Source organism: Streptomyces sp. NPDC008125 (genome assembly GCF_042957125.1).
Classification (GTDB): Bacteria; Actinomycetota; Actinomycetes; order Streptomycetales; family Streptomycetaceae; genus Streptomyces.
Genome location: NZ_JBIBHR010000018.1, coordinates 1 through 40,986 on the forward strand (window position 1 = coordinate 1; position 40,986 = coordinate 40,986).

The 40,986-nt window shown below is 72.4% G+C and carries 37 protein-coding genes and 3 pseudogenes; 21 read left to right on the forward strand and 19 right to left on the reverse strand.

The window, feature by feature from the left end:
- The 4 genes and pseudogenes from ACFZAX_RS26850 to ACFZAX_RS26865 all read left to right on the forward strand — a co-directional run.
- Positions 1–570: pseudogene (locus tag ACFZAX_RS26850) on the forward strand (hypothetical protein); the annotation flags it as partial.
- Positions 567–1,352, forward strand: a complete 786-nt coding sequence (locus ACFZAX_RS26855; RefSeq protein ID WP_390964843.1) for an ABC transporter permease — start codon at positions 567–569, stop codon at positions 1,350–1,352. The pseudogene ACFZAX_RS26850 and the gene ACFZAX_RS26855, both read left to right, overlap by 4 nt.
- A gap of 333 nt (positions 1,353–1,685) precedes the next feature.
- Positions 1,686–3,080, forward strand: a complete 1,395-nt coding sequence (locus ACFZAX_RS26860; protein WP_390964844.1) for an aldehyde dehydrogenase family protein — start codon at positions 1,686–1,688, stop codon at positions 3,078–3,080.
- 89 nt (positions 3,081–3,169) lie between these two features.
- Positions 3,170–4,249, forward strand: coding sequence for a zinc-binding dehydrogenase (locus tag ACFZAX_RS26865; protein ID WP_390964846.1), 1,080 nt, complete (start codon positions 3,170–3,172; stop codon positions 4,247–4,249).
- A 105-nt stretch (positions 4,250–4,354) separates the two neighbouring features.
- On the opposite strand, the gene ACFZAX_RS26870 is transcribed toward ACFZAX_RS26865, so the two are convergent.
- From ACFZAX_RS26870 to ACFZAX_RS26885, 4 genes are all read right to left on the reverse strand, one after another.
- A complete protein-coding gene (locus tag ACFZAX_RS26870) occupies positions 4,355–6,001 on the reverse strand; it encodes an alkaline phosphatase D family protein (RefSeq protein WP_390964847.1) in 1,647 nt (548 codons plus the stop codon).
- Between the two features lie 133 nt (positions 6,002–6,134).
- Positions 6,135–7,196 (reverse strand): polyphosphate kinase 2, encoded by a 1,062-nt coding sequence (gene ppk2 / locus ACFZAX_RS26875; protein WP_390964848.1) that lies wholly within the window; start codon positions 7,194–7,196, stop codon positions 6,135–6,137.
- A complete protein-coding gene (locus ACFZAX_RS26880; protein ID WP_390964849.1) occupies positions 7,162–8,145 on the reverse strand; it encodes an EamA family transporter in 984 nt (327 codons plus the stop codon). The genes ppk2 and ACFZAX_RS26880 overlap by 35 nt, the downstream gene beginning before the upstream one ends.
- A gap of 54 nt (positions 8,146–8,199) precedes the next feature.
- Positions 8,200–8,913 (reverse strand): TetR/AcrR family transcriptional regulator C-terminal domain-containing protein, encoded by a 714-nt coding sequence (locus ACFZAX_RS26885; RefSeq protein WP_390964850.1) that lies wholly within the window; start codon positions 8,911–8,913, stop codon positions 8,200–8,202.
- Positions 8,914–9,370: 457 nt separating this feature from the next.
- Here ACFZAX_RS26885 and ACFZAX_RS26890 point away from each other — a divergent pair, with 457 nt between their 5' ends.
- The 3 genes from ACFZAX_RS26890 to ACFZAX_RS26900 all read left to right on the forward strand — a co-directional run bounded on the left by ACFZAX_RS26890 (position 9,371) and on the right by ACFZAX_RS26900 (position 11,863).
- Complete coding sequence (locus tag ACFZAX_RS26890; RefSeq protein ID WP_390964851.1) at positions 9,371–10,522, forward strand: acyl-CoA dehydrogenase family protein; 1,152 nt, start codon at positions 9,371–9,373, stop codon at positions 10,520–10,522.
- Positions 10,523–10,726: 204 nt separating this feature from the next.
- Positions 10,727–11,017, forward strand: coding sequence for a YiaA/YiaB family inner membrane protein (locus ACFZAX_RS26895; protein ID WP_390964852.1), 291 nt, complete (start codon positions 10,727–10,729; stop codon positions 11,015–11,017).
- Positions 11,018–11,239: 222 nt separating this feature from the next.
- Positions 11,240–11,863, forward strand: coding sequence for a TetR family transcriptional regulator (locus ACFZAX_RS26900; RefSeq protein ID WP_390964979.1), 624 nt, complete (start codon positions 11,240–11,242; stop codon positions 11,861–11,863).
- 119 nt (positions 11,864–11,982) lie between these two features.
- Here the strand turns inward: ACFZAX_RS26900 and ACFZAX_RS26905 are convergent, their stop codons facing one another.
- Positions 11,983–12,444: a MaoC/PaaZ C-terminal domain-containing protein gene (locus ACFZAX_RS26905; RefSeq protein WP_390964853.1), complete on the reverse strand. Its 462-nt coding sequence runs from the start codon at positions 12,442–12,444 to the stop codon at positions 11,983–11,985.
- Positions 12,445–12,562: 118 nt separating this feature from the next.
- Here ACFZAX_RS26905 and soxR point away from each other — a divergent pair, with 118 nt between their 5' ends.
- Positions 12,563–13,042, forward strand: coding sequence for a redox-sensitive transcriptional activator SoxR (soxR, locus tag ACFZAX_RS26910; protein WP_390964854.1), 480 nt, complete (start codon positions 12,563–12,565; stop codon positions 13,040–13,042).
- A gap of 100 nt (positions 13,043–13,142) precedes the next feature.
- Here the strand turns inward: soxR and ACFZAX_RS26915 are convergent, their stop codons facing one another.
- A complete protein-coding gene (locus tag ACFZAX_RS26915; RefSeq protein ID WP_390964855.1) occupies positions 13,143–13,754 on the reverse strand; it encodes a hypothetical protein in 612 nt (203 codons plus the stop codon).
- 302 nt (positions 13,755–14,056) lie between these two features.
- Here ACFZAX_RS26915 and ACFZAX_RS26920 point away from each other — a divergent pair, with 302 nt between their 5' ends.
- Together ACFZAX_RS26920 and ACFZAX_RS26925 are read left to right on the forward strand one after the other, a co-directional pair.
- Positions 14,057–16,888, forward strand: coding sequence for a penicillin acylase family protein (locus tag ACFZAX_RS26920; RefSeq protein ID WP_390964856.1), 2,832 nt, complete (start codon positions 14,057–14,059; stop codon positions 16,886–16,888).
- A gap of 115 nt (positions 16,889–17,003) precedes the next feature.
- Positions 17,004–17,710, forward strand: a pseudogene (locus ACFZAX_RS26925) (SDR family NAD(P)-dependent oxidoreductase).
- A gap of 49 nt (positions 17,711–17,759) precedes the next feature.
- On the opposite strand, the gene ACFZAX_RS26930 reads toward ACFZAX_RS26925, so the two are convergent.
- Complete coding sequence (locus ACFZAX_RS26930) at positions 17,760–19,043, reverse strand: exo-beta-N-acetylmuramidase NamZ domain-containing protein (protein ID WP_390964857.1); 1,284 nt, start codon at positions 19,041–19,043, stop codon at positions 17,760–17,762.
- Positions 19,044–19,247: 204 nt separating this feature from the next.
- Here ACFZAX_RS26930 and ACFZAX_RS26935 point away from each other — a divergent pair, with 204 nt between their 5' ends.
- Genes ACFZAX_RS26935 through ACFZAX_RS26945 form a run of 3 tightly spaced genes read left to right on the forward strand, consistent with a single transcriptional unit; the run spans position 19,248 to position 22,372 of the window.
- Positions 19,248–20,015, forward strand: coding sequence for an SDR family NAD(P)-dependent oxidoreductase (locus tag ACFZAX_RS26935; RefSeq protein WP_390964858.1), 768 nt, complete (start codon positions 19,248–19,250; stop codon positions 20,013–20,015).
- The gene (locus ACFZAX_RS26940) at positions 20,012–21,742 is read left to right on the forward strand and encodes an AMP-binding protein (protein ID WP_390964859.1); all 1,731 of its coding nucleotides are present in this window, start codon (positions 20,012–20,014) and stop codon (positions 21,740–21,742) included. The genes ACFZAX_RS26935 and ACFZAX_RS26940 overlap by 4 nt, the downstream gene beginning before the upstream one ends.
- 36 nt (positions 21,743–21,778) lie before the next feature.
- Positions 21,779–22,372: a TetR family transcriptional regulator gene (locus ACFZAX_RS26945; protein ID WP_390964860.1), complete on the forward strand. Its 594-nt coding sequence runs from the start codon at positions 21,779–21,781 to the stop codon at positions 22,370–22,372.
- Positions 22,373–22,387: 15 nt separating this feature from the next.
- Here the strand turns inward: ACFZAX_RS26945 and ACFZAX_RS26950 are convergent, their stop codons facing one another.
- Genes ACFZAX_RS26950 through ACFZAX_RS26960 form a run of 3 tightly spaced genes read right to left on the reverse strand, consistent with a single transcriptional unit; the run spans position 22,388 to position 25,628 of the window.
- On the reverse strand, positions 22,388–23,269 hold the full coding sequence (locus ACFZAX_RS26950) for an ABC transporter permease subunit (protein ID WP_390964861.1): 882 nt from the start codon (positions 23,267–23,269) through the stop codon (positions 22,388–22,390).
- Entirely contained in the window at positions 23,266–24,294 is a 1,029-nt protein-coding gene (locus ACFZAX_RS26955; RefSeq protein ID WP_390964862.1) for an ABC transporter permease subunit, read from the reverse strand. The genes ACFZAX_RS26950 and ACFZAX_RS26955 overlap by 4 nt, the downstream gene beginning before the upstream one ends.
- Positions 24,291–25,628 carry an extracellular solute-binding protein gene (locus tag ACFZAX_RS26960; RefSeq protein ID WP_390964863.1) on the reverse strand — a complete coding sequence of 446 codons (1,338 nt, stop codon included), beginning with the start codon at positions 25,626–25,628 and terminating at the stop codon, positions 24,291–24,293. The genes ACFZAX_RS26955 and ACFZAX_RS26960 overlap by 4 nt, the downstream gene beginning before the upstream one ends.
- Positions 25,629–26,224: 596 nt before the next feature.
- On the opposite strand from ACFZAX_RS26960, the gene ACFZAX_RS26965 reads away from it, so the two are divergent.
- Complete coding sequence (locus ACFZAX_RS26965) at positions 26,225–27,571, forward strand: M28 family peptidase (RefSeq protein ID WP_390964864.1); 1,347 nt, start codon at positions 26,225–26,227, stop codon at positions 27,569–27,571.
- Between the two features lie 107 nt (positions 27,572–27,678).
- Here the strand turns inward: ACFZAX_RS26965 and ACFZAX_RS26970 are convergent, their stop codons facing one another.
- Positions 27,679–28,893 (reverse strand): acyl-CoA dehydrogenase family protein, encoded by a 1,215-nt coding sequence (locus tag ACFZAX_RS26970; protein ID WP_390964865.1) that lies wholly within the window; start codon positions 28,891–28,893, stop codon positions 27,679–27,681.
- 8 nt (positions 28,894–28,901) lie between these two features.
- Complete coding sequence (locus ACFZAX_RS26975) at positions 28,902–29,924, reverse strand: phosphotransferase (protein WP_390964866.1); 1,023 nt, start codon at positions 29,922–29,924, stop codon at positions 28,902–28,904.
- A gap of 233 nt (positions 29,925–30,157) precedes the next feature.
- Here ACFZAX_RS26975 and ACFZAX_RS26980 point away from each other — a divergent pair, with 233 nt between their 5' ends.
- Entirely contained in the window at positions 30,158–31,456 is a 1,299-nt protein-coding gene (locus tag ACFZAX_RS26980; RefSeq protein ID WP_390964867.1) for an enolase C-terminal domain-like protein, read from the forward strand.
- A 78-nt stretch (positions 31,457–31,534) separates the two neighbouring features.
- On the opposite strand, the gene ACFZAX_RS26985 is transcribed toward ACFZAX_RS26980, so the two are convergent.
- Positions 31,535–31,912, reverse strand: a complete 378-nt coding sequence (locus ACFZAX_RS26985) for a winged helix-turn-helix transcriptional regulator (protein ID WP_390964868.1) — start codon at positions 31,910–31,912, stop codon at positions 31,535–31,537.
- A gap of 80 nt (positions 31,913–31,992) precedes the next feature.
- On the opposite strand from ACFZAX_RS26985, the gene ACFZAX_RS26990 reads away from it, so the two are divergent.
- Entirely contained in the window at positions 31,993–32,664 is a 672-nt protein-coding gene (locus ACFZAX_RS26990; RefSeq protein ID WP_390964869.1) for an NAD(P)-binding domain-containing protein, read from the forward strand.
- Here ACFZAX_RS26990 and ACFZAX_RS26995 read toward each other — a convergent pair.
- Positions 32,627–33,445 (reverse strand): hypothetical protein, encoded by an 819-nt coding sequence (locus ACFZAX_RS26995; RefSeq protein WP_390964870.1) that lies wholly within the window; start codon positions 33,443–33,445, stop codon positions 32,627–32,629. The genes ACFZAX_RS26990 and ACFZAX_RS26995 overlap by 38 nt on opposite strands.
- A gap of 56 nt (positions 33,446–33,501) precedes the next feature.
- Here ACFZAX_RS26995 and ACFZAX_RS27000 point away from each other — a divergent pair.
- From ACFZAX_RS27000 to ACFZAX_RS27015, 4 genes and pseudogenes are all read left to right on the forward strand, one after another.
- Positions 33,502–33,651, forward strand: a pseudogene (locus tag ACFZAX_RS27000) (ArsR/SmtB family transcription factor); the annotation flags it as partial.
- A 172-nt stretch (positions 33,652–33,823) separates the two neighbouring features.
- On the forward strand, positions 33,824–34,510 hold the full coding sequence (locus tag ACFZAX_RS27005; protein ID WP_390964871.1) for a helix-turn-helix domain-containing protein: 687 nt from the start codon (positions 33,824–33,826) through the stop codon (positions 34,508–34,510).
- A gap of 32 nt (positions 34,511–34,542) precedes the next feature.
- Complete coding sequence (locus ACFZAX_RS27010) at positions 34,543–35,040, forward strand: DUF3291 domain-containing protein (protein ID WP_390964872.1); 498 nt, start codon at positions 34,543–34,545, stop codon at positions 35,038–35,040.
- A 213-nt stretch (positions 35,041–35,253) separates the two neighbouring features.
- A complete protein-coding gene (locus ACFZAX_RS27015; protein WP_390964873.1) occupies positions 35,254–35,883 on the forward strand; it encodes an alpha-ketoglutarate-dependent dioxygenase AlkB in 630 nt (209 codons plus the stop codon).
- A gap of 70 nt (positions 35,884–35,953) precedes the next feature.
- Here the strand turns inward: ACFZAX_RS27015 and ACFZAX_RS27020 are convergent, their stop codons facing one another.
- The 5 genes from ACFZAX_RS27020 to ACFZAX_RS27040 all read right to left on the reverse strand — a co-directional run bounded on the left by ACFZAX_RS27020 (position 35,954) and on the right by ACFZAX_RS27040 (position 38,887).
- Positions 35,954–36,409 (reverse strand): NUDIX domain-containing protein, encoded by a 456-nt coding sequence (locus ACFZAX_RS27020; protein WP_390964874.1) that lies wholly within the window; start codon positions 36,407–36,409, stop codon positions 35,954–35,956.
- A 187-nt stretch (positions 36,410–36,596) separates the two neighbouring features.
- Complete coding sequence (locus tag ACFZAX_RS27025; protein ID WP_390964875.1) at positions 36,597–36,932, reverse strand: DUF202 domain-containing protein; 336 nt, start codon at positions 36,930–36,932, stop codon at positions 36,597–36,599.
- On the reverse strand, positions 36,929–37,324 hold the full coding sequence (locus ACFZAX_RS27030; protein ID WP_390964876.1) for a DUF202 domain-containing protein: 396 nt from the start codon (positions 37,322–37,324) through the stop codon (positions 36,929–36,931). Before ACFZAX_RS27030 ends, ACFZAX_RS27025 begins: the two co-directional genes overlap by 4 nt.
- 70 nt (positions 37,325–37,394) lie before the next feature.
- Positions 37,395–37,913: an NUDIX domain-containing protein gene (locus tag ACFZAX_RS27035; RefSeq protein WP_390964877.1), complete on the reverse strand. Its 519-nt coding sequence runs from the start codon at positions 37,911–37,913 to the stop codon at positions 37,395–37,397.
- 62 nt (positions 37,914–37,975) lie between these two features.
- Positions 37,976–38,887 (reverse strand): DMT family transporter, encoded by a 912-nt coding sequence (locus ACFZAX_RS27040; protein WP_390964878.1) that lies wholly within the window; start codon positions 38,885–38,887, stop codon positions 37,976–37,978.
- Positions 38,888–39,179: 292 nt separating this feature from the next.
- Between ACFZAX_RS27040 and ACFZAX_RS27045 the strand changes: the two genes are divergently transcribed.
- The gene (locus ACFZAX_RS27045) at positions 39,180–40,835 is read left to right on the forward strand and encodes an FAD-binding dehydrogenase (protein ID WP_390964879.1); all 1,656 of its coding nucleotides are present in this window, start codon (positions 39,180–39,182) and stop codon (positions 40,833–40,835) included.
- Positions 40,836–40,986 lie beyond the last annotated feature (151 nt).

Here is a 40,986-nt window from a genome sequence, read left to right on the forward strand (position 1 = left end):
GACGAACCCACCACCGGCCTCGACCCCCGCTCCCGCCACACCATGTGGGGCATCATCCGCCAACTCGTCACCGGCGGCGTCACCGTCTTCCTCACCACCCAATACCTCGACGAGGCCGACGAACTCGCCGACCGCATCGCCGTCCTCCACGACGGGAGGATCGCCGCCGAAGGCACCGCCGAGGAACTCAAGCGCCTCGTCCCCGGCGGACACGTCCGCCTCCGCTTCACCGACCCCACCACCTACCGCGAAGCCGCCACCGCCCTGCCCGACGCCTCCCGCGACGACGACGCCCTCTCCCTCCAGATCCTCAGCGACGGCAGCCAGCGCGAACTCCGCACCATCCTCGACCGCCTCGACACCGCACACGTCGAAGCCGACGAACTCACCGTCCACACCCCCGACCTCGACGACGTGTTCTTCGCCCTCACCGGCGGAGCCCGCGTCCCCCACCAGCCCGACCCGTCCGAGCAGCCCGACCCGTCCGAGCAGCCCAGCCCGTCCGACCGGCCCGGCCCGTCCGGCACGTCGGCCCGGTCGGTCAACTCCCAGGAGGACGAAGTCCGATGAGCTCCCTCTCCCTCGCCGTACGCGACTCGTCCACCATGCTGCGCCGCAACCTGCTGCACGCCCGGCGCTACCCCTCGCTCACCCTCAACCTGCTGCTCACGCCGATCATGCTGCTGCTGCTCTTCGTCTACATCTTCGGCGACACCATGAGCGCGGGCATCGGCGGCGGGGACCGCTCCGACTACATCGCCTACATCGTCCCGGGCCTGCTGCTGATGACCATCGGGAGCACGGTGGTCGGCAGCGCGGTCTCCGTCTCCATGGACATGACCGAGGGCATCATCGCCCGCTTCCGCACCATGGCGATCCACCGGGGATCGGTCCTCGTGGGACACGTCGTCGGCAGCGTGCTGCAGTCGGTCGCCAGTGTCCTCCTCGTCGGGGCCGTCGGCGTCGCCATCGGCTTCCGCTCCACCGACGCCACCGTCATCGAGTGGCTGGCGGCGTTCGGCCTGCTCGTGCTCTTCGCCCTGGCGCTCACCTGGATCGCGGTCGGCATGGGCCTCGTCAGCCCGACCGTCGAGGCGGCGAGCAACAACGCGATGCCGCTGATCCTGCTGCCGCTCCTGTCCAGCGCCTTCGTCCCCGTCGACACCATGCCCGGCTGGTTCCAGCCGATCGCCGAGTACCAGCCCTTCACTCCGGCGATCGAGACCCTGCGCGGACTCCTGCTCGGCACCGAGATCGGCAACAACGGCCTCATCGCCGTCGCCTGGTGCCTGGGCCTCTCGGTCCTCGGCTACCTCTGGTCGACCTCGACCTTCAACGCCGACCCGAAGTAATCACCGTGACCACGCGGGCCGCAGCCCGCAACCCGTACCGCCCCAGGGCGGCGTCGTCCGGCACCGAGCCGGAGAGCGCCGCCCCTCGGCGTTCGCGCCTCCGTCCGGATGCGCCCGCCCCGTGAAGCGCGGTTTCGGCCCCTGTCCGTACGCGGCCGGTGCCCACGTGACGCGCGTCTCCGACCCCCGTCCGTACCGGCTCTGGCGCACAAAAACTAACAGCGCTAGTTTGGGGTCCGGACGGCCAGGCCGCGCGGGAGACGTCGGACGCTCGGTCCGGCGACGCCAGTGGGCGGCCCGCACGCAGGTACCGCAAGCCCGGGAGGAACAGCCATGAAGGCCCATGACGGGATGTACATCGGAGGCGCCTGGCGGCCCGCCGAGGGGCGCGACACCATCGCGGTCGTGAACCCGGCGGACGAGCAGGTCATCGCCCATGTGCCCGCCGGTACCGCCGCCGACGTGGACGCCGCCGTACGCGCCGCGCGTGCCGCGTTCCCCGGCTGGGCGGCCACCCCGCCCGCCGAACGGGCCGCACGGCTCGCCGCCCTGCGTGACGCCCTCGCCGCCCGCGCCGAGGAGATCGCCGAGACGATCACCGCCGAACTCGGCTCCCCGCTCCGGCTCTCGCGGGCCGTGCACGCGCGCGTCCCCGTGCTGGTCGCCGGCTCGTACGCGGAACTCGCCGCCGGTCACGCCTTCGAGGAGAAGCTCGGCAACTCCACCGTGCTGCACGAGCCGGTCGGGGTCGTCGGAGCCATCACCCCCTGGAACTACCCGCTCCACCAGATCGTCGCCAAGGTCGCCCCCGCGCTGGCCGCCGGCTGCACGGTCGTCCTCAAGCCCGCCGAGGACACCCCGCTGACCGCGCAGCTCTTCGCCGAGGCGACCGTGCAGGCCGGGATCCCGGCAGGCGTCTTCAACCTGGTCACCGGGCTCGGCCCGGTCGCGGGCCAGGCCCTCGCCGAGCATCCCGGGGTCGACCTCGTCTCCTTCACCGGTTCCACCGCCGTCGGCCGGTCGATCGGCGCCACCGCGAGCGGAGCCGTCAAGCGCGTCGCGCTGGAACTGGGCGGCAAGTCCGCCAACGTCATCCTGCCGGACGCCGACCTCGCCAGGGCGGTCAGCGCCGGCGTCGCCAACGTGATGTCCAACTCCGGCCAGACATGCAGCGCGTGGACCCGGATGCTGGTGGACGCCGAGCGGTACGAGGAGGCCGTCGCCCTCGCCGCGGAGGCCGTCGCCAAGTACGAACCCGGGGAACGGATCGGCCCCCTCGTCAACGCCAAGCAGCAAGCCAGGGTGCGAAGTTACATCGAGAAGGGCCTGGCCGAGGGCGCCCGGCTGGTCGCTGGCGGCCCCGACTCCCCGCGCGAGAAGGGCTATTACGTCAGCCCCACCGTGTTCGCCGACGTCACCCCGGACATGGTCATCGCCCAGGAGGAGATCTTCGGTCCGGTCCTCACCATCCTCCGGTACGAGGACGAGGAGGACGCCCTCAGGATCGCCAACAGCACCGTCTACGGCCTGGCCGGTGCGGTCTGGGCGGCCGACGCCGAGCGGGCCGTGGCCTTCGCCCGCCGGATGGAGACCGGCCAGGTCGACATCAACGGCGGCCGGTTCAATCCGCTGGCGCCCTTCGGCGGTTACAAGCAGTCCGGCGTGGGCCGCGAGCTCGGCCCGCACGGTCTCGCCGAGTACCTCCAGACGAAGTCGCTGCAGTTCTGACACCCGCCAGGAGTCGCGGGACAGTGTCGATCCCGCCCCGCCCGCAGCCGGGTCCCCTCGGGCCCGGCCGACCACACGAGGAGCCGTCCGTGGTTCGCGCCGCCGTACTGACCGCCGTCCAGGCGCCGTTGGAGATCACCGACATCGCACTGCCGGAGACCGGACCGGGGCAGGTGAGAGTGAGCCTGGCCGCCGCCGGCGTCTGCCACTCCGACCTGTCCCTCAGCAACGGCACCATGCGCATGCCGGTGCCCTGCGTCCTCGGGCACGAGGGCGCGGGCACCGTCCTGGAGGTCGGCGAGGGCGTCGAGCACGTCGCCCCCAGCGACGGAGTCGTCCTCAACTGGGCTCCCTCCTGCGGGAAGTGCCACCCCTGCCGGATCGGCGAGGTATGGCTCTGCGCCGACGCGCTGAAGGGCGCCGCGAACGTCCACGCCCGTCTCGCCGACGGCACCGAACTCCACCCCGGCCTGAACGTCGCCGCGTTCGCGCAGGAGACCCTCGTGGCCGCGAACTGCGTGCTGCCCGCCCCGGCCGGTATCCCGCTCACCGACGCGGCCCTCCTCGGCTGCGCGGTGCTGACCGGCTACGGCGCGGTCCACCACTCCGCCCGGGTGCGCTCCGGCGAGACCGTGGCCGTGTTCGGGATCGGCGGGGTCGGCCTCGCCGTGCTCCAGTCGGCCCGCATCGCCGGGGCGTCCCGGATCATCGCCGTGGACGTCACGCCGGAGAAGGAGGAACTGGCCCGCCTGGCGGGCGCGACCGACTACGTCGTCGCCTCCGCCACCACCCCGCGCGAGATCCGCAAGATCACCGACGGAGTGGGCGCGGACGTGGCCGTGGAGTGCGTGGGCCGCGCGCAGACCATCCGTACCGCCTGGGAGTCCACCCGCCGGGGCGGTCGCACCACCGTCGTCGGCATCGGTGGCAAGGACCAGGACGTCACCTTCAACGCCCTGGAGATCTTCCACTGGGGCCGCTCCCTGACCGGCTGCGTCTACGGCAACAGCGACCCGGAACGCGATCTGCCGGTGCTGGCGGAGCACATCCGCGCGGGCCGCTTCGACGTGTCGACGATGGTCACCGAACGGATCTCCCTCGACGGTATCCCCGCCGCCTTCGAGAACATGATCGCCGGAAAGGGCGGCCGGGCCCTGGTCACCTTCTGAGGGCCACGGCACGCGCCCGGTGGAGGGGAGCCGTCGCCCACCCGTCCGTACCTCTCGGCGCGGGCGGACGACGGCGGCCAGGACCGCGGGCGGTCCACCGGAGGGTCAGCGCACCGGGGCGTCGGCCCGTTCGACCTTCTGGGTGCCGTTGAGGGTGCGGTACGAGCGGACCCAGGCGGCCGTGGCGTCCCGGCGGGTCTTGTCGGAGACCGCGTAGTAGTCCATCTGCGAGCGCTCGGCGGTCACGTCGAGGACCCCGTACCCGTGCCCGTCCATGTCCACCCACTTCACGTGGCGGTTGGCGGCCTTCACCGCGAGGGCGGCGACCTCGGAGACCGTGTGCGCGGGGACTCCCAGGATGTCGTCCAGGTTGTCCGAGGTCACCGACGTCACCACGAACTCGGTGGCGGCGGACGCCGACAGCGGATAGGTCGCGGCCTTCACGGGCACGTCGTTGGCCCAGGCCATGTGGATGTCTCCCGTCAGGAAGACGGTGTTGGTGACCGACCTGTCCCGCAGGTGGCCGATCAGCTCCTTGCGGTCGTCGGTGTAACCGTCCCACTGGTCGACGTTGACGGCGAGGCCGCCACCGGGCAGACCGAGCAGCTCGGCGAGGGGCGCGAGCACATCGGCGGGGACGGAGCCGAAGGCGACCGGGGAGATCATCACCGACGTCCCGACCAGCTTCCAGGTGGCCGCCGAGGCGGCGAGACCGGCCTTCAGCCAGTCGAGCTGGGCCCGGCCGGTGATCGTGCGCCCGGGGTCGTCGACCGAGCCGCTGCCGATCGACGCCTGCGCGGAACGGAAGCTGCGCAGGTCGAGCAGGTGCAGTTCGGCGAGGCTGCCGAAGGAGAGACGGCGGTAGACGGTGCCCTCGGTGGAGGCGCGCACCGGCATCCACTCGAAGTACGCCTGCTTGGCCGCCGCGACCCGGTCGGCCCAGACGCCCTCGGTCGCCGGCGTGTGGTTCTCGGCCCCGCCCGACCACGCGTCGTTGGCGAACTCGTGGTCGTCCCAGATCGCGATCACCGGGTGCGCGGCGTGCAGGGCCCTGAGGTCGGCGTCCGTCTTGTACGTGGCGTGCCGGGTGCGGTAGTCGGCCAGGGTGAGGATCTCGTTCAGCGGGGAGTGCGGGCGCACGACCGTGTTCCCGTGGGCGTACCCGCCGGACGCGTACTCGTAGATGTAGTCACCGAGGTGCAGCACGGCGTCCAGGTCGGCGCGGGCCGCGAGGTGCCGGTACGGGGAGAAGAAGCCGGCCTCCCAGTTGGCGCAGGAGACCACGCCGAAGCGGACACCGGACGTCGCCGCACCGGCTGCGGGCGCGGTGCGGGTGCGGCCGACGGGGGAGAGGACCTGCCCGTCGGCGGCCGAGAAGCGGAACCAGTAGGCGGTGGCCGGGCGCAGCCCCCGGACGTCCGCCTTGACGGTGTGGTCGGAAGCGGCCCTGGCGACCGAGGTGCCCGCGGCGACGGTACGGGAGAACGCCTTGTCCTCGGCGACCTCCCAGCCGACCTCGGTGTCCGCGCCCCGCCCGGAGCCGGGCACGGCGTCCGGGGAGGGCGTGACGCGGGTCCACAGGAGGACGCCGTCGGGGAGCGGATCGCCGGAGGCGACGCCGTACAGGAAGACCGGTCCGTCGGCGGCCCGGGCGGCACTCGAGCCGAGGAGGACGGGGGCGGCGACGGCCGTCGCGGCGGCAGCCCTGACGACCGTACGACGGCTGGGTGCGGGAGCGTGGTGTGTGGTCACGGGCGCACACGCTACTGACGGGTACGGCCAACCGGCCCGCGAACGGAAGAAGTTCGCCGGCCCGTCGGGATCCGGTGGCCTGTTGTTGTGCCGGTGGTGCGCGGCGCTCCGGCGGAGGGCGGGGAAGCGCCCCTCAGCCCTTCGGTGGCCTCGGGGCGAGCAGCCGGGCGTCCATCTCGCCCTCCTCGAAGAGCCGGGACGCCGGGCCGACGACCAGCGGGTCCGGCGTGCCGACCACCGAGGCGTCCTTGCCCGGGTAGTCGAAGCGGTCCAGCACGTGCCGCATCGCCTCCAGCCGCGCCCGCTTCTTGTCGTTGCTCTTCACCACCGTCCAGGGCGCGTCGGCGGTGTCGGTGTGGAAGAGCATCAGCTCCTTGGCCTCGGTGTACGCGTCCCACTTGTCGAGGGACGCCAGGTCGACCGGGCTCAGCTTCCAGTGGCGTACCGGGTCGATCTGCCGGATCATGAACCGGTTGCGCTGTTCGTTTCGGGAGACCGAGAACCAGAACTTCACGATGTGGATGCCGTCGCGGACCAGCATCCGCTCGAACCCCGGGGCCTGGTGCATGAACTCCAGGTACTCGCGGGTGGTGCAGAACCCCATCACCCGCTCCACTCCGGCCCGGTTGTACCAGGACCGGTCGAAGAGGACGATCTCGCCCGCCGTCGGCAGATGGACGGCGTACCGCTGGAAGTACCACTGCGACCGCTCGCGTTCGGTCGGCTTCTCCAGGGCCACCACCCGGGCCCCGCGCGGGTTGAGGTGCTCGGTGAACCGTTTGATGGTGCCGCCCTTGCCCGCCGCGTCCCGCCCCTCGAAGAGGATCACCAGGCGTTCGTCGTGCTCCTTCACCCAGTGCTGGAGCTTGATCAGCTCGATCTGGAGGGCGCGTTTCCGTTTGTCGTACACCTTGCGGCCGAGCTTCTGCGGATACGGGTAGTCCTCCCGCCAGGCGTCGCGGGCGCGCCCTTCAGGGGTGACCAGCTCCGGGTCGTCGTCGCCCCGCTCGTGGAGCCCGAACCCCTCCAGGTGCGGTCCGCCGAACCGGGCGGCCCGGGCTGCCTCCGACTCGGCCGGGGAGTCCCTCGCCGGGGAGCCCTCCGCCGGGGAGTCCTCCGCCGGGGAGTCCGATCCGGCCGTTCTCCGCCGTGCCCGCCCGTCAGACCCGTCCGGTTTCCTGCTGCTCGACGCCATCGGGGGTTCCCTCCACCGGCTCGGCCACGACCTTCCGCGTCCGCCCAGTCTGCGGACGGGTCCGGGAGACCGCCACCCCTGCCAGGCAGAGCAGTCCGCCGAGGACGGAGAGCGCCGCGGGAACCTCGTCGAGCACCAGCCACGACATCAGCACCACGAGAGCCGGCACCGCGTAGGTGGTGGAACCCATCCGGCCGGCCGTGGTGCGCGCCAGCGCGTAGGCCCAGGTGGTGAAGGCGAGCGCGGTCGGGAAGACACCCAGATAGATCATGTTGAGGGTGGCGGAGAGCGGGGCGTCGCCGGCCTCGTGGACCAGCACCCCGGTGAAGGGAAGGCAGCCGGCCGCGCCGATCAGGCAGCCGAAGGCGGTGACCTGGAGGGGCGAACCGTGCCGCAGCGCGGGCTTCTGCGCCACCACGCCCGCCGCGTACGTGAGGGCGGCGACGAAGCAGAGCAGCACTCCGAGCACCGAGGAACCGCCGTGCCCCGACATGGACAGACCGACGACGACGGCGCCCGCGAAGGACACCCCCATGCCCGCGAGCAGCCGACGCGGCAGCCCCTCGCCCAGCAGCCGGGCGCCGAGCAGCGCGATCAGGATCGGCCCGACGTTCACCACCATCGCGGCGGTCCCCGCGTCCACCTCCTGCTCGCCCCAGTTGAGCACCACCATGTAGAGCCCGAACCAGAGGAGCCCGGAGACGACGATCCCGGGCCAGGCGCCGCGCGCCGGCAGCCCCTCGCGGCGTACGAGCAGCAGGGCGACGAGCACCACCGAACCCGCCAGCAGCCGGCCGAGGGCGAGCGCGCCGGGGGAGTAGGCGTCGCCCGCGCTGCGGATGGAGACGAACGCGGTCGCCCACAGCACGACGGTGAAGCAGGCGGCGGCGACGGCCCGCCGGTCGGGGCCGGAGCGGGGCGGGGATGCGGGGTCGGGCGGTGTGGTCATGGACAGGACCGTACGGGGCGTGAGGCCGGGCGCCCACCGGATTGCCGGGAAGCGTCAATCGTCCGTGCGACAGTCCCGGGCCGGCCGGTCCTGGTCCACCCCGCGCGGGCCCCGGGCGGAGGTACGGGCGGGATCCAGCTGCGCGTACTGGAGCGCCAGTCCGTCGAGCAGCGCCCGCAGCCCCGTCTCGAACGCCCTCTCGTCGACCTGCTGGCGCCGGTCGGCGAGCAGGTGGGCCTGGCCGAGGTGCGGGTAGTCGGCGGGGTCGTACGCCGTCTCGTCGTCCACGAAACCCCGCGCGAAGGAGCCCAGCGCGGAGCCGGTGACGAAGTACCGCATCAGCGCCCCGATGTACGTGGCCTGTGCGCGCGGCCAGCCCGCCTCGACCATCGCGCCGAACACCGCGTCGGCCACCCGCAGCCCGGCGGGCCGCCGCCCGGGGCCCTGCGCCAGGACCGGCACGATATGCGGATGGGCGGAGAGCGCGGCGCGGTAGGAGACGGCCCAGTCGTGCAGGGAACGCTGCCAGTCGCGCGGATCGTCCGCCTCGAACATCGACAGATCGACCTGGGCGGACACCGCGTCGGCGACCGCGTCGAGGATCTCGTCCTTGTTCCGGAAGTGGTTGTACAGCGACGGCCCGCTGACCCCCAGCTCGGCGGCGAGCCGCCGGGTGGAGACCGCGTCGAGACCCTCCGCGTCGACCAGCGCGCCCGCCGCCTCGACGATCCGTTCTCTGCTCAGGAGGGGGGTACGAGGTCGGGCCATGCGGCACATAGTAGGGCCTGGTCCCCGGGTCCTCGCTGGTCACGCTCTCCGACGGCGGCCGGTGCCGGTCGCGGCAGTGCCCCGCTCAAGCGTGCTGCGAGAGTCCCGCCCGTCCTGCGACGTCTTGCACGCACGCCCGCCACGCTGCGGCTGGTTGATCCATACGCATGGCGGCATCCGCTCTCAGTCGAGCCCCTTCCTCCGCGAACGACACGCAACCCCCGTGGCCGAGGAGAAGGAGAGGGGGCCATGTCCCGCCCCGTCCTCGGCCGAATCGCGTCGCCCGTTGCCGGGGAGTGGTGGACGCACCCCGTCCGGCCGGGCGTCCGGGAGGGCTTGCGCCGCACGGCCCGGCGGCACATAGTGGGCTGCGACGAGAAACTAGCAGTGCTAATTAAAAAGGTCGGCGAGGTCGTCGGTCCGGCGGTCCGGGCCCGACGTGGAGGAGTGGAGTCCGATGAACCTGGAGCTCAGCGAGGAGCAGGAAGCGGTCCGCCGGCTGGCCCGGGACTTCGTGGCCAAGGAGGTGACCCCGCACGTCGCCGCCTGGGATCGTGCCGAGAGTGTCGACAAGTCGATTGTGAAGAAGCTGGGCGACCTGGGGTTCCTCGGCCTCACCGTGCCCGAGGAGTACGGCGGTTCGGGCGGCGATCACCTCGCGTACTGCCTGGTCACCGAGGAGCTGGGGCGCGGTGACTCCTCGGTGCGCGGCATCGTCTCGGTCTCCCTCGGACTGGTCGCCAAGACCATCGCCTCCTGGGGTGACGAGGAGCAGAAGCGTCGCTGGCTCCCCGGGCTCACCGCGGGAGACCTGATCGGCTGCTTCGGGCTCACCGAGCCCGGCACCGGGTCGGACGCGGGGAACCTCACGACGAGAGCCGTGCGCGACGGCGACGACTACGTCATCGACGGCACCAAGATGTTCATCACCAACGGCACCTGGGCCGACGTGGTGCTGCTCTTCGCCCGTACCGGCGACACACCCGGCCACAAGGGCGTCTCCGCCTTCCTGGTGCCCACCGACACGCCCGGCATCGCCCGTAACACCGTCCACGGCAAGCTCGGGCTGCGCGGCCAGGCCACCGCCGAACTGGTCCTGGAGGGCGTCCGGGTCCCCGCGTCCGCACTGATGGGCCCCGAGGGCAAGGGGTTCTCGATCGCGATGTCCGCCCTGGCCAAGGGGCGCATGTCGGTGGCCGCCGGCTGCGTGGGCATCGCCCGGGCCGCCCTGGACGCGGCCGTCGGCTACGCGGGCGAGCGGCAGCAGTTCGGCAAGCCCATCGCCGGCTACCAGCTGGTCCAGGAACTGCTCAGCGACATCGCCGTGGACGTGGACGCCGCCCGTCTCCTCACCTGGCGGGTCGCCGACCTGATCGACCGGGGCGAGCCCTTCGCCACCGCCGCCTCCCAGGCCAAGCTCTTCGCCTCCGAAGCGGCGGTCCGCTGCGCCAACAACGCCCTCCAGGTGTTCGGCGGCTACGGCTACATCGACGAGTACCCGGTGGGCAAGCTGGTCCGCGACGCCCGGGTGATGACGCTCTACGAGGGCACCAGCCAGATCCAGAAGCTGATCATCGGCCGCGCGTTGACCGGGGTCTCCGCGTTCTGACCGGGGTGCCGGCCTTCCGGCCGGTCCGGCCGGGATCTCCGCCCGACCGGGTCTCCGCCCTTCGGCCGGGGTCTCCGCCCTTCGGCCGGGGTCTCCGCCCTTCGGCCAGGGTCTCGGCCTGGCGGCCGTCGCGCACCGCGCCTGAGTACGGCCGTGAGTACGGGCACGGATGCGGCGCCCCGCCCGGCGGCGGAAGCTCGGGTCATGAGCGACACGACACCGGTCAAGCAGCAGAGCACCGCGGCCTTCTACGGTCAGGCCGTCGCCTCCTTCGGGGTGGCGATGAGCGCGGTGACCCTCGGAATCTTCTTCCTCCACGCGGACGGGTGGGTGCGGGGCTTTCTCGCCATCGGCGTCCTCTACCTCGTCACCTCGTGCTTCACCCTCGCCAAAGTCATCCGCGACCGCCAGGAGGAGGGCCGGATCGTCAGCCGCGTCGACCAGGCGAGGCTGGAGAAGATCCTCGCCGAGCACGATCCCTTCCAGAAGCTCTGACCGCCCCGCTCCCCGTCCGCCGCCCCGGGCGTGCGGGCAGGGGCCCGCGGGTCCTGCGCCCCGTACCGTGACCACGCGGTGCGGGGCGCGGTGGTTTCCGGTGAGGACCTGTCCGGCCTCCCCCTTTCGCACGGGCGGCGCTATCCTGCGGGCACGGTCCTAAGCGCTTGCTCAGGGTCGGGGTATGGTGTCCGTCCGGCGGACGGAGAGGGGCGCGTGACCATGGGTACGGCGGAGGAGACCGAGGGCCAGGAGACGCCGTGGGCCGAAGTGACCCCCGAGGCCGCCCGGCGGCTCCTCGTGGCGGCGGTCGAGGCCTTCGCCGAGCGCGGCTACCACGCGACGACCACCCGTGACATCGCCGGCCGGGCCGGTATGAGCCCGGCGGCCCTCTACATCCACTACAAGACGAAGGAAGAGCTGCTCCACCGGATCAGCCGCATCGGCCACGACCGTGCGCTCTCCCTGCTGGAGGCCGCGGCGGACGGCGACGGCGCGGCTCCGGACCGGCTCGCCGTGGCCGTACGGGCCTTCGTGCAGTGGCACGCGGAGCGCTTCGCGACGGCCCGGGTGGTGCAGTACGAACTCGACGCGCTGAGCGACGGACACCGCGCCGAGATCATCGAACTGCGGCGGCGCACCGACGCGGTGATGCGGCGGATCATCAGGGACGGCGTGGACAGCGGGGAGTTCGACGTCCCCGACGTGCCCGGCACCGCGCTCGCCGTCCTCTCCCTCTGCATCGACGTCTCGCGCTGGTTCAACGCACAGGGCAGCCGCACGCCCGAGGAGGTCGGCGCGCTCTACGAGGACCTGGTGCTGCGCATGGTCGGCGCCCCGAAGTAGAGCCCCCCGCCGCGCGCCCCGCTCCCGCCTCCGGACGTGACGGCGGGCCCGGCGCACTCCCGCGTCCTCGGGGGTGCGACGGGCCCGTCCTCGTGGAGGCCGCCTGGGGCGTGCCGGGTTCAGAAGTAGTAGCGCGAGACCGACTCCGCGACGCAGGCCGGCTTCTCGCCGCCCTCGCGCTCCACGGTGACGACCGCGGTGATCTGCACCCCGCCGCCCGCCTCCTCGACGCTCTTCAGCACGGCCGTGGCGCGCAGCCGCGAGCCGACCGGGACCGTGGAGGGGAAACGGACCTTGTTGGTGCCGTAGTTGATGCCCAACTTCGCCCCCTCGACCGTCATGACCTGCGGGACGAGCGCCGGCAGCAGGGAGAGTGTCAGGTATCCGTGGGCGATCGTCGTGCCGAACGGGCCGGCCGCGGCGCGTTCCGGATCGATGTGGATCCACTGGTGGTCACCGGTCGCCTCGGCGAACTGGTCGATCCGCTTCTGGTCGATCTCGAGCCAGTCGCTGTGTCCCAGCTGCTCGCCCACTCCGTCGCGCAGCTCCTGTGCGGAGGTGAAGATCCTCGGCTCTGCCATGGTCCTGGTCCTGCCTTCCGGCTCACTGCCTCGATGTCTAAGCGCTTGCTCAGCATGGAGTGGCCGCAGGCTCCTGTCAACGAAGTGGCCGCGCTCCCGCTCCCGTAGATTTCGGGGCGTGCCCCAGATTCCCCAGTCGCTCCACGAACTCACCGTCGGCCAGCTCGCCGCGCGCAGCGGCGCGGCCGTCAGCGCCCTGCACTTCTACGAGACCAAGGGGCTGATCACCAGTCGTCGCACCAGCGGCAACCAGCGCCGGTACGGCAGGGACGCACTCCGGCGGGTGGCCTTCGTGCGCGCCGCCCAGCGGGTCGGCATCCCGCTGGCCACCATCCGTGAGGCGCTCGCCGAACTGCCGGAGGAGCGCACGCCCACCCGGGAGGACTGGGCCCGGCTGTCGGGGGCGTGGCGCACCGAGCTGGACGAACGCATCAAGCAGCTCAGTCGGCTGCGCGACCGTCTGACGGACTGCATCGGCTGCGGCTGCCTCTCGCTGAAGACCTGCGTCCTCTCCAATCCGGACGACATCTCCGGCGAGCGAATGGCCGGTTCCCGGCTGATGCCGGAGCGCCCGGCCGCGCCGGAGACGCGCGACTGACACCGGATGCCGGAGCGCCCGACCGCGCCGGAGACGCGCGACTGACACCGGGCCGGAGGACGGGCCGCCGACCGGTCCCGGTCCTCCCGTGCCCGCGCCCTCAGGCCGCCGAGGTCAGTTGCTGGTGTCCGATCCGGTGGGCCCGGGCCAGGGTCCCCGGCGTCAGCGCGGACGGCGGTACGAGAATGCCGCAGCCCGTGCACACCGGCCCGGACCGCGGCTCGCGCCGCAGGTCCTGGCGCCAGACGATCCGGGTCTCCGCGCAGACCGGGCAGGCCGTGCCGGGTTCCGCGCCGAGTGCCGTGATCAGCCGGAGCAGCACCTCGGGGAGCGGGGCGCTCGGATGCGTACCGGGGTCGGCGCAGCGGGCCACGCCGTTGCCGCCCCAGATCCGCCGGTGCCAGGCGTCGAAGCCGCCGGGCCTGCGCAGCCCCTCGCGCTTCTCGCGGCGCCGCCGTTCGGCGAACCCCGCCTCGTACGACAGCCAGAGGGCCCGGGCGGCCTCCAGTTCGGTCAGCGCGCCCGTCAGCCGCGCGGGGTCGGGGGCCCGGTCCTCCGGGGCGAACCCGTGCCGGGCGCACAGATGGTCCCAGGTCGCGCGGTGCCCGTAGGGGGCGAAGCGCTCCAGGCATTTGCGCAGCGAATACCGCCGCAGGGCCAGATCGGCCCGGGGGTCTCGGACCTGTCTCGCGAGGCTCCGGAAACCGGCCATGCCACCGCCACCTCCGTCGTTCGGTGTTGCTGTCGTGGAGTGGACGTACGCCTGCCCGTTCTGGTGCCACCGAAAGGTGATTTCCGGCCACGGATCGGACGGGGGCGCGCCGGGTGGTACGCGGCGCGGCGCGCGAGGCGGTACGCGGTGGGGCGTACCGGCCGGTAGGCGGGGCCGGGTGCCGCCGCCGGCCGGGGCCCGGGCGGGCGTGTGACGATTCGGCAAAGGTGACTGATGCTCACCTTACGGACCCGACTTACCGTCGGTAATCTCCGGCGCATCGGCCTCCCTGAGGAGTACGCATGCCCCCACGTACACGTACCGGCAAGCTCGCCGCGACCTTCGCGGCCGTCCTCGCACTCGGAACCTCCCTGCTGGCGGGATCACTCCCGGCCGGCGCCGCCCAGGCCGCGGTCACCGCGGTCACCGACCACTGCGCCGGGCAGTGCGCGGACATCCTGCCGCCCGGAGAGAACGGCAACGCCACCCTCGCCGACATCCTCGGCAACAAGGTCTTCGGCACCCACCCCTCCCACAGCGACGACCAGCTCGACCGCTACACCTCGCTGATCTCCGGCCAGAGCACCCTCACCGACGCCAAGCTGACCGACTTCTTCAACGACGCCTCCTTCGGCGTCCCCTCCGGTCAGGTCGAGTCCACCGTCTCTCCCCGCAGCGACGTCACCATCACCCGGGACAAGAAGTCCGGCGTCCCGCACATCGTCGGCACCACGCGCTACGGCACCGAGTTCGGCGCCGGGTACGCGGCCGGCCAGGACCGGCTCTGGCTGATGGACCTCTTCCGCCACATCGGACGCGGCGAACTCACCTCCTTCGCCGGCGGGGCCCTCGCCAACCAGGGCCTGGAGCAGCAGTTCTGGCCGCAGGCCCCGTACACAGAGGCCGACCTCCAAGCGCAGGTCGAGCGGATCAGGACCACCGAGGGCACCCGCGGCGAGCTGGCCATGTCGGACGCGCAGGCGTACATCGACGGCATCAACGCCTACAAGGACAAGGCGAAGTCGAGCCGCAACTTCCCCGGTGAGTACGTCCTCACCGGCAAGATCGACTCGATCACCAACGTCGGCGAGATCGTGCCCTTCAAGCTCACCGACCTGATCGCCATCGCCACCGTCGTCGGCGGCCAGTTCGGCGGGGGAGGCGGCGGCGAGGTGCAGGCCGCGCTCTCGCTGCTCGCCGCCCAGGAGAAGTACGGCGTCGCCGAGGGCACCCGGGTCTGGGAGTCGTTCCGGCAGCGGGAGGACCCGGAGGCCGTCCTCACCGTGCACGACGGCACCTCCTTCCCGTACGCCCAGAAGCCCGCCACCGCGCGCGGCACCGCCCTCCCCGACAAGGGCTCCGTCACCGCCGAACCCCTGATCCACGACCGCACCGGCTCGGCGGGCACCGACCTCAAGGCCCCGGTCGCCGCGCCCGCCGCGCTCAAGCCGCTCCAGGGCGTCTTCGACGAGGGCGTCATCCCCGAAGGGACCCTGCCCGGCTCCGGCACCGACGCCCAGAAGCGCGGCATGTCCAACGCCCTGGTGGTCTCCGGCTCCCGCACCGCCAGTGGCAACCCGGTCGCCGTCTTCGGACCCCAGACCGGCTACTTCGCCCCGCAGCTGATGATGCTCCAGGAGATCCAGGGCCCCGGCATCAGCGCCCGCGGCGTCTCCTTCGCGGGCGTCGGCATGTACGTCCAGATGGGACGCGGCGAGGACTACGCCTGGAGCGCCACCTCCGCCGCCCAGGACATCACCGACACCTACGCCGTCCCGCTCTGCGAGGCGAGCGGCGCCACCCCGACGAAGAACTCCACCTCCTACCTCTACCGGGGCACCTGCACGCCCATGGAGAAGATGGAGCGCACCAACTCCTGGAAGCCCAGCGTCGCCGACTCCACCGCCGCCGGCTCCTACCGGATGCAGGTCTGGCGCACCGACTACGGCATCGTCACCCACCGCGCCACGGTGGGCGGCAAGCCCGTCGCGTACACCTCGCTGCGCACCACCTACCGCCACGAGGCCGACTCCATCATCGGCTTCCAGATGCTCAACGACCCGGCGTACGTGACCGACGCCGCCTCCTTCCAACAGGCGGCGAGCAACATCGACTACGCCTTCAACTGGTTCTACGCGGACTCCCGCACCGCCGCCTACTACAACAGCGGCATGAACCCGGAGCGGGCCGCGGGCGTGGACCCGGCGCTGCCGATCGCGGCGGACCGGGCGTACGAGTGGCAGGGCTTCGACCCGGCGGCCAACACCGCCACCTACACGTCCTTCGCCGCGCACCCGCACTCCAGCGGCCAGGACTACTACATCTCCTGGAACAACCGGCAGGCCAAGGGGTACGCGTCCGCGGGCTTCGGGTTCGGCGCAGTGCACCGGGCCGACCTGCTGGACGACCGGGTCTCCGCGCTGGTCGCCCAGGGCGGCGTCACCCGCGCCTCCCTCACCAAGGCGATGGAGCAGGCCGCCGTCACCGACCTGCGGGGCGAGCAACTGCTGCCCGAACTGCTGAAGATCATCCGCTCCCGGCCCGTCACCGACACCGCACTCGACGCCGTCGTCAAGCAACTGGAGACCTGGCAGGCGGCCGGCGCCCAGCGCAAGGAGACGGCCGCGGGCTCGGGGACGTACGCCAACGCCGACGCCGTACGCGTCATGGACGCCTGGTGGCCCGCGCTGATGGACGCGGAGTTCCGGCCCGGCCTCGGCGACGCGCTCTACGACGCCCTGGCCGTGAGCCTGGCGGTGGACGAGTCCCCCGCCGCCAGCCACGGACCCAGCGGCGCGCACAGTGGCTCCGCCTTCCAGTACGGCTGGTGGGCCTTCGCCGACAAGGACCTGCGCCAGGTCCTCGGCGAGAACGTCCAGGGGCCGCTGGCCCACACCTACTGCGGCAACGGTGTCCTCGCCACCTGCCGCGACGCCTTGCTCACCACCCTGAAGCAGGCCGCCGCCAAGCCCGCCACCACGGTCTACCCGGGCGACGACAGCTGCGCGGCGGGCAACCAGTGGTGCGGCGACGCGATCATCCACCGCGCGCTGGGCGGGATCACCCAGAAGTCGATCCCGTGGCAGAACCGGCCGACCTACCAGCAGGTCGTGGAGTTCCCCACGCACCGGTGAAAGCTGTTCCGGTGCGGGGGTGCGAACCACCCCCGCACCGGGACCGCGCCCATGCCCGGGGCCAGGAAGCGAAACGCCATGCCGCCCGTCCCGGCCGGGAGGAAGAGTGAGGGGCATGACGACCACACTGATCACCGGAGCGAACAAGGGGCTCGGATCGAGACCGCCCGCCGCCTCGTCGCCGCCGGTCACACCGTGTACCTGGGCAGCCGCGACGCCGGACGCGGCGGGCGGGCGGCCGGGAGCATCGGCGCCCGGCCGGTCCTGATCGACGTGACCGACGACGCCTCGGTGGCCGCGGCGGCCAAGGCGGTCGAGGCGGACGGCGGACTGGACGTACTGATCAACAACGCCGGAATCGAGCTGTAGGCGCCGGACGGGGGCATCGTCGGCGCGGCCGGCCAGACGGCCGACGGGATGCGGACGGTCCTGGAGACGAACGTCCTCGGTACCGTGCGGGTCCTGCACGCGTTCCTGCCGCTGCTGGAACGCTCCGCGGCCCCGGCCGTGGTCAACCTCAGCAGCGGGCCGGCCTCGCTGGCGCGGATGTCCACCCCGGACGACCCGGGATCCGCGTACCCGGGCGTCGTCCATCCGGTGTCCAAGGCCGCGGTCAACATGATCATCGTGCAGTACGCGAAGGCCTTTCCCCGGATGCGGATCAACGCCGTGGAACCGGGGTACACCGCCACGGACCTCAACCGGCACGCGGGCAGGCAGACCGTGGAGGAGGGCGCGGAGATCATCGTGCGGATGGCACCGGCGGGCCCGGACGGCCCGACCGGCGGCTACTTCGACGCCGAGGGCCCGCTGCCCTGGTGAGGCCCCGGTCCCGGTACGGGGGGTGAGCCGCACCGGGACCGGGTGCGGCTCACCCCCCGTACAGCAGGTACTTCTTCCGCTTGGCCCGGAAGGCGGCGAGGTCCGAACGCCAGGCGGCCACCACCTCGTCGGTGTCCGCCCCCGCGTCGATCATGGTGCGGACCCGGGTGTTGCCGGTCAGCTTGTCGATCCAGTCGTCGGCCCGCCAGGCGAAGCCGCTCCAGGTCGCCTTGGCGGTCACCAGCAGCGCGATCCCGGTGCGCACCGGGTCGAAGACCTCCCGGTCGTCCACGTGGAGCTGCACGCCGCCGACCGTGACGCCGGAGAACTTGGAGAAGGTCGGCGCGAAGTACGCCTCGCGGAAGTGGACGCCGGGCAGCTCCAGCGCGTTGGCGGCGGCGGCCCAGCGGTGGTCGATCCCGGCCGCCCCGAGCAGCTCGAACGGACGGGTGGTGCCGCGCCCCTCGGAGAGGTTGGTCCCCTCGAAGAGGCAGGTACCGGAGTAGACGAGCGCGGTGTCCGCCGTCGGCATGTTGGGGCTCGGCGGGACCCACGGCAGGCCCGTCGCGTCGAAGAAGTCGGAGCGCCGCCACCCCGACATCGTCACCGTGTCCAGGTCGGCCGGGCGCGCGCCGAAGAACTCGGTGTTGAAGAAGAGCGCCAGCTCGGCGACGGTCATCCCGTGCGCCTGGGCGATCTCCCGCCGCCCGACGAAGGTCCCGAACGCCGGGTCCAGCACGGGTCCGAGCGCCGCCCGCCCGGTGACCGGGTTCGGCCGGTCCAGCACGACGAACCGCTTGCCCGCGAGCGCCGCCGCCTCCATGCAGTCGTACAGCGTCCAGATGTACGTGTAGAAGCGGGCGCCCGCGTCCTGGATGTCGAAGACGACCGTGTCGACGCCGGAGGCCGTGAACACGTCCGCGAGCGGAGAGCCGTTCTTCAGGTACGTGTCGTAGACCGGCAGTCCGGTCGCCGGGTCGTCGTACCGCCCTTCGGAGCCGCCCGCCTGGGCGGTGCCCCGGAAGCCGTGTTCGGGGCCGAAGACGGCGGTGAGGTTCACCCGGTCGTCGGCGTGCATGACGTCCACGATGTGGCGCACGTCGGAGGTGACGCCGGTGGGGTTGGTGACGATGCCCACGCGTTCGCCGGCCAGCAGCCGGTAGCCGTCGGCGGCCAGCCGGTCGAAGCCGGTACGGACCGGCCCGCGCCCGCCGCGCCCGGAAGCGGCCCCGTGGGCGCCCGCGGCAGCCGCCGTACCCCCGCCGACGGCGGTCACCGCCAGGGCCCCCAGGCCTCCGCCCGCTGCCAGTACACCCCGTCTGGTCAGGCTCATCCAGCCACCTCCATGATCGCGCGGACTGTCATGGGCATGCACGCTAGCGCGCGGGGGGCCCGTACGGAACGATCCCGGGCGGGCGGAAGCACAAACCCGGCCCGCGTCGGCCGGGCAGAACACCAGACCTTCCCGCGACCCCTTCCCCGATCACATACCGACTGGTTAGTCTGCTGGGGAAGTCGTGCAGAGAGGCAGGACCCGATGAGTACGGTGCAAGGCGCCGGCGTAGTGGTCACGGGAGCCGGAGGCGGCATCGGCGCCGCGCTGGCCCGGAGATTCGCCGCCGAAGGTGCGCGGGTGGTCGTCAACGACCTCGACGCCGCACGGATCGAACCGCTCGCCCAGGAGATCGGCGGCACCGCGATCGCCGGTGACGCCTCCGGGATCGTGGACGCCGCCCGGGACGCCCTCGGCGGCACCGTCGACGTGTTCTGCGCCAACGCCGGACTCGCCTCGCCCGGTGACGTCTTCGCCGACGAGGAGGTGTGGGCCGCCGCCTGGGACGTCAACGTGATGGCCCACGTCCGCGCGGCCCGGGCCCTGCTGCCCGAATGGCTGGAGCGCGGCAGCGGCCGGTTCGTCACCACCGCCTCCGCCGCCGGCCTGCTGACGATGATCGGCGCCGCGCCCTACAGCGTCAGCAAGCACGGTGCCGTCGCCTTCGCCGAATGGCTCGCCCTCACCTACCGCCACCGCGGGATCAAGGTCCACGCGATCTGCCCGCAGGGCGTACGGACCGACATGCTCACCGCCGCCGGATCGGCCGGCGAGCTCGTCCTCGCCCCCACCGCCATCGAGCCGGACGCCGTGGCCGACGCCCTCTTCGACGCGATCGGTGAGGACCGCTTCCTCGTCCTGCCGCACCCCGAAGTGGCCGACTACTACCGGGCCCGGGCGGACGACCCGGACCACTGGATCGGCGGCATGAACAAACTCCAGCGCACCTGGGAGAAGGGGACCCGCGCATGACCACCACCCCGGACACGGCCACCCAGGCCGCCAACATCCCGGACACGACCCCGTCCCCGTCCCCGTCCCCGTCCCCGTCCCCGTACGCCGCGAGGCCCTGGACCGGGCTGCTCTCCGCGCCCCAGCTCGCCCCCGTCGAGCCGGCCGAGACGCTCGTGCACGCCTTCCGGGACGCCGTCGCGCGCGCCCCCGGACACACCGCCCTCGCCTACTTCGACGGACGGCTCGGCTACCGCGAGACCGACGAGCTGAGCGACTCCGTCGCCGGGCACCTCGCCGCCCGGGGCCTGCGGCGCGGCGACCGCGTCGCGATCATGCTCCAGAACACCCCGCACTTCGTCCTCGCCCTGCTCGGCGCGTGGAAGGCGGGCGCCACCGTCGTACCGCTCAATCCCATGTACAAGGCCGGCGAGGTCGCGCACGTCCTGGCCGACGCCGGAGTGAGCGCGCTGTTCTGCTCGGACCGGGCCTGGGAGTCGTACCTGCGCGACACCGCCGCCGCCGCGCCCGGCGTCACGATCGCCGTCACCGCCTGCGAACTCGACCTCCAGACCGAGAACGACCCGCGCGTCCTCGGCTTCGAGCGGCTGCCGGTCCCCGGCGACACCGACGACCTGGTGACCGTCGCCCGCAAGGGGCTCGCCGCCCCCGACGACCGCGAGCTCGCCGCCGCCGACACCGCGCTGATCAGCTACACCTCCGGCACCAGCGGGAAGCCCAAGGGGGCGATGAACTCCCACGGCAACGTCATGGTCAACGCCGAACGCCAGCGCAAGGACCACCCGGTCCCCGAGGGCGCCGCCTACTTCGCCCTCGCCCCGCTCTTCCACATCACCGGCATGGTCTGCCAGCTCGCCGCCTGCCTCGCCAACGCCGGCACCCTCGTGCTCGCCTACCGGTTCGAGGCGAGCGTGGTCCTCGAAGCCTTCGCCACCCACCGCCCCGCCTACACCGTCGGCCCGTCCACCGCCTTCATGGCGCTCGCCGCCCATCCCGACGCCACCCCCGCCCACTTCGCGTCCTTCGCGGTGATCTCCTCCGGCGGCGCACCGCTGCCGCCCGCGCTGGTGGAGAAGTTCCGGGCGGGCTTCGGCCCGTACATCCGCAACGGCTACGGACTCACCGAGTGCACCGCCCCCTGCGCCGCCGTACCCCCGCACCGGGAGGCCCCCGTCGACCCCGTCTCCGGAACCCTGTCGGTCGGCGTACCCGGACCGGACACCCTCGTCCGCATCCTCGACGAGACCGGCGCCGAGGTGCCGCTCGGCGAGCAGGGCGAGATCGCGGTACGCGGCCCCCAGGTCGTGTCGGGGTACTGGAACCTCCCCGAGGCCACCGCCGCCGCCTTCCCCGACGGCGAACTGCGCACCGGCGACATCGGCTTCATGGACCGCCAGGGCTGGCTCTACGTCGTGGACCGCAAGAAGGACATGATCAACGCCTCCGGGTTCAAGGTCTGGCCCCGCGAGGTGGAGGACGTCCTCTACACCCACCCCGCCGTACGCGAGGCCGCCGTCGTCGGCGTCCCCGACACCTACCGCGGCGAGACCGTCCGCGCCTACGTCAGCCTCCGGCCGGGCGCCGAGGTGGCGCCGGACGAGCTGGGCGCGTACTGCAAGGAACGCCTGGCCGCGTACAAGTACCCGCGCCAGGTCGAGATCCTGCCCGAGCTGCCGAAGACGGCGAGTGGGAAGATCCTCAGGCGGGAACTGCGTTCACCGCGTTAGACAGGTTCACGGCTGGAAGAAGGGCAGGTGGCGGCGATGGCCAAGGCGACGGAAGGGAATGGGGTCCCCGTTCCCCAACGGCTGCTGGCCGCCGCCACCCGCCTCTTCGCGGAACAGGGGTACGACCGCACCTCCGTCCAGGAGATCGTCGAGGCCGCCGGGGTCACCAAGGGCGCTTTGTACCACTACTTCGGCTCCAAGGAGGACCTCCTCCACGAGGTCTACGCCCGGGTGCTCCGCCTCCAGCAGGAACGCCTCGACGCCTTCGCCAACGCCGACGAACCGGTGCAGAAGCGGCTGCGCGACGCCGCCGCCGACGTGGTCGTGACGACCATCGAGAACCTCGACGACGCCTCGATCTTCTTCCGCTCCATGCACCACCTGAGCCCGGAGAAGAACAAGCAGGTCCGCGTCGAACGCCGCCGCTACCACGAGCGCTTCCGCGCCCTGATCGAGGAGGGCCGGCAGGCCGGGGTGTTCTCCCTCGCCAGCCCCGCCGACCTCGTGGTCGACTACCACTTCGGCTCCATCCACCACCTCTCGACCTGGTACCGCCCCGACGGGCCGCTCACCAAGCAGGAAGTCGCCGACCACCTCGCGGACCTGCTGCTGAGGGCGCTCCGCCCGTAGGGCGTCCCGGGGGGCTCATCCCTTGAGCCCCCCGGCGAACCCCTTGATGACGTACCGCTGGAGCAGCAGGAACACCACGAGGACCGGCAGCGCGGCCAGGACGAGCCCGGCGAAGACGAGCCCGTAGTCCGACACGTACTGGCCGACGAAGGAGAACACCCCCACCGGCACCGTCTCCCTGGCCGACCCGCCCAGGTAGAGCAGCGGGGTGAAGAAGTCGTTCCAGACGAAGACGGCGTTCAGGATGATCACGGTGCCGGTGATCGGCCGCAGCAGCGGGAAGACGATCCGGGTGAACGCCTGCCGGTGGTCGCACCCGTCGATCAGCGCGGCCTGCGCGTAGTCGGCGGGCAGGGTGCGGATGAAGCCGGTGTAGAGGAAGACGGTGAACGGCAGCTGGATGCCGCTGTAGAAGAGCACCATCCCCTGGTACGTACCGAGCCAGCCGAGGGTGTCGACCAGCTTGTACAGCGGGATCATCCCCAGCTGGAACGGCAGCACGATCCCCAGCAGGAAGAGGATGTACAGCCCGTACCCGAGCCCCTGGGCCCGGCGGGCCAGGAAGTACGCGCCCGTCGAGCCGACCACCACGAGCAGCACCAGGCTCAGGCTGGTGATCACCGCGCTGTTGACGAGCGCCGGGCCCAGCGAGGCGGACGACCAGGCGTGGGTGAAGTTGTGCGCGGTGGGCGGGGCGGGCAGGCCCAGCGGGGAGTCGGCGATCTGCCGGGGGTCCTTGAGCGCCAGCGTGATCAGGGCGTACACCGGGAAGAGGAAGAGCACCGCCACCGCGATCATGACCAGCTCCAGGGCGTAACTCCCGTAGCGGGCGCGGCGGCGGACGGACCGCGCGGACTTCGCCCGCTTCGCGGACCTGGCGGGCTTCGGAGGGGTCACGCGGTCACCTCCCGCGCTCGCAGGAAGCGGAGCTGGACCAGCGAGACCGCCGCGACGAAGAGCGCGAGCACCAGGGCCACGGCGGTGCTGTAGCCGAACTTGCCGTACACGAATGCCTCCTTGAAGAGGGCCGTCGACAGGGTTTCGCTGGCGGTGCCGGGGCCGCCGTTGGTGGCCGCGTACACCTGGTCGAAGAGCTTCAGGCCGCCGATGGTCGACAGCATGAGGTTGACGGTCAGCGCCGGGGCGAGCATCGGCCACGTGACGTACCGGAACCGCTGCCAGGTCCCGGCGCCGTCGATCTTCGCCGCCTCGTGGAGCTCGGGCGGCACCCCCTGGAGCCCGGCGAGGAAGATGACCATCGAGTACCCGGCGTACTGCCAGACGACCATCGCGGCCACCGACCAGAGCGCCAGCGACGGGTCACCCAGCCAGTCCTGCCGCAGGCCACCGAGGCCGACGGCCCCCAGCAGGCCGTTGAGCCCGGCGGTGGGCTCGGGGTTGTAGACGTATTTCCACAGGAACGCCACCATCACCGGGCTGACGACCGCCGGGGCGAAGAAGACCACCCGCAGCAGCGACTTGCTCCGGATGCCGGTGTCGACCCCCAGCGCGAGCAGCAGACCAACGGCGTTCTGCACGACGACCACGGCGACGGTCAGCAGCAGCGTGTTCACCACCGAGTCCAGGGTCCGCCGGTCGTCCAGGAGTGCCCGGAAGTTCGCCAGGCCGACGAACGAGGCGTCGCCGATGCCGGACCAGTCGGTGAAGGCGTACGCCACCCCCGCGATGCTCGGGTAGAGCACCACGACCGCGTACACCAGCAGCGCGGGGACCACGAACCCCCAGGGCGGGACCGTGAGATCACGGCTCGGGCGCGTACGGGCGCGGGGGCGGGCCGGTGGCTGCGGCGACGGGACGGGGACCGGGGGCGGTGTCTTCACGGTGCGGGCCTCGGGCGCGGGCTTCCCGGGCCGGGTGCCCTCGGGCTCGATCTCTTCGGGCTGGGGGAGCGAGCGGCTCATGAGGCCCTCCGGTAGGCGTCGTCCATCTGCCCGAGCGCGCCCCGGACGTCCGTCTCGCCGGACAGCAGATCCTGTACGGCCGCGAAGTGCGCGGGCTGCACCTCGGCGTTGGGCCACCGCTGGTCCATGAACGGCACGGCACGGCCGCCGTCCACGATCGGCAGGAAGGGCTCCAGCACCGGGTCGACGGCGGTGGACGCGTCCCGCCGGAAGGGGATCGCGAAGACGGCGGACGCCCAGCGGTCGATGTTCTCCTGCTTCCCGAGGAAAGCGATGAGGTCCGCCGCCCGGGGGTCGCGCTTCGCCCGTACGGAGACGCCGAGGCCGACCACGATCCCGGCCGGGATCCACAGCCGCCCCGGATCGTCGCCGCCGGGGAAGGGGAACATCGCCAGGTCCTCCGGACTCCCGGTGGCCTCCCGGAACACCCCGAGCACCGCGGAGACCTGGACGGCCATCGCCGCCTTCCCGGTGGCCACCATCGCGGTCTGCTGCTCGAACGTGGTGCCGTTGGGGTTGTCGTTGAAGAAACCTTTGCGCTGGAGCTCCTGGTACCGCCCCAGGGCATCGGCCCAGCCGGAGTCCCGGAAGGACGTCCGGCCGGCGGCCATGTCGTCGTCGAACCGGGCGTTGTGCGCGTAGACGGCGTTGGGCACCAGCGCGTAACTGATCAGCTGCGTCACCCACGGCGTCTGTGCGCCGAGCGCGATCGGCACGACACCCCGAGCCCTGAGTCTCGTACAGACGGCGAGCAGCTCCGTCCAGGTCGACGGCGGCTCGACCCCGGCCCGGGCGAACACCTTCTTGTTGTAGATCGCGCCGATCAGGCAGCTCCCCGCCGAGTAGAGGTACGTGTGCCCCTCGTACCGGTAGGCCGTACCGAAGGCCGCCGGGATGTTCGCCGTCCACGGCTGCGTACTGAGGTCGGTCAGGAGTCCGGCCCTGGCCAGCTCGACCATGGACATCGCGCTGCCGCTGCCCGGGTACACCGCGTGCACGTCCGGGGCGTTGCCCCCGGCGAGCTGGGTGCGGACCACGGTCTGCACCTGCTCGGTCGGCGCGAACGAGGTGGTGAAGGACTCCCCGGGTCTGCTCCTGCGGTAGAGCTTCAGCAGCTCCTCGACCGGCTGCTGCTGGTCGGTGACCCCCACGATCCGCAGCCCGTCGCCGGTGCCGCCCGAGCACCCGGAGAGTACCGGCGGCAGCGCGGAGGCCGCCGCGATCCCGCCGCCGGCCCGCAGGAAGGCCCGGCGTCCGCGCGCGGGGGCGCCGCCCCGGCGGTCGGCGGCGCCGGTGCGACCTGTGGTGCCTTCATGGCCCTGACCCGTGGTCATGCGTGCCCTCCTGCCGAGGCGGTACGAGCCGGACGGCCGACCCGCCCTCCGGGCCCTCCTGCGCCGCGCGGGCCGAACCCGGGCCCCGGATCGCGTGCGTGGACGGACACGACGGCATGGCGTCCGGCGCCTTCCGGGGGCATCCGGCCGAAAACTCTCGCCGTACCTTCGCAGCCGACCGCTCGCGCGCCGGGCAGCGACACGGAGCGGGCTTCCGCACGGGTGAGCCGGCGAGGGCGGCCCGGCGCGCGGGGGCCGTCCGCCGTGACCGGTGGATGGACCACGTAACGCGCCGGCCTGCGGTGTCCGTTGACCGAACGGCTGTGTCCGGTTTCGGCTCTTGACCGTGTACGGCTAACTGGCTGAATATCGGTCACGCACCGGCGCGCCCGGAACTCCGCGTGCCGCGCCGCACCCGCACACGCGTACCGCACCTGCACCTGCACCGCACGCGCACACCGCACACGTACGTACGCACGCGCGCCCGCACGCCGCATAGCACCGCGCACCACCAGCTCCAGGTCCGGCCGGGGGTACCGCCCCGGCCGGGTACCCCCCGCGCCTTCCGTCACCTTTCACGGAAATCGGAGCATGTGATGAGACCGGTCCTGCGCAGAACCCTGCCCTCCGCCGCCGCCCTCGCGGTGGCCTCCCTGTTCATGACGTCGGGGGCCGCGCACTCCGCGGCCCCCGACCTCGTACCGGCGGCCCCCGTGGCGGTGACCGCCGCCGCGGCGGTCACCGCCCCCGACATCCCGCTCGCCAACGTCAAGGCCCACCTGACCCAGCTCCAGTCGATCGCCACCGCCAACGGCGGCAACCGCGCGCACGGCCGTACCGGCTACAAGGCGTCCGTCGACTACGTGAAGGCGAAGCTCGACGCCGCCGGGTACACCACCACCCTCCAGCAGTTCACGTCCAGCGGCTCCACCGGCTACAACCTGGTCGCGGACTGGCCGGGCGGCGACACCTCGAAGGTCCTGATGGCGGGGGCCCACCTGGACTCGGTGACCGCCGGCGCCGGGATCAACGACAACGGCTCCGGCTCGGCGGCCGTACTGGAGACCGCCCTCGCCGTCTCCCGGGCCGGCTACCAGCCGGACAAGCACCTCCGCTTCGCCTGGTGGGGCGCCGAGGAGCTGGGCATGGTCGGGTCGAAGTACTACGTCAACAACCTGGCGGCCACCGAACGCGCCAAGCTCACCGGCTACCTCAACTTCGACATGATCGGCTCGCCCAACCCCGGCTACTTCGTCTACGACGACGACCCGACGATCGAGCAGACCTTCAAGGACTACTACGCGGGCATCTCCACAGCGACCGAGATCGAGACCGAGGGCGACGGACGCTCCGACCACGCGCCCTTCAAGACGGCGGGCGTCCCGGTCGGCGGACTCTTCTCCGGCGCCGACTACATCAAGACCGCCGCGCAGGCGCAGAAGTGGGGCGGCACCTCGGGGCTGGCCTTCGACCGCTGCTACCACGCCTCCTGCGACAGCTCCGCCAACATCGACGACACCGCGCTCGACCGCAACAGCGACGCCGTCGCCTACGCGGTCTGGAACCTCTCGGCAGCCACGGCCACCCCGCCGGCCGGGACAGTGTTCACCAACGCCACCGACGTGACCGTGCCGGACAACGGCGCCGCCGTCACCTCCGCCCTCACCGTCTCCGGGCGCACCGGCAACGCGCCCGCCGGCCTCAAGGTGGACGTGGACATCCGGCACACCTGGCGCGGTGACCTCGTGGTGGACCTGGTCGCACCGGACGGCACCGCCTACCGGCTGAAGAGCGCGAGCAGCAGTGACTCGGCGGACAACGTCGTCGCCACCTACACCGTCAACGCGTCGTCCGAAGTGGCCAACGGCGTGTGGAAGTTGAAGGTGCAGGACACGGCGTCCTCCGACACCGGGTACATCAACAGCTGGTCACTGACCTTCTGATCCCCGGCATCCGGCGGACACCACCCGGCCGTCCGGTGCGCGGGGCACACGCCCCCGCGCACCGGACGGCCGGCTTTCGCGGTGCCCGTCGTCAGAGGTACTTCTCGTCAGAGGTACTTCTTGATCTCCCGCCGCGCCAGCGAGCGCTGGTGCACCTCGTCCGGCCCGTCCGCCAGCCGCAAGGTCCGTGCGGACGCCCAGAGTTCGGCGAGCGGGAAGTCCTGGCTCACGCCCCCCGCGCCGTGCAGCTGGACCGCGTCGTCGAGGATGCCGAGCACCGCGCGGGGTGTGGCGATCTTGATGGCCTGGATCTCGGTGTGCGCTCCCCGGTTGCCCACGGTGTCCATCAGCCACGCCGTCTTCAGTACCAGCAACCGCAGTTGCTCGACGGTCACCCGGGCGTCCGCGATCCAGTTCTGCACCACGCCCTGCTGGGCGAGCGGCTTCCCGAACGCCGTACGCGAGACCGCGCGGCGGCACATCAGCTCGATCGCGCGCTCCGCCATGCCGATCAGCCGCATGCAGTGGTGGATGCGCCCCGGGCCGAGCCGCGCCTGGGCGATGCCGAAACCGCCGCCCTCCTCGCCGATCAGGTTGGCCGCCGGCACGCGGACGTCGGTGAAGACGAGTTCGGCGTGGCCGCCGTGCCAGTGGTCCTCGTACCCGTACACCCGCATGGCACGGCGCACTTCGAGGCCGGGGGTGTCGCGGGGCACCAGGATCATCGACTGCTGGCGGCGGATGTCCTCGCCGTCCGGGTCGGTCTTGCCCATCACGATGAAGATCGCGCAGTCCGGGTTCATCGCCCCGGAGATGTACCACTTGCGGCCGTTGACGACATAGTCGTCGCCGTCGCGCGTGATCCGGGTCTCGATGTTGGTCGCGTCGGAGGACGCCACCTCGGGTTCCGTCATGGCGAACCCCGAACGGATCTCGCCCGCCAGCAGCGGCTCCAGCCACTGCTTCTTCTGGGCGTCCGAACCGAACTGGTGGAGCACCTCCATGTTCCCGGTGTCCGGCGCCGCGCAGTTCAGCGCGGTCGGCGCCAACTGCGGCGAACGGCCGCTGATTTCGGCGAGCGGCGCGTACTGGAGATTGGTCAGCCCCGCACCGTGCTCGGCGTCCGGCAGGAAGAGGTTCCACAGACCCTGGCGGCGCGCCTCGGCCTTCAGCTCCTCCACCACCGGAGGGGTCTCCCACGGCGAGGAGAGCCGCGCCCGCTGCTCCTCGGCGGTCTTCTCCGCGGGGTGGACGTGCTCGTCCATGAAGGTGAGCAGCTTGGCGCGCAGCTCCTCGGTACGGGCGTCGAATGCGAAGTCCATGCGGGTGATCAGCCTTCCTGGAAGGTGGTGAGGCCGTGCTCGATGAAGAGGGGGACGAGTTCGCCGATGCGGTCGAAGCCCGCGCCGACCGTCTGGCCCAGCGTGTAGCGGTAGTGGATGCCCTCCAGGATCACGGCGAGCTTGAACCACGCGAACGCGGTGTACCAGGAGAGGGCGGAGGTGTCGCGGCCGGAGCGGGCGGCGTAGCGCCCGATCAGCTCGGCGGGGGAGGGGTGGCCCGGGGCGCCGCTCGTCGTGGAGACGGGCGACTCGGGAAGTCCCAGGTCGGAGCTGTACATCACCAGCAGACCGAGGTCGGTGAGCGGGTCGCCGAGCGTGGACATCTCCCAGTCGAGCACGGCCTTGACGGAGTCGTCGGCGCCGATCAGCACGTTGTCCAGGCGGTAGTCGCCGTGCACGACGGTCGGGGCCGGCGAGTGGGGCAGCGCGCGGCCGAGGCCGGCGTGCAGTTCGTCGATGCCCGGCAGCTCGCGGTTGCGCGAGGCGTCCAGCTGCTTCCCCCAGCGCCGCAGTTGCCGGTCGAGGAAGCCCTCGGGGTGTCCGAAGTCGCCGAGTCCGACCGCCGCCGGGTCCACGGCGTGCAGGTCGACCAGGGTGTCCACCAGCCCCAGCACCACCTGCCGGGTCCGCTCGGCGCCGAGTGGGGCGAGCTGGTCGGCGGTACGGAAGGGGGTGCCCTCCACGTACTCCATGACGTAGAACGGCGCCCCGATGACGGAGTCGTCCTCGCACAGCAGCACCGCCTCGGGCACCGGTACCGCGGTCGGGTGCAGGGCGTCGATCACCCGGTGCTCGCGCTTCATGTCGTGCGCGGTCGCGAGGACATGGCCCAGCGGCGGTCTGCGGACCACCCAGGTGCGGACGGAGTCGGTGACGGTGTACGTCAGGTTCGACCGGCCACCCTCGATGAGCCGGGCTTCGAGCGGTCCGCTCACCAGCCCCGGCCGCTCGCGGTCGAGATGGCCGCGCAGCAGGGCGGGGTCGAGTCCTGGCGGGGGGACTGAGCTCATGACGCGCACCTCCGGGGGTGGTGGACCGAACGTGCCCATGATGCCGACCAGTCGGTATGTCGTCCAGTGAGTGGCCCGAATCCGCGGCCGCGAAGTGCGGTCGGGCCCGGGGACCCGGTGTCCACCCGGGCTGTTCCCCCGGGGCCGCCCGGGCTCCCGTTCGGGCGTCCACCCCGGCGCCCACCCTGGATTCCACCCTGGCGTCTGGATGCATCCCTGAATAGAGTTCACGTATGGATACAGAGTTGTTGATCGAGGACGTCCGGCTCACCCCGATTCTCATAGCCGACCCGCCACTGCTCAACACCCAGGGCGTGCACCAGCCCTACACCCCGCGGCTCATCGTGGAAGTGGTCACACGGGGTGGCGTGACCGGGATCGGGGAGACGTACGGCGACTCCGTCTACCTCGATCTCGCCCGCCCGCTCGCCCAGGCGCTGCCGGGCCGGTCGGTCAGCGATCTGAACGGCCTCTTCGCCCTCGCGGAGGAGGTGTGCGGCGACTCCCGCGCGGCCGGTGGCGAGGAGGAGGGTGTCGACGCGGGCGGCCTGCGGGGCGTCCGTACGGCCGACAAGCTCCGGCTCTCCGTCGTCTCCGGCTTCGAGGTCGCCTGCCTGGACGCGCTCGGCAAGGCGCTCGGCCTGCCCGTGCACGCCCTGCTCGGCGGCAAGGTCCGCGACGCCGTCGACTACAGCGCGTACCTCTTCTACCGCTGGGCCGCCCACCCCGAGGGCGGCGAGGCGGACGACTGGGGCGCCGCCGTCGACCCGGCCGGCGTCGTCGCCCAGGCCGAACGCTTCGCCCGGGAGTACGGTTTCGGCTCGTTCAAGCTCAAGGGCGGTGTCTTCCCGCCCGACGAGGAGATCGCCGCGATCCGCGCGCTCGCCGGGGCGTTTCCCGGCCGTCCGTTGCGGCTCGACCCCAACGGCGCCTGGTCGGTGGAGACCTCACTCCGCGTCGCCCGCGAACTGGGGGGCGTGCTGGAGTACCTGGAGGACCCGGCGAGCGGAACTGAGGCCATGGCGGAGGTGTCGGCGGGCACGGACGTCCCGCTCGCCACCAACATGTGCGTCACCACGCTCGCCGAGCTGCCCGAGGCCTTCGCGAAGGACGCGGTGCAGGTCGTCCTCTCCGACCACCACTACTGGGGCGGGCTGCACCGCACCCGTGAACTGGCCGGCATCTGCCGTACGTTCGGGGTGGGCCTGTCGATGCACTCCAACACCCACCTCGGCATCAGCCTCGCCGCGATGACCCATGTCGCCGCCACCGTGCCCAATCTCGACTACGCCTGCGACAGTCACTACCCCTGGCAGACCGAGGACGTCATCACCACCCGCCACGTCTTCGAGGACGGGCGGCTGACCGTCTCCGACGCGCCCGGCCTCGGCGTCGAACTCGACCGGGACCGGCTGGCCGTCCTCCACCGGCGCTGGCTGGACGACGACGGGACCATGCGCGACCGCGACGACGCGGCGGCGATGCGCAAGGCCGACCCCGCGTGGACGACCCCGGCGATCCCGCGCTGGTGACACCGACCGGTGACACCGCGCCGGCCGATTCCGATCCCGACCCGGTTCGCGCCGGATCGGGTCGAACGGGCGCGCGGCTCAGTCGTCCCACCCCTGCGCCGCCACGAACGCGTCCCCGTGCTCGGCCGACCAGCGGCCCAGCGCCGCGATCGGTTCCAGCAGCGTCCGGCCGAGCGGGGTCAGCGCGTACTCGACGCGGCGCGGCGCCCCGGCATGGACCGTACGCTCCACCAGCGCGTACTCCGTGAGCCTGCGCAGGGTCTCGTTGAGCACCTTGGAGCTGATCGAGCCGATCACCGCGTGCAGATCGCGCGGGCGCAGCGGCCCCGCTCCCAACGCCTGGATCACCACGGCGTTCCAGGTGTTCGCCAGCAGGTCGAACCCGAGTCTCGCCCGGCAGTCGGCCAGCACCCGCTCCACAACGCCCCCTTTGAGCATGCCGCTTGGGCACCACATGGTAGGCGCCGCATCTCCTAACGTCGCAGATACCGCTCCCCGCAACCGGAGGGTGGCGGCGACGAAGGAGGGGGAGACGGATGCGCATCGGCGTGCTCGGCACGGGAAACATGGCGGACGCACTCGGAACGCGCTGGGTCGCGGCCGGGCACGAGGTGCTCTTCGGCGGGCGGTCGCCGGAGCGGTCACACGCCCTCGCAGCCCGGGCCGGCGGCCGCCCCGGCACCCTGGGCGAGGCGGCTTCCTTCGGGGACGCGGCCCTGCTCGCCCTGCCCCACGACGCCCTGGCGGACGTACTGGCCGCACTCGGCTCCGGTACGGGCGCGTTGCGCGGGCGGACGTTGATCGACTGCACCAACGCGATCGGCCCCGGTCTGCTGCTCACCACCGGCACCGGCCCGGGTGCCGCCCGCACCCTCGCCCGTATCACCGGGGCCGCGGTGGTCAAGGCGTTCAACCACCTCCCCGACTCCGTGTGGCGGCTCGGCCCGCTCGCCGCCGCCACCACCGAGGGCCCGCTCGCCGTCCCGCTCTGCGGCGACGACGAGGCCGCGCTGGAGACCGTACGCACCCTGGTGCGCGATCTCGGACACGTACCGCTCACGGTCGGGGGCCTGGAGCGGGCCGATCAACTGGAGGCCGTGACCGCGTTCCTGATCGGTCTGTGGAAATCCGGCCACGACCCCCGCACCCTGCTGCCGCCCTTCGAGGTCGTCACGGCCGGGGACCGAGCAGGGGGTCGGGAGCGGTGACGGTCGTCACCGGCACGGCGGGGACGGGCCCGGTGCGCCGCAGGGCGGCGACGCCGAACGGTATCGACAGCAGGGCCAGCGCGCCGACCGCGCCCACGTAGCCCGTCGCGGTGTCGCGCAGTCCCAGCGAGGGGATCGCGAGGCCGGCGGCGACGGCGGGGACGCTGTTGGCCAGGTAGCACATGACGTAGACGGCGGAGAACAGCTGGGCCCGCTGCTCGTGGGCGGCGGTCTGCGCCAGCATGCGGAAGCCGCCGAAGAACGCGGTGCCGAAGCCGAATCCGGCGACCGCGGTGGCGGCCGGCAGCAGCGGCATCGACGGCAGGAGGAGGGCCGGCAGGGTCAGCAGGGTTCCGGCGGCCAGGGCCACGGAGCCGGAGAGCATGATCGGCAACGGGGGCATGTCGCGCAGCGCGAGGCAGGCGATCCCGGCGGTGCCGGGCAGCAGCGCCACCACGAGACCGGCGACGACGTGGTTGCCGGTGTGCAGGATGTCCGCCGTCAGCGACGATCCCAGCGAGAGGTACAGGCCGCCGATCGCCCAGCTGGCGACGAACGGGGGAGCGGCGATCAGGAACGCCCTGCGGTCCGTGTGCGGTACGGACACCCGTGGACGGAGCGAGGCGAGCGTGCCGGGGCGCAGCGGGGAGGTCTCTTGCACCAGCCGTACGGAGACCGCCAGCGCCAGGGAGACGGCCGCGAGCAGGGCGAAGACGACCACGTGCGGCGAGGGCGCGTACTGGGTGAGTACGCCACCGGCCAGCGCGCCCACCGCCACCATGCCGCCCGACCCGAGACCTCGCGCACCCGGAAGCCGCAACGCTGGAACTGACCGGTGTGCTCTTCGCGCTGAGCGATCCGGCTCGGCTGGAGATCGTGCGGCGCCTCGCCGTCGCCGGCTCCCTGGAGGTCGCGGAGTGCCGGCCGGATTCCGGTCCCATTCCGAAGTCGACGCTCTCCCACCACCTGAAGACCCTGCGTGAGGCGGGCCTCGTCCGTAACGTCCCCCGGGGCCGGCAGCGCTCGCTCACGCTGCGCCGGGACGACCTCGACACACGCTTCCCGGGGCTGCTGGACGCGGTCCTGCAGGGGTGTCCCGCGTACTGGACACCCACCGTCGCCTTCTATCTCCAACCGGCGTTGTTCCTAGAATGGCCGGGTGGAGGACATCGACGCGATCGCAATGCTGCAGGACCCGGTACGCCGCCGCCTGTACGAGTACGTGGTGGCCCAGGGGCGCGAGGTCGGCCGCAACGAGGCCGCCGAGGCGATCGGGGTGGCGCGCACCCTGGCCGCGCACCACCTCGACAAGCTGACCGAGGCCGGTCTGCTGGGGAGTGGCAGCCGCCGGCTGTCGGGACGCTCGGGGCCAGGGGCCGGGCGGCCTGCCAAGGTGTACGCGCGGGTGCGGGCCGAGTTCGCGGTATCGCTCCCCGCCCGCGATTACCGCACCGCCGCCGAACTCCTCGCCGAGGCCGCCGAGGAGGCCGGCCTCGACGCCGGTCTCCGCGCGGCGGCGCGCCGCCGGGGCGAGGCGCTGCGCGGACCGGCGGCGGCCTGCGGTGACCTCGACGAGGCCGCGCGGCTGCTGGCCGCGCGCGGCTACGAACCTCATCTGGAGGATGAAGGTGACCCGGAGGGCGTGGAGGCGGTGACCCCCGTGGTCCGCATGCGCAACTGCCCCTTCCACGCGGTCGCCGAACGCTTCCCGCCGCTCGTCTGCGGCATGAACCTCGCGCTCCTGGAAGGGCTGCTCGGGGCGGACGGCCCCGTCCGCGCCCGCATGGACCCCAGGCCGGGGGAGTGCTGCGTGGTCGTCGAAAACTCTAAAACCAATGTCGATTGACATAGAAAAGTGTGCCGTGCTGGGATGAGGCCATGACCGCATCCCCGCGCGCCGCCCACCTGGCCCAGCTCAACGTCGCCACGCTCCTCCACCCGCTCGACGACCCGCGCATCGCGCCGTTCGTCGAAGCCCTCGACCCGGTCAACGCCACGGCGGACGGCGCGCCCGGCTTCGTGTGGCGGCTCGTGGCGGACGGAACGGCCGACGCCACGGCCCTGCGCCCGGCCGGTGAGAACGTCATCGTCAACATGTCGGTGTGGGAGACCCCGGAAGCCCTCTGGGACTTCACCTACCGCAGCGGTCACCTGGAGGTGGTGCGGCGGCGCCGCGACTGGTTCGACCGGCACGTCGAGGCGCACCTGGTGCTCTGGTGGATCCCCGCCGGACACGTGCCGACCGTCGGCGAGGCGCTGGAGCGGCTGGCCGACCTGCGGGCCAACGGCCCGTCCCCGCGTGCCTTCACCTTCGCCTCCTCCTTCAGTGCGGCGGAGGCCGCCGCAGCGCGTACGGGCGAGCTCCTCCCCGAGTGAGGAGGACGAGGCGGGGCGGCGTACGTGCCCCGCGCCCGCGGCGAATCCGGGCCCGGGGCGCCCGGGCTCCGCACGGCGTGCCAGGGTGAAATCGCCGAGGCGGGGCGGCTGTACCAATTCCAGGAGGATGAAATCGCCTCTGGGGCGGCAAGGGACCCGGGAGGGCGGACCGCGAACCCACGTTCGAACAAATGAACTACACTCGTCGGTCCCATGTCCTCATTTCTCCAGCCCTCGCTCTTCGGCCAGTCCGACGGCCCCGCGCTCGCACCCCTGACCGGCCTGTGCCGGACGGAGCTCGGCCACGGAGCCTGGATCGACCTGCTGCCGGGCTGGCTGACCGGCGCCGACGCACTCTTCGCGCGCCTCGCAACCGGGGTCCCCTGGCACGCGGAACAGCGCCGGATGTACGACCGCACCGTCGACGTACCGCGCCTGCTGGCCTTCTACCGGGCCTCCGACGCCCTGCCCCACCCCGTCCTCGCCGAAGCCCGCGACGCGTTGTCCACGCACTACGCCGAGGAACTCGGTGAGCCCTTCGCGACGGCGGGACTCTGCCACTACCGCGACGGCCGGGACAGTGTCGCCTGGCACGGGGACCGGATCGGCCGGGGCTCGCACGAGGACACGATGGTCGCCATCCTCTCCGTGGGCGCCCCGCGCGACCTGCTGCTGCGCCCCCGGGGCCACGCGGGCGGGACGCTGCGCCGCCCCCTGGGGCACGGGGACCTGATCGTGATGGGCGGGTCCTGCCAGCGGACCTGGGAGCACGCGGTGCCCAAGACGACCCGGGCCTGCGGCCCGAGGATCAGCATCCAGTACCGTCCGCGCGGGGTGCGCTGACCCGGCACGGGCGTACGCGGGTCGCGCCGGCCCGTACTTCGGCCGGCCCGTACTTCGGCCGGCCCGTGCTTCAGCCGGCCCGTACTTGGCCGGCCCGTGCGGAGTGGTGGGCCTTGATGGCCCGGTGGGCCCACGGGCACATGGTCAGATGCTCCATCGTGGGCAGCTCGAACCAGTGGAACATGATGCCCTCGCTGACCGGGAGGGCGTGCGCGTCGCCGTCCCAGTGGGCGGTGTAGACGTGGATGTGCCCCTCGGTGACGTACGGGCCTTCGGCGCGCGCCGCGGTGAACGCCGTGACGTCGGGCAGTACGAGACCGGTCTCCTCCTGGATCTCCCGCCTGATGGCATCGTCCAAGGTCTCTGTCCCCTCGGTGCCTCCGCCCACGAGGGACCAGGTGCCGCTGTCGCAGATCGGCTTGTTGGCGTCGCGCAGATGCAGGAGGTACGCGCCGCGGCCGTTGGTGATGATCACGGCGGTGCTGGACCTCTCGGGAGCGTCCGGTACGGGCAGCTCAACCACCATCCTCGGGTCGTCCGGCCGCGGTGCGACGGCCGATGGGGTCCAGGCCGATGCGTCGGCCCCCCCGTCCGGCATGCCCGTACCGGGCACGGGGAAACGCCCTTCGGGCACGGGCCCCCGGGCGTGCGGAGGTATCAGCAGCGCACGTCGCACAGGCGCACGCCGGGCGCGGATCGCCGGCGCACCTCGGTCAGAACACCATCGCCGCCGCGAAGACCGCCAGCGCGACCGTGCAGGCGGCGGCCACCAGCGCCGCTCGCGGGGCCAGCGGCTCCGGCCGCGCCGTACCGGTCTCCCGTACCCGCCGGTGGGCCACCCGCAGGAAGCCGATCCACGCCGCCGCGCTCAGGGCCAGCGCGGTCGTCGCGGCGAGGGTCGCGCCGCCGTGCAGGGCCTGCTTGCCCGCCAGTACCGCCGCCACGGTCGCGGACAGCGTGGTACGCCGCCAGGCCAGCCGGGTGCGTTCCGGCTGGAGGCCCGGGTCCCGGGCGGGCCCGGAACCGGGCTCGGGTACGGGTCCGGTCACCGGCCCTCCCAGCCGAAGAGGACGACCACCACCATCGCCACGGCCACCACCGCGACCACCAGGCTCAGCAGGGTCGGGAACCGGGAGACGGGCAGGTCCTCGCCCCGGCGCATGGCCCGTTCGCAGCGGACCCAGTGGTTCACGGCCCGCAGGGCGCAGAGCACTCCGGCGGCGAGAAGTCCGAACGCCAGGCCCGCGCGTACACCGTGGGCGAGACCCGGCAGGAACTGGTCGACGGCGAAGCCGCCGCCGATCAGCGCCAGGGCCGTACGGATCCAGGCGAGGAACGTCCGCTCGTTGGCGAGCGAGAAGCGGTAGTCCGGAGTGTCACCCTCGTCGCGGATCCGCTGCGGCGCGAACCACAACCGCAGGCTCTGCACGAATTCCTTCACGTGGGCACCCTATCCGCCCTTTTGTGGGCGGTTCTGATCACATCGGGTCGGAGTGATCAGATAACCGGAGTCAGCCCGTCCGCTCGCTCCGGAACGCGCGCAGCCGGTGGTACGCCTCCAGTCCGTCGGGTGTCCACGTCCATTCGGGGATGCGCTCCGCCAGCTCCCCGTCCGTGAGGAAGCCGTGCCAGGCGATCTCCTCCTTCTGCGGATCGACCGGCAGCGCGCACCGCACCTGGTAGACGCGTGACCACCACGAGTGCCCGTCCTTCTCGTACAGGAACGAGAACAGCGGCTCGGGCCGCGGCAGTCCGAAGACCCCGAGCTCCTCCTCCGCCTCCCGCAGCGCCGCCTCGTCGTACGACTCGCCCGCACCGACCACGCCACCGACGAACATGTCGCAGTACGAGGGGAAGACCATCTTGGTGGCCGTCCTGCGGTGCACGAACACCCGCCCCTCGGTGTCGCGCGCCTCGATGAACACGCACCGGTGGCGCAGCCCGCGCGCGGTCGCCTCACCGCGCGTCGCCCGTCCCACCACCTCGTCGTTCTCGTCGACGATGTCCAGGATCTCGTCAGCAGGATTCATGCCGCCCATCCAACAGCACGCCGACGACACCGCGCCGGGGCCCGGAGCCGGGCCGGATCCCGTCAGATCCCGCCGCCGTCCGTGGGCAGCAGGTCCCGGGCGGGATGGGCGCCGCCGCCCTTGCCGCCCGGCAGCGCCGGATGCAGCCCGAGCAGCACGATCCCGGCGACGATCGCCGCCAGCCCGGCCGCCTGGCCGGCCAGCGCCGCCGGGTCCGTGCGCACCTGGTCGCCGAGGAAACCGATGCCGCAGGCGATCCCTGCCAGCGGCTGGGCGGCGGTCAGCGCGGGCAGTGACATCCGCAGCGGGGCCATTTCGAACGCGCTCTGCACCAGGACCAGCCCGGTCACGCCGATCACCAGCACGACGTACGGCTGCCAGCCGCCCACCAGTGCGGGCCAGCCGCCGTCGGTCAGCAGCTGGCCGCTCTCCCGGGTGAGGGCGTCCTGGAGTCCGTACAGCAGCCCCGCCGCCAGAGCCAGCAGCGAAGGCGCCACCGCCGGGCGGGCGTGCCGGGCGGAGGCGGCGAGGACCAGCGCGAGCCCCACCACCACGCCGATGATCAGCCAGTGCCGCAGCGGGTCGGTCTCCGCCCGACCGCCGGTCGGCTGACCCGCGAGCAGGAACGCGGCGACCCCGCAGGAGAGCAGCACGAGCCCGCTCCATCCCTGGCGGCCGAGCCGCTGTCCGGTGAGGCCGCGCGACAGCCCCAGCGCGAAGAGCAGGTTCGTCGCCAGCAGCGGCTCCACCACCGACAGCTCGCCCTGGCCGAGGGCCAGCGCCCCGAGCACCATCCCGCAGACCATGAACCCGATGCCGGCGAGCCAGCTCCGCACCTTCATCAGGTCGAGCAGCAGCCGGGGGGAGAGGAAATCGCTCATCGGGGCGCGGCGGGCGGCGTCCTGCTGCAGGACGAAGCCGAAACCCAGGCACGCCGCCGCGCCCACGGAGAGGAGGACGACCAGCAAGGACACAGGTTTCTTCCTCGGATCGGACGGGCGGAAACGGTGTGTTCCGAACGATATGCCCCTCGGTGCAGGGGAGCGGTGAGATTGGTCCGACCGGCCTGTTGACTCCGGCATCGGGGGGTGCCGAAGATCTGACGCACGAGTAACTTCCACGCTCTGCGACCTCCGGCACCTCCGGGACTCCCCACGGACCGGCCTGCGGGACACCGGCCGGCGCTCTCTCCCGCGCGTCCGTCGCCCCGTCCCGGTGCCGCGCCCCGGCCGGACTCCGCACCGCCTCGCCCGAAGGATGGAACCCATGGCGTACGACGCCGACGTGATCGTGATCGGAGCCGGCCTCGCGGGGCTGGCCGCCACGGCGGAGCTGGCCGACGCGGGGCGCTCCGTGATCCTGCTCGACCAGGAACCCGAGCAGTCGCTCGGGGGCCAGGCGCACTGGTCCTTCGGCGGCCTCTTCCTCGTCGACTCGCCGGAGCAGCGCAGGTTCCGGATCAAGGACAACCGGGAGCTGGCCCTCCAGGACTGGTTCGGCACGGCCGGTTTCGACCGGAAGGAGGACCACTGGCCGAAGAAGTGGGCCGAGGCGTACGTCGACTTCGCCGCCGGTGAGAAGCGCTCCTGGCTGCGCGCGCAGGGGCTGCGGCTCTTCCCGGTGGTCGGCTGGGCCGAGCGTGGCGGGTACGACGCCACCGGCCACGGCAACTCCGTCCCCCGCTTCCACATCACCTGGGGCACCGGCCCCGGGGTCGTCGCCCCCTTCGAGCGGCGGGTGCGTGAGGGCGTCGCCAAGGGACTCGTCGAGTTCCGCTTCCGGCACCGGGTGACGGGCCTCGGCCGCACCGGGGGCGCCGTCGACACGGTGACCGGTGAGATCCTGGAGCCCAGCGCGGCCGAGCGCGGCACCGCGAGCAGCCGGACCGCCACCGGGGCCTTCGAGCTGCGGGCCCAGGCGGTGATCGTCACCTCCGGTGGGATCGGCGGCAACCACGACCTCGTACGGGCCCAGTGGCCGGAGCGGCTCGGCACCCCGCCCTCGAAGATGCTCTCCGGAGTCCCCGCCCACGTGGACGGGCTGATGCTCGGTGTCGCCGAGGAGGCCGGGGCCCACCACATCAACCGTGACCGCATGTGGCACTACACCGAGGGCATCGAGAACTGGAACCCGGTCTGGGACAAGCACGCCATCCGCATCCTCCCCGGCCCGTCCTCCCTCTGGTTCGACGCCCGGGGCAAGCGCCTGCCGGTCCCGCTCTTCCCCGGCTTCGACACCCTCGGCACCCTCGAACACATCATGAAGTCCGGGTACGACTACACCTGGTTCGTGCTGGACCGGCGGATCATCGGCAAGGAGTTCGCGCTCTCCGGCTCCGAACAGAACCCGGACCTCACCGGCAAGTCGGTCCGCGGCGTCATCGGCCGGGCCCGCGCCGAGGTCCCCGGACCGGTCAGGGCGTTCATGGACCACGGCGTGGACTTCGTCGTGGAGAACGACCTCGGCGCACTCGTGAGGGGCATGAACGCCCTGACCGGCGACGGGCTCATCGACGAGGACGGGCTGCGCCGCGAGATCACCGCCCGCGACCGCGAGATCGCCAACCCGTTCACCAAGGACCTCCAGATCACGGCGATCCACGCGGCGCGTTCGTACCTCGGCGACAAGCTGATCCGTACGGCGAAGCCGCACCGCATCCTCGACCCGGAGGCCGGACCGCTGATCGCCGTGCGGCTGAACATCCTCACCCGCAAGTCGCTCGGCGGGCTGGAGACGGACCTCTCCTCCCGGGTGCTGACGGCGGACGGCTCCCCGCTGCCCGGGGTGTACGCGGCGGGGGAGGCGGCCGGGTTCGGCGGCGGCGGGGTGCACGGCTACCGCTCGCTGGAGGGCACCTTCCTCGGCGGCTGCATCTTCTCCGGCCGCACGGCGGGCCGGGCGGCCGCGGCGGCTCTCGGCTGACCTCCGCGCCGCTCCCGGCCGTACGTCCGGCCTTCGCTCCCGGGCGCCTTCGTGCTGGGTGCGGCCGGACGTACGGCCGCACCCCGCACGAACGCGCCCGCCCCGGCCCGGGACCCACGATGGGCCAGCGGTCCGGGCCCCGGCGGGCCCA

Bases quoted from the DNA above. Each gene is read 5' to 3' on its own strand.
- ACFZAX_RS26855 (WP_390964843.1), top strand. From the start codon at position 567: ATGAGCTCCCTCTCCCTCGCCGTACGCGACTCGTCCACCATGCTGCGC.
- ACFZAX_RS26860 (WP_390964844.1), top strand. From the start codon at position 1,686: ATGAAGGCCCATGACGGGATGTACATCGGAGGCGCCTGGCGGCCCGCC.
- ppk2 (WP_390964848.1), bottom strand. From the start codon at position 7,196: ATGGCGTCGAGCAGCAGGAAACCGGACGGGTCTGACGGGCGGGCACGG.
- ACFZAX_RS26880 (WP_390964849.1), bottom strand. From the start codon at position 8,145: ATGACCACACCGCCCGACCCCGCATCCCCGCCCCGCTCCGGCCCCGAC.
- ACFZAX_RS26885 (WP_390964850.1), bottom strand. From the start codon at position 8,913: ATGGCCCGACCTCGTACCCCCCTCCTGAGCAGAGAACGGATCGTCGAG.
- ACFZAX_RS26890 (WP_390964851.1), top strand. From the start codon at position 9,371: ATGAACCTGGAGCTCAGCGAGGAGCAGGAAGCGGTCCGCCGGCTGGCC.
- ACFZAX_RS26895 (WP_390964852.1), top strand. From the start codon at position 10,727: ATGAGCGACACGACACCGGTCAAGCAGCAGAGCACCGCGGCCTTCTAC.
- ACFZAX_RS26900 (WP_390964979.1), top strand. From the start codon at position 11,240: ATGGGTACGGCGGAGGAGACCGAGGGCCAGGAGACGCCGTGGGCCGAA.
- ACFZAX_RS26905 (WP_390964853.1), bottom strand. From the start codon at position 12,444: ATGGCAGAGCCGAGGATCTTCACCTCCGCACAGGAGCTGCGCGACGGA.
- ACFZAX_RS26915 (WP_390964855.1), bottom strand. From the start codon at position 13,754: ATGGCCGGTTTCCGGAGCCTCGCGAGACAGGTCCGAGACCCCCGGGCC.
- ACFZAX_RS26920 (WP_390964856.1), top strand. From the start codon at position 14,057: ATGCCCCCACGTACACGTACCGGCAAGCTCGCCGCGACCTTCGCGGCC.
- ACFZAX_RS26930 (WP_390964857.1), bottom strand. From the start codon at position 19,043: ATGAGCCTGACCAGACGGGGTGTACTGGCAGCGGGCGGAGGCCTGGGG.
- ACFZAX_RS26935 (WP_390964858.1), top strand. From the start codon at position 19,248: ATGAGTACGGTGCAAGGCGCCGGCGTAGTGGTCACGGGAGCCGGAGGC.
- ACFZAX_RS26940 (WP_390964859.1), top strand. From the start codon at position 20,012: ATGACCACCACCCCGGACACGGCCACCCAGGCCGCCAACATCCCGGAC.
- ACFZAX_RS26945 (WP_390964860.1), top strand. From the start codon at position 21,779: ATGGCCAAGGCGACGGAAGGGAATGGGGTCCCCGTTCCCCAACGGCTG.
- ACFZAX_RS26955 (WP_390964862.1), bottom strand. From the start codon at position 24,294: ATGAGCCGCTCGCTCCCCCAGCCCGAAGAGATCGAGCCCGAGGGCACC.
- ACFZAX_RS26960 (WP_390964863.1), bottom strand. From the start codon at position 25,628: ATGACCACGGGTCAGGGCCATGAAGGCACCACAGGTCGCACCGGCGCC.
- ACFZAX_RS26965 (WP_390964864.1), top strand. From the start codon at position 26,225: ATGAGACCGGTCCTGCGCAGAACCCTGCCCTCCGCCGCCGCCCTCGCG.
- ACFZAX_RS26970 (WP_390964865.1), bottom strand. From the start codon at position 28,893: ATGGACTTCGCATTCGACGCCCGTACCGAGGAGCTGCGCGCCAAGCTG.
- ACFZAX_RS26975 (WP_390964866.1), bottom strand. From the start codon at position 29,924: ATGAGCTCAGTCCCCCCGCCAGGACTCGACCCCGCCCTGCTGCGCGGC.
- ACFZAX_RS26980 (WP_390964867.1), top strand. From the start codon at position 30,158: ATGGATACAGAGTTGTTGATCGAGGACGTCCGGCTCACCCCGATTCTC.
- ACFZAX_RS26985 (WP_390964868.1), bottom strand. From the start codon at position 31,912: ATGTGGTGCCCAAGCGGCATGCTCAAAGGGGGCGTTGTGGAGCGGGTG.
- ACFZAX_RS26990 (WP_390964869.1), top strand. From the start codon at position 31,993: ATGCGCATCGGCGTGCTCGGCACGGGAAACATGGCGGACGCACTCGGA.
- ACFZAX_RS26995 (WP_390964870.1), bottom strand. From the start codon at position 33,445: ATGGTGGCGGTGGGCGCGCTGGCCGGTGGCGTACTCACCCAGTACGCG.
- ACFZAX_RS27010 (WP_390964872.1), top strand. From the start codon at position 34,543: ATGACCGCATCCCCGCGCGCCGCCCACCTGGCCCAGCTCAACGTCGCC.
- ACFZAX_RS27015 (WP_390964873.1), top strand. From the start codon at position 35,254: ATGTCCTCATTTCTCCAGCCCTCGCTCTTCGGCCAGTCCGACGGCCCC.
- ACFZAX_RS27020 (WP_390964874.1), bottom strand. From the start codon at position 36,409: ATGGTGGTTGAGCTGCCCGTACCGGACGCTCCCGAGAGGTCCAGCACC.
- ACFZAX_RS27035 (WP_390964877.1), bottom strand. From the start codon at position 37,913: ATGAATCCTGCTGACGAGATCCTGGACATCGTCGACGAGAACGACGAG.
- ACFZAX_RS27045 (WP_390964879.1), top strand. From the start codon at position 39,180: ATGGCGTACGACGCCGACGTGATCGTGATCGGAGCCGGCCTCGCGGGG.